The organism is Zoogloea sp. 1C4 (assembly GCF_009469605.1).
In the GTDB taxonomy this organism is placed as follows: domain Bacteria; phylum Pseudomonadota; class Gammaproteobacteria; order Burkholderiales; family Rhodocyclaceae; genus Zoogloea; species Zoogloea oryzae.
In genome coordinates this window covers 1-54,979 of sequence record NZ_SSXU01000010.1, presented here as the reverse complement: position 1 = coordinate 54,979, position 54,979 = coordinate 1, and the positions used below count along the sequence as shown (strand labels likewise).

Here is a 54,979-nt window from a genome sequence, read left to right as displayed (position 1 = left end):
TGCCCCGCTGGCCATGATGGCCTTGCTGGCCGTGGCGGGGGCAAGCAGCCCGCACGCCTTCGCCGGCGACCCGACCCGACCCGACTGTTCCCGCGCCTACACGCTGGCCCTGCACGAGCACGGCCTGCTGTATTCGCGCCAGACCGGCAAGGGCATCGACAAGGACATCGCGGACGAGCTCATCCGCCGCAGCGGCTGCCGGATCAACGTCGTGGTGCTGCCCCGCGCCCGCATCTGGCAGCTCATCGAATCCGGCGGGCTGGATTTCAGCCTGTCGGGCATTTCCAATCCCACCCGCGACAGCTTTGCCGGTTTTGCCTGGTATTTCTCCAACAAGTATTACCTGCTGGTGCGTCGAGATTCCGGCATCCAGCGGGTCACCGACTTTCCCCGCAACCCCCAGCTACGCCTGGGCGCGATCCGCAGTTTCCGCTATAACCCCGGCGCCAACCGGCTGGTGGACGCGCTCGACGCCAGCCTGCGGGTGAGCTACGCCACCGGGCTCGCCCCGCTCTACGAGAACCTGCTGGCCGGCCAGATCCACGGCATGATCATCGAGCCCTTCGACTACCCCGCCGTAGAGAGCGCCAGCCTGCGCGAGCAGACCACCATCCTCGAGTTCGACGACCCGCCGGTGCCCCACGGTCTGATCATGTCGCGCCAGGCCGTGCCGGCCGCCGATCAGGCCCGCTGGCGCGCGCTGATCGACCAGATGCGCGAGGACGGCACCGTCGAGCGGATCTTCGCCCAGTACTTCAAACCCGAGCTCGCCCGGGAGATGACACGATTTTGAAGACCCTCGGCCAACTCCGCGATCTGCTGCTGCCCATCGCCGTCGGGTTGTTCACCCTGACGGTGGTCGGCTGGCTGTGGTGGCACGAGCGGCAGAGCCTCGACGCCAACCTGCGTGCCGACTTCGACTTCAGCGTGCGCCTCGCCAGCACCCGCATCGAACAGCGCGTTGCCAACTACGAGCAGATGCTGCGCGCCGCCCGCGGGCTGTTCGACGCCTCCGACCACGTGAGCCGCGACAACTTCAGCGCCTTCGTGGATGCCCTCACCCAGGGTGCCGAGTTCGCGGGCCTGCAGGCCTTCATGTTCACCCGCTGGCAGGGCGAGGGCAAAGCCGCGCCGATCCTCTACGTGTCCCCGGACAGCGCCGACAACCGCCCGATCCTCGGCTACAACCTCCTCGACAACCCGCCCCGCCGCGCAGCCATGCTGCAGGCCCGGGATTCCGGCGAGATCGCCATCACCCCCCGGGTCAAGCTGCTCACCGACCAGCCCGACGGCCCCGCCGCCGTGGCCATCTATCTGGCCGTGTACGACCGCAACCTACCCGTGGATGGCCCCGCTGCCCGCCAGGCCGCGCTGCGCGGCTGGGTGCACACCGCCTTCCGCATCCGCGACCTGATGGCCAGCCTCTACGGCGAAGGCATCCCTGGCGTGGCGATCCGCATCCACGACGGCGCCGTTGCCACCCCCGACAACCTCCTTTTCGAATCCCACCCGGGTGCCGACCAGCTGCCGCCGCCGCGCTTCAGCACCACCGAATACATCAGCTTCCCCCAGCACAGCTGGACGCTGCAGATCCGCACCACGCCCACCTTCGAGGAGCGCCACAGCCGCCGCTCCGAGCACATCATCGCGGTGGCCGGGGTATGTGGCAGCGTGCTGCTCGGGCTGTTCACCTGGCTGCTGGTCACCGGGCGGGCCCGCGCCCACGCCCGCGCCCAGGCCATGACCCGCGAACTGCGCGAGAGCGAGGATCGCATGCGCCACATGGCCCAGCACGACCCGCTCACCCAGCTGCCCAACCGCGCCCTGTTCTCCGACCGCCTGCGCGCCGCCCTCGCCCGCGCCCGGCGCGACCGCGGCAGCGCCGGCCTGATGTTTGTGGATCTCGACCATTTCAAGGACGTCAATGACGCCTGCGGCCACGCCGTGGGCGACCAGCTGCTGGTGGCCGCCTCGGCCCGGATGCGCGACTGCCTGCGCGAATCCGACACCCTGGCGCGCATCGGCGGCGACGAGTTCGTGGTGCTGCTCCCTCACATCGACGACCGCACCGACGCCGAGCTGGTGGCCGGCCGCATCCGCGCCGCTCTGGCCCAGCCTTTCGCCATCGACGGCCGCGAGCTCTCCATCTCCGCCTCCATCGGCATCGGCATCTTCCCCGAGCACGGTGCCGACGACGTGAGCCTCATGAAGAGCGCCGACGACGCCATGTACCGCGCCAAGGACATCGGCCGCGACCAGCTCGTCTTTGCCGGGTAAGCTTCGCCCCCATGTCCGCCAGCGCCTTCCAGATCCCGGTCTATTTCGACTATCTCGCCACCTTCGCGTGGGCGCTGTCGGGCGCTGTGGTGGCCTTGCGCAAACGCCAGGACATCGTCGGGGTGTTCGTGCTGGCGCTGCTCACCTCCATGGGCGGCAGCATCCTGCGCGACGGCGTCTTCCTGCAGCGCACGCCCCCGGTGCTCACCGATCAGGTCTACCTGCCGCTGATCCTCACCGCCACCCTGCTGGTGGCACTGCTGCGCCGGCGCATCGCCCACCTGCCGGTGGTGAGCCGCCTGGTGGACACCATCGACGCCTTCGGCACGCCGGCCTTCGCGGTGGTCGGCATGCAGCTCGCCCTCGGCGCCGCCATCCCGCTGCCCGGCGTGGTGCTGGTGGGCGCCGTGAGTGGCGTGGGCGGCGGCGTGCTGCGCGACATGATCGTGCGCGAAGTGCCCTTCATCCTGCAGCCGGGGCAGTTCTCGGCGCTGATCGTGCTGCTCGCCTGCGCCGTCTTCCTGGGGCTCACCCTCGCCGCCGGGCTGGCCGCCGAGGTCGCCGCCTGGACGACCATCGGCATCGCCTTCGTCGCCCGCATGCTCACCATCCGCTTCGACTGGCGCACCCGCCCACTGCTGGACGCCGACTGAACCTCGGCCCGGCGGCGCCGGTCGGAGTGGACACGGCCCCCATCCGGCGGGCTGCCAACCTGGGAGCCACCATGTCCGGAACGCCCGCCGTCACCGCCACTCTCCACGACACACCCTACCTCGTCAGCTTCACCGACGACCTCGGCCACACCTGGCAGGCCGACGAGCCACCCGACGTGGGCGGCGGCAACGCGGCCCCGCCCCCCGACCGCCTGATCCTCTCCGGCCTCGGCGCGTGCACCGCGATCACCATCCGCATGGTGGCCAGCCGCAAGCAGATTCCCCTCACCGGCGTGCGCGTCGAACTCGCCCTCAACCCCGACGGCAAGCCCGAAGCCGGCAACGACATCACCCGGCAGATCTTCCTCGAAGGCGAGCTCACCGACGAGCAGCGTGCCCAGCTGCTGAAGATCGCCAACGCCTGCCCGATGCACAAGCTGCTGACCGGCGAAGTGCGCGTGCAGACCACCCTTGCCTGAACCCGGAGCGCCGTCATGAGCCCGATCGAACTGATCCTCCCCCGCGCCGCCGACCTGGGCGAAGGCATGATCGTCCGCCGCGCCCTGCCCACCCGCCAGCGCCGCATGGTGGGCGCCTGGTGCTTTCTGGACCACGCCGGGCCGGTGGACTTTGCCCCCGGCGGCGGCATGCACGTGGGCGCCCATCCCCACACCTGCCTGCAGACCTTCACCTGGCTCATCGACGGGGAAGTGCTGCACCGGGACAGCCTGGGCCACGAGCAGTGGATCCGCCCCGGCCAGGTCAACCTGATGACCGCCGGCCACGGCATCGTGCACACCGAAGACAGCGCCCCCGGCGCCCGTCGGCTCCACGCCGCCCAGCTATGGATCGCCCTGCCGCCCGAGCTGGCCGACTGCCCGCCGGCCTTCGAGCACTACCCGGACCTGCCCCGCTGGCAGGACGCCGGCTGCACCCTCACCCTGCTGGCCGGGCGCTTCGGCGGCCGCGAATCCCCCGCGCGCATCCACACCCCGCTGGTGGGCATGGACCTCCTCGCCAGCCAGGATGCGCAGCTCGCCCTGCCCCTCGACCCGAGCTTCGAATACGGCCTGCTGCCGATGGAAGGTGGCATGGACATCGGCGGCCAGCACTTCGCCACCGACGAATTCGCCTACATCCCGCCGGGGCGGGAGCGGATCACCCTCGATCTCGCCGCCGGCAGCCGCATCCTGCTGGTGGGCGGCGAGCCCTTCGGCGAGCCGGTAACCATGTGGTGGAATTTCGTCGGCCACGACAAGGCCGCCATCGCCCGCGCCCAGCGGGATTGGGAAGGTGGAGCAGACGCGGACAGCGCCCGTTTCGGGCCGGTAAAGGGCGGCGAAGCCCGGCGCCTCGTCGCGCCGCCCCTGCCCTGGACGGTTTAGCGTTCGGGCTGATCCAGCCCGCCGGCGGCGAGCCAGGCTTCATAACCCCCGGCCAGCACCCGTACCGACAGATAACCCTCGCCCAGCAGGCGCCGCGCCGCCTGGATAGCCCCGGCGTCCTCGGGGCAGGCGCACAGGGTGACGATGGGCGCGTCCTTCGGCCAGTCACCGAGGACATCCGCCAGCCTGTCGTGCTCGGCCACCCACGCGCCGGGGACGGGGCCCAGCTCGGCCACCATCGAGGCGCCGCGCAGATCGAGGATCAGCGGACGCACCCCGGCGTCGATCTGGGCCAGCAGGTCCGCCGGCGTCACCATCGGCACCTGCAGGCGGCGGAAGCGGTATTTCTGCCACAGCTTCCAGCCCAGCCAGAGCGCCGCCAGCCCCAGCGCCACCCCCACCGCCCGGCCGGCGTGGGTCTCCAGCCCGTCGATCACGGCCTGCACCGTGTCCTTCATCAACCACCCGGCGCCCAGCGCCAGCCCGGCCCACAAACCCGCGCCCACCGCCGCCGCCACCAGAAAACCCATCCGCGCCATGCGCAGCGCCCCGGCGATCGGCGGCGCCACGGTCGAAAAACCCGGCACGAACTTCGCCACCACCAGCGACGACAGCCCCCAGCGCACGAAGCGCGCCTCCGTCTGGCTCACGCACGAGGCCGGGTTGATCGACAACCGGCACAGCCCGGCCAGCACCCGGTAGCCAAAGCGCCGCCCCGCGGCATACCAGATCGCATCCGCAATCACCGAGGCGAGGATCGCCGCCGCCAGCACCTTGCCCAGCGCCCACGGGCTGGCCGCCAGGCTGCCGGCCACCAGCAGCGTCGGCACCGCCGGCACCGGCAGGCCGATCTGCTGGAGCAGCACGTTCATGAAGACGAGGGCGACCGCATCGTGTTCGAGGGTCTGGCGGAGCTGGGCGATGTCCATGGCCCAAGCATCGCATGCCGCGGCTACCCGCCGCAGCTACGGAAAACCCGCGCCCCGAGGCGGGTTGGGGTGAAAGCGGAGCGAGTTCAGCTTTGAGATGAACGGGTTCACCTCCAACCTGAACTTGTTCGCCTCGGACTTGAACGAGTTCATCCCGGACTTAAACCGGTTCATCTCAAACTTGAACTCGTTCATCCTGGACTTGAACGGGTTCATCCGAAACTTGAACCGCTTCAAGTCAAAGATGAAGAAGTTCAACGCCAACTTGAACTGGTTCAACCCGAAGATGAACAAGTTCATCTCGAACCTGAACCGGTTTCCCTCCGACCTGAACTTGTTCATCTCCGGGCGGAGTACACTCCCCCTGAAGGGAGCCCAGTTCAAGCCCGAGATGAACGCGGCCCCTTGCGACCCACCAGCACCACCCCCGACACCACCAGCGCCCCGCCCAGGATCTGGAACAGCCCGATCGGCTCGGCGAGGATCAGCCAGCCCAGGAAGAGCGTCACCACCGGGCCGAGGGTGCCGATCAGCGACACCGGCCCGGCGCCCAGGCGACGGATCGCCTCCGACACCATCCACACCGGCAGCACCGTGGAGAACAGCGCCATCGCCACCGCCAGCCCCATCACCGGCGCCGGCTGAACCAGCAGCAGGCCCAGGGGCCGGGTGGCGGCAAAGTGGCCGAGGCACAGCACACAGGCGATGGCGCTCGCCCAGGCGGTCACCCGCGCCGCGCCCAGGCGCACCACCGCCTGGCCGTTGCCCATCAGGTACAGCGCATACGACACCGCGCTGCCGAACACCAGCCCGCCGCCGATCCACACGTCCCTGGCGCTGCCGGCGATGTGGAGATCATGGGCCACCGCCAGCGCGATGCCCGCGTAGCACAGCCCGATGCAGGCCAGCGCCCGGCGGGTGATCGGCTTGCCCAGGAACAGCGCCGAGAACACCACCACCAGGGTGGGGTAGGCAAACAGGATCAGCCGCTCCAGCGCCGCCGAGATGTACTGCAGCCCGAGGAAATCCAGATAACTGGCCATGTAGTAGCCGGTAAAGCCCAGCCCGGCCATCAACGCCAGATCCCGCCCCGACAGCTTCGCGTGCTGGCGGCGCCGGCCGTCGGCAAAGCCCAGGGCCAGGAAGAAGGGCAGCGACAGCCCCATGCGCAGGGCAAGCAGGGTCACGGCGTCGACGCCGTAAGGGTAGGCCAGCTTGATGAGGATGGCCTTGAACGAGAAGCCCACCGCGCCGAGCACGGCGAACAGGAGCCCGAGACGATCGCCGGGGTGATTCATGGGGGCGGCGGCAGGAAGAAAACGGCCGCAGAGTGTAGCGCGCCACCCGCCCGGCAGGCGATCAGGGCCCGGCGGCGGCGGGTGTCAGCCCTGGGCCTCGCGCAGCCAGTCGAGCACGCTGCCCGGCGCCGGAATGCGCCCGGACGACACCAGCTTGCCATTGACCACCAGCCCCGGCGTCTTCAGCACATCCCAGGCGAGGATCGCCTCGGTGTCGGTGATCTTCTCGATCTGCGCTTCCGCGCCCAGCTCGGCCACCGCCGCCCGGGCGATCTCCTCCAGCTTGCGGCAGTTGGCACAGCCCGGCCCCAGCACCTTGATATCCAGCACGATCAGGCTCCTTTCAGCACGTTACGGCGGTTCGCCACCGCCAGGAGGATGGCTAGCAGGCCGATGAAGGCCGCCAGCCCCAGCACGATCAGGCCCAGCGGCAGGCCATCCACCCACGCCCCGTAGGTGAAGCCGGCCACCGCGCTGAACAGCGCCACCAGCCCCACATAGGCCGCGGTCTTGGTCCGGCCGATGATCGCCGAGATGATGAGGATGCTCTGCAGCGACAGCTCCGGATCGGACATCAGGTAGGCCAGCAACGGCCCGCGGTGCATCCCCAGGTCGAGGAACATCCGGGCGATGGGCACCTCGACGAGGGTCGGGAAATACATGAACACCCCGAAAGCCACCCCGGCCAGGTTGCCGAGCACCGAGTTGCTGCCCGCCACCGCCTCGATCCACTCGGGCCGCACCACCACCCGCACCATGCCGACGATGAACACGCCCACCACCAGCAGCGGAAAGATCTGCTTCACGAAACGCCAGGACTCCCACAGCCAGTCCTGCAGCGCCTGCCGCTCGAGCCGGCGCCAGGCCAGCACGTGGATCGCCGCGAGGCACGCCGCCACGCCGAAGAACTTGCCGGTGAAGCCGATCTGCAGCACGCCCTCGGCGGGCCGGATCGCCAGCGCCGCCAGCAGCAGCGTGGCCCACACCAGCCCGAGGCTGGCCCGGGTCCAGCCGGTCACGCCATCCTGGATGTTCTCCAGCCCGCGCCAGGCGGTGAAGCCGATGGCGCCGAGCAAGGCGATCAGCATCACGCCCTGCACCGACACGCCCTCCTCGCCGCGGCTGGCGTCGAAAGGCACCAGCCGGTCGAGCCAGGCCTGCCAGCCCGACGCCACCGGCAGCGGCAGATCCAGATGGAACCAGGTGCCGGTGAGAAAGCCGAGCTTGAGGGTGCCCGCCAGCAACAGCGCCACCCACAGCCCGAGGAACCACCCCGCCACGGGCCCGACGCCCTCGCTGCCCGCGGCGAACATCGCGCTGCCGGCCTGCTCGTGGGCGGCATCGTCGGCCCGGAACAGCAGGGCCATGATGAGCCCGATGCCGATCCCGAAGATCAGCGACAACACGAAGCGCGCCCCGGCCAGATCGACCCCGATCACCCCGCCGGTGTACACCAGCGCCAGGATGTTGGCCGCCGGCGCAAAGAACAGGAAGGTGATCGCCGGCCCCAGCCCGGCGCCCTTTTTATAGATGCCGGCAAACAGCGGAACGATGGTGCACGAGCACACCGCCAGCAGCGAGCCGGCGGCCGCGGCTGCGGGATAGGAAACATGACGGGGAGAATTGCGCCCGAGAAATCGGGTGATCGTCTGCTGGGGGATCAGCGCCGACATGGCGCCGGCGATGAAGAAGGCCGGCAGCAGGCACAGCAGCACATGGGCGGCGAGGTAGGCGGCCAGATTGCCGGCACCACCGCGCAACACCGGCAGCAGCCATTCTGAGAGCACATCCATACGGCCTCCGGCCCCATCAGGGCGGAACGTGATGAAACCACTCTAGACCTAATCCGCCGCCGGCGCTTTGATACGCCGCAAGCGCCGCTCAGTGGTGGTGATTGTGGTCCATCGGCATCGGCGCGGCGGCGGTCAGGTCGCGCACCTCGGCCTTCACCTCGACGCGCTCGACCTTCTGGTCCTTGCCCTCGACCTTGAGGGTGATGGGCACCACATCGCCCTTGGCGAGGGGCTTCTTCAGGTCGATCAGCATCACGTGGTAGCTGCCAGGCTTGAGCTCCACCGGCTGGCCGGGCTTGATGTCGAGGCGCGGCAGGGCGCGCATCTTCATCACGTTGTCGGCCATCACCATCTCGTGCAGTTCGACGATGTTGGCGGCCGGGCTCTCGACGCCCACCAGGCTCACGCCGCCCTTGCTGGAGAGCTGCATGAAGGCGCCGGTGGCCTTCTGGGCCGCGACGGTGCCGCGCACCCACGGGTTGGCGACCTCGATATCCGCGGCAAAGGCGGCGGTGGCACACAGGCCGGCCAGGGTGACAGCAACGGAACGGGCGATCAGGGCGGAAAGCTTCACGGGAGACTCCTTGAAATGAACGCCGCGAGCTTAACGCGGGCGGCGGCCGACGGGCCGGGAATGCGACCATTTGCCGCACGGATCTTTCGGGATGTGTCCGCCCGGGGCCGAAATCACATCCGCTTACAACACCACCGGCAACCCGGTGGCAGACCGACGATCATAGAAAGCGCCATCCACCACGAAGGAACCCCCGCCATGTTCAAGAAGCTCACCGCCCTGTATGCCCTCATCCGCAAGGACGCGCGCATCCTGTGGTACGCCCTGCGCCACCCGGCGCGGCCGGCCTGGCTGGTGCCCTCGGTGGCGCTGATCGGGCTGTACCTGCTGTCGCCGATCGACCTGATCCCCGACGTGCTGCCGGTGATCGGGCTGGTGGATGACTTCGTGCTGATCCCGCTGGTGATCGCCTGGCTGGTGAGCCGCCTGCCGGCCGAGCTGAAGCGCGGTTTTGCCGACGACAAGCGCACCATCGACGTAGTGCCCCAGCGGCGCTGAATCCCGGCGCGCACAACGGGCCGGATCTGCCGCGAGGCGATCCGGCCCGTTGTGCGCCTAAGTCCAGGTGACCGTGGCCGCCAGCAGGTAGCCGGCGCCGTACACCGTCTTGATGAGCTTGGCGTGCTGGGGGTTTTCCTCGAAACGCCGACGCAGGCGCGAGATGCGCAGATCGATGCTGCGATCCAGCGCCGACACGTCGCGCCCTTCGAGCAGCTGCTCGCGGGTCAGGATGTGGTTGGGATGGGCCAGCAGCACGCCGAGCAGCTGGGCCTCGGCGGTGCTGAGGGTTTCCTGCTGGCCGCCGGGGCTGACCAGGGTGTTGCTGCCCGGCTCGAAACGCCAGCCGGCAAACTCGGCGATCCGCTGGGCCGGATCGGCCGGCAGGGTGACCTGCCCCGGATAGCGGCGCAGGATCGAGCGCACCCGGGCGATCAGCTCGCGGGGCTCGAAGGGCTTGACCACGTAGTCGTCGGCGCCGAGCTCCAGCCCCATTACCCGGTCATGGGTGTCGGCCCGGCCGGTGACCACCAGCAGGCCACAGGTGTGCTTGCGGCGCAGCTGCTGGAGCACCGCCATGCCGTCCATGTCGGGCAGGCCCAGATCGAGCACCACCAGATCCGGCACCTGATGGCGCAGCCCGTGGAAGAAGGCCTCCGCGGTGCGGAACAGCTCGGTGCGGTAGCTGAACTTCTCGAGGGTGTCGGCGATCAGGCGCGCGATGGCCGCCTCATCCTCGACGACGTAGATCAGCTCGGGTTTGCGGGTCTGGGCCATGGCAGCGAAGCTTGGCTCAAGCCGCGAGCGGACGCAAGGCAGCCAGCAGCTTGTCCCGCGAGAAAGGCTTGGCGAGGAGCGGCAGATCACCGTCCATGCCCAGCTCGTGCTGGGATTCGGCGAAGCCGCTCATCAGCACCACCGGCAGATCGGGCCGGAAACGCCGCACGAAACGCGCCAGCGCCCGGCCATCCATCGCGCCGGGCATCACCACGTCGGAGATCACCAGCGCGATGGCCGGGATGTTCTCGACCATGTCGGCGGCCTCGGCGCCGTTCTCGGCCTCGACCACCGCGCAGCCCAGCTCCGAGAGCTGCATGCGCACCACGGTGCGCACGTCCACGTCGTCCTCGGCGAGCAGCACCAGCTTGCCGGCGAGATCGGTCTCGGCCACCTCATGCCCCACCGGCAGGGCTTCGACCTCCTCGGCCTCGGCCAGCCGCGGCAGCAGAAGCGCCACCGTGGTGCCCCGCGCCTGCCGGCTGCGGATGCGCACCCCGCCGCCCGACTGCTTGACGAAGCCATACACCATCGACATCCCAAGCCCGCTGCCCATGCCGAACTGCTTGGTGGTGAAGAAGGGCTCGAAGACCCGCGCCAGGGTGCTGCCGTCCATGCCCATGCCGTTGTCGGTGACGGCGATCTGCACGTAGTCGCCGGGAGGCACTTCGAGATCCGCCGCGGCGTGCACGTTGAGGTGCTCCAGCGAGGATTCGATGCGCAGCTCGCCACCGTTGGGCATCGCGTCGCGGGCGTTGAGGGCGAGGTTGAGGAGCGCGTTTTCGAGCTGGTGGGCATCGACCATCGCCACCAGGCACGGCTCGCGGCTCGCGGTGCTCACTGCGATGGTGCCCGGCAGAGAGCGGCGGATCAGCTTCGACATGCCCAGGATCAGCTCGTTCACCTCCACCGGGCGCGGCTCCAGCGGCTGGCGGCGGGCAAAACCCAGCAGCCGGCGGATCAGCTCGGCGCCCCGGTTGGCGGCCTGCATCGCGGGCTCGACGAAGTTCTCGGTGAGCGGGTCGTTGGGGTGGTTTTCCTTCAGGGCCACCAGGTTGCCGATCACCACCGTCAGCATGTTGTTGAAGTCGTGGGCGAGGCCGCCAGTGAGCTGGCCGATGGCTTCCATCTTCTGGGCCTGGGCCAGCGCCGCCTGGGTGCGGCGGCTCTCGGTGACATCCACCGAATGCACGTAGCAGCCGATCACCTCGCCGTCGGCGATGTCGGGCACCAGGGTGCTGCGGGCCTGGGCCGGCGTGCCGTCGCGGCCGGTGAGGGTGTATTCGTACGACACCCGCTCGCCCGCCAGCGCCCGGGATACATAGGGCGAGACGATGGCGAAGACCTCCTGCCCGACCACGTCGCGGATCTGCCGACCCTCGACCTCGCTGGCCGACCAGCCGAACCATTCGGCGTAGCCCTTGTTGGCGTAGCGGTAGGTCCAGTCGTGGTCGAAATACGCCACCGCCGCCGGGATCGCGTCGGTGATCTCGCGCAGGCGCTGCTCGCTGCGGCGCAGCGCGCCGGTGATCGCCTTGTTGGATTCGATGGCCGCGGTGAGCTCGGCGTTGGCGCGGGTCAGCGCGTCGGTGCGCAGGCGGATGTGCTCTTCCAGCTCGGCCTGGTGGCGGGCGATCTGCTCCTGGCTGTGGCGCTGGCCGGTGATGTCGGTATAGACGGTGATGAAGCCCTGGTGGGGCAGCGGAAAGCCGCGGATCGACAGGATCTGCCCGTTGGGCCGCACCCGTTCGGTGACGTGGGGCTGGAAGCTGCGGGCGCGGGCCACCCGCTCGGCCACCTGAGCCGCCGGATCGCCCGGGCCGTAGTCGCCGCGCTCGGCGTTGTAGCGGATGAAATCCTCGAAATTGACGCCGGGCTTCGCCAGCGACTCGGGAAAGTCGAGCAGGCGCAGGAAGGTCGTGTTCCACGCGACCATCCGCAACTCCTCGTCGAACACCGTGACGCCCTGGTCGAGGAGATCCAGCCCCGCGCCCAGCATCTCCCGGTAACGCCGGTCGAAGGACGGCGGCGTGTCGGCGCCCCGATCGTTTCCCCCATCCATCTGCTGCCCGCTCATCGCTGCTCCACTTCAATCACTTTCACTGATTCTAGCCAGCGTCCGGCCGCCCCGAAGCACCAGACATGATTGAGTACATTTTCACGAAACTTCCGACAAGTTTGTTTGCGAACCTTCCGTCCGATCCTCGGCAGTCCGGCCAGGAGATTCAGCGCGAGCGCGCAAGCACAAGAACGGAGACAGGTTCCCATGAAGATTCTCGTACCCATCAAGCGGGTCGTCGATTACAACGTCAAGATCCGCGTCAAGGCCGACCAGAGCGGCGTCGAGCTGGCCAACGTCAAGATGGCCATGAATCCCTTCGACGAGATCGCCGTTGAAGAAGCCGTGCGCCTGAAGGAAGCCGGCACTGCCACCGAAGTGGTGGCCGTCTCCGCCGGTGTCACCCAGTGCCAGGAAACCCTGCGCACCGCCATGGCCATCGGCGCCGACCGGGGCATCCTCGTCGAATCCGACGCCGACCTGCAGCCCCTGGCCGTGGCCAAGCTGCTCAAGGCCCTCGTCGACAAGGAACAGCCCACGCTGGTAATCCTTGGCAAGCAGGCCATTGACGACGACTCCAACCAGACCGGCCAGATGCTCGCCGCGCTCCTGGGCTGGCCCCAGGCCACCTTCGCCTCCAAGGTCGAAGTAGCCGGCGACGGCGTGCGCGTCACCCGCGAGATCGACGGCGGGCTTGAAACCCTCTCCCTCCCCCTGCCCGCCGTCGTCACCACCGACCTGCGCCTGAACGAGCCGCGCTACGCCACGCTGCCCAACATCATGAAGGCCAAGAAGAAGCCGCTCGACACCGTCAAGCCGGCCGATCTGGGCGTGGATGTGACCCCGCGCCTCACCACCCTCAAGGTGGTCGAGCCCGCCGCCCGCAGCGCCGGCATCAAGGTGGCCGACGTGGCCCAGCTGGTCGACAAGCTCAAGAACGAAGCCAAGGTGCTGTAAGCGCCTGAAGAACACGGAGACAAAGAACATGCCCATCCTCGTCATCGCCGAACACGACAACGTCGGCCTGAAGGCCGCCACCCTCAACACCGTTTCCGCCGCCGCCAAACTGGGCGCCGACATCGAAGTGCTGGTTGCCGGCAGCAACTGCGGCGCCGCCGCCGAAGCCGCCGCCAAGCTCACCGGTGTCGCCAAGGTCAAGGTGGCCGATGCCGCCGCCTACGCCGAACAAGGCGCCGAGAATCTCGCCGCGCTGCTGGTCGACGTGGTCAAGGCCGGTGGCTACAGCCACGTGCTCGCCCCCGCCACCACCTTCGGCAAAAACGTCCTGCCGCGCGTCGCCGCGCTGCTGGATGTCGCCCAGATTTCCGACATCACCGCCGTCGAATCGGCCGACACTTTCGTGCGTCCGATCTACGCCGGCAACGCGCGGGCCACCGTCAAGTCGGCCGATCCGGTGAAGGTCATCACCGTGCGCACCACCGCCTTCGACGCCGTCGGCACCGGTGGCAGTGCGACGGTCGAAGCCATCGCCGCCGGCCCGGATCTGGCCCAGAGCAAGCTGGTCGGCCGCGAGCTCACCAAGTCGGCCCGCCCCGAGCTGGGCGCCGCCAAGATCATCGTCTCGGGCGGCCGGGGCCTCGGCAGCGGCGACAACTACCGCGCCGTGCTCGAACCTCTCGCCGACAAGCTCGGCGCCGCCATGGGCGCCTCCCGCGCCGCGGTGGATGCGGGCTTCGTGCCCAACGATTACCAGGTCGGCCAGACCGGCAAGATCGTCGCCCCGCAGCTGTACGTGGCGGTCGGCATCTCCGGCGCCATCCAGCACCTGGCGGGCATGAAGGATTCCAAGGTGATCGTGGCGATCAACAAGGACCCCGAAGCACCGATCTTCCAGGTGGCCGACTACGGGCTCGTGGCCGATCTGTTCGAGACCGTGCCGCAGCTGGTTTCCGCCCTCTGATCGTGCGTCGGGCGTTTGCCCGACACCCCGGAATCTGATCGAAGCAACGGCGTCGGGCGAAGGCCCGACCTGCGCCACGCCGACGCCGCACTCAACCGAATTCGCAAGGAACAACCATGAGCACGTACATCGCCCCCGTGAAGGACATGCTGTTCAACATGAACGAGCTGGCCGGTCTTGAAGAGATCACCGGTCTGCCGGGCAACGAAGAAGTCTCCATCGACCTCGTCGAGGCCATCCTCGACGAAGCCGGCAAGTTCGCGACCGAAGTCGTCGACCCGCTCAACGCCGTCGGCGACAAGCAGGGCAACAAGTGGAACAACGGCGTGGTGACCACCGCCGACGGCTTCAAGGAAGCCTATGCCACCTTCTGCGAGACCGGCTGGAACGGCATGCCCGCCTCCACCGAGTTCGGCGGCCAGGGCCTGCCGGTGACCGTGTCCACCGCGGTGCTCGAAATGTGGAAGTCGGCCAGCATCTCGTTCTCCCTGTGCCAGATGCTCACGCTGGGCGCGGTCGAGGCCATCGCCCACCACGGCTCCGACGAGCTCAAGGCCACCTTCCTGCCCAACATGGTTTCCGGCAAGTGGACCGGCACCATGAACCTCACCGAGCCCCAGGCCGGCTCCGACCTCGCCGCCATCCGCAGCAAGGCCGAACCCCGCGGCGACGGCACCTACGCCATCACCGGCACCAAGATCTTCATCACCTGGGGTGAGCACGACATGGCCGAGAACATCGTCCACCTCGTGCTGGCCCGCCTGCCGGACGCGCCCCCGGGCGTGAAGGGCATCTCCCTGTTCATCGCGCCGAAGTTCCTCGTCAATGCCGATGGCAGCCTGGGCGAGCGCAACGACCTGATCTGCGCCTCCATCGAACACAAGATGGGCATCCACGGCAGCGCCACCGCCGTCATGTCCTTCGGCGACAAGGGCGGTGCCATCGGCTACCTGGTCGGCGAGCCGAACCGCGGCCTCGAGTACATGTTCACGATGATGAACCACGCCCGCCTCAACGTGGGCCTGGAAGGCGTCGGCGTCTCCGAGCGCAGCTACCAGCACGCCCTGGCCTACGCCCGTGACCGCATCCAGGGCCGCATCGTCGGCGACAAGTCCGGCGAGAAGAAGCCCATCCTGCACCACCCGGATGTGCGCCGCATGCTGATGGACATGAAGTCCCGCACCGAAGCCGGCCGCGCCCTGGCCTACTACGTGGCCGGCTGCATGGACCGCGCCCACAGCCACCCGGACGCCGACGTGCGCGCTGCCAACCAGCGCCGCCTCGAGCTGCTGACCCCGGTGGTCAAGGGCTGGTGCACCGAGAACGCCCAGGGCATCACCTGGAACGGCGTGCAGGTGCACGGCGGCATGGGCTTCATCGAAGAGACCGGCGCCGCCCAGTACATGCGTGACGCCCGCATCATCACCATCTACGAAGGCACCACCGCGATCCAGGCCAATGACCTCATCGGCCGCAAGACCGCCAAGGAAGGCGGCAAGAGCATGCAGCAGCTCCTCGCCGACATCGCCGAAACCGGCAGCGCCCTGCGCAACTCCGGCAACGCGCAGCTGAAGGCCATCGCCGACGCCCTGGGCAACGGCATCGCCGCGCTGGACGAGGCCACCAACTGGCTGCTCGCCAACTACGAAGCCACCCCGCAGGCCGCCCACGCCGGCTCGGTGCCCTTCCTCAAGCTCACCGGCATCGTGGTCGGCGGCTGGCTGATGGCCCGCTCCGCCGCCATCGCCGCCACGCGCCTGGATGCCACCGATGGTGACTTCTACAAGGCCAAGCTGGCCACCGCCGCCTACTTCGCCCAGCACGTGATCCCGGAAGCCAACAGCTACCGCGACGCCATCGTGAATGGCGCCGAGTCGGTGCTGGCCCTGGAAGAAGCACTGTTTTAAGCCCCAACCGGTACCGGGCCGCGGCGCACGTCGCGGCCCGGCACCCCAGACATCCTTTTGTCGGGCTGACGCCCGACCAGCAAGCGAACCCTCCGGAGAGCTGTAATGACGCGTGAAGCGATGGAATACGACGTGGTGATCGTCGGCGCCGGCCCCTCTGGCCTGGCCGCCGCGATCCGCCTGAAGCAGCAGGCCGAGAAGGCCGGCAAGGAGCTTTCGGTGTGCGTCGTCGAAAAGGGCTCCGAAGTGGGCGCGCACATCCTCTCCGGTGCCGTCATCGAGCCTCGCGCGCTGGCCGAGCTGTTCCCCGACTGGAAGGAGCGCGGCGCGCCCCTCAACACCCCGGTCACCGAAGATCACTTCTACTTCCTGTCCACCGAGAAGGCCTACAAGCTGCCCACGCCGCCCCAGATGCACAACGAGGGCAACTACATCGTCAGCCTGGGCAACGTGGTGCGCTGGCTGGGCCAGCAGGCCGAAGAACTCGGCGTCGAGATCTACCCGGGCTTTGCCGCCGCCGAGGTGCTGTACCACGACGACGGCTCGGTGAAGGGTATCGCCACCGGCGACATGGGCGTCGAGCGCAACGGCGAACCCGGCCCCAACTACCAGCAGGGCATCGAGCTCCACGCCCGCCAGACCGTCTTCTCCGAAGGCTGCCGTGGCTCCCTCACCAAGGGCCTGTTCGAGCGCTTCCGCCTGCGCGACGGCGCCGATCCGCAGACCTACGGCATCGGCATCAAGGAACTGTGGGAAGTGCGCCCCGAGGTGCACAAGCCCGGCCTCACCATGCACACCGTGGGCTGGCCGGTGTCCACCGACGTTTACGGCGGCTCCTTCCTGTATCACCTGGAGAACAATCAGGTAGCCGTCGGCTTCGTGGTCGGCCTGGATTACAGCAATCCCTACCTGTCGCCCTACGAGGAGTTCCAGCGCTTCAAGACCCACCCGGAGGTCCGCAAGGTCTTCGAAGGCGGGCGGCGCATCGCCTACGGCGCGCGGGCGCTCAACGAAGGCGGCTTCCAGTCGCTGCCCAAGCTGTCCTTCCCGGGTGGCGTGCTGATCGGTGACACCGCCGGCTTCCTCAACGTGCCCAAGGTCAAGGGCACCCACATGGCGATGAAGTCCGGCATCGTGGCCGCCGACGCCCTGTTCGCCCACCTCACCTTCGAGGGCCAGACCGGCACCGAGTGCATCGCCTACCCCGAACAGCTCAAGCAGAGCTGGCTGTGGGACGAGCTGTACACCGTGCGCAACATCCGCCCGAGCTTCCGCTGGGGCCTGTGGGGCGGCATCGCCTACAGCGCCATCGACACCTTCCTGCTCAAGGGCCGCGCCCCGTGGACGCTGCGTCACCACGACGACCACACCCAGCTCAAGAAGGCCGCCGACTGCCAGCCGATCGTCTATCCCAAGCCTGACGGCAAGATCAGCTTCGACCGCCTCTCGTCGGTGTTCATCTCGGCCACCAACCACGTGGAAGAGCAGCCCTGCCACCTGCGCCTGAAGGACGCCTCGGTGCCGGTGAGCGTGAACCTCGCCCTCTACGCCGCACCCGAGACCCGCTACTGCCCGGCCGGTGTGTACGAAATCGTCGAAGACCCGAGCGGCCCGCGCATGCAGATCAACGCCCAGAACTGCCTGCACTGCAAGACCTGCGACATCAAGGACCCGACCCAGAACATCAACTGGGCCGTGCCTGAAGGTGGCGGCGGGCCCAACTACCCGAACATGTAAGCAATAACCACGGCAAGACCGGGGGAGAACAGCACTCACCCCGTAACAACAACCACAACCTGAAAAACCCGCCGAATTCAAGGAGGAATCATGTCGGCAGACATCTACAAGAAGGTCCGTGCGAACCCCAAGTTCGCCGAACTCGAAGGAAAGCGCAGTCGTTTTGCGCTGCTCCTCACCGCCATCGTGATGGCCAGCTACTACGGGATGATGATGATCGTCGCCTTCGCGCCCGAGGTCATGCGCACCCCCATCTCGACCGGCTCGACCCTGACCATCGGCGTGCCCATCGGCGCCGCCATCATCATCGGCTCCTGGCTGCTGACCGGCTGGTTCGTCAACCGCTCCAACGGCGAGTTCGACACCATCAACAACGAGATCGTCCGGGAGGCCACCAAGTGATCCAGCGCAAACACCTCCTCGCCGCCCTCGCGGCCACCCTCGTCGGTGGCGCAGCGCTGGCCGCCGACGCCATGGGCGCAGCCCAGAAGCAGCCCCTCAACCTGACCGCCATCGGGATGTTCTTCATCTTCGTGGTGGCCACCATGGGCATCACCTACTGGGCCGCCAGCCGGACCAAATCCACCGCCGACTTCTACACCGCCGGCGGCGGCATCACCGGCTTCCAGAACGGCCTCGCGATTGCCGGCGACTACATGTCCGCCGCCACCCTGCTGGGCCTCTCGGCGATGACCTTCGCCAAGGGCCTCGACGGCTTCATCTACGCCATCGGCTTCTTCGTCGGCTGGCCGGTGATCCTGTTCCTGATGGCCGAGCGCCTGCGCAACCTGGGCAAGTTCACCTTCGCCGACATCGCCTCCTACCGCCTCGAGCAGGGCACCATCCGCACTTTCGCGGCCTTCGGTTCGCTCACCGTGGTGTGCTTCTACCTGATCGTGCAGATGGTCGGCGCCGGCCAGCTCATCAAGCTGCTGTTCGGCCTCGACTACGCCACCGCGGTGGTCGTGGTGGGCGTGCTGATGGTGATCTACGTCACCTTCGGCGGCATGATCGCCACCACCTGGGTGCAGATCATCAAGGCCTGCCTGATGCTCTTCGGCGGCACCGTGCTGCTCTTCCTGTCCCTCAGCCAGTTCGGCTTCAGCCTCGAAACTGCGGCCCAGAAGGCGGTTGAAGTACACAAGGACGGCATCAAGATCATGGGCACCGGCTCGCTGATGGCCGACCCGATCACCGCCGTGTCCCTGTCGCTGGGTCTCGTGTTCGGCACCGCCGGCCTGCCCCACATCATGATGCGCTTCTTCACCGTGCCGAACGCCAAGGAAGCCCGCAAGAGCGTGTTCGTGGCCAGCGGCTGCATCGGCTACTTCTTCATGGTGGTGTGCGCCCTGGGCCTGATGGCCATCGTGATCGTCGGCCAGAACCCCGACTTCTACGAAGGCGGCAACATCGGCGGCAAGCTGATCGGCGGCGGCAACATGCCGGTGATGCACCTGTCCAAGGCCGTTGGCGGCAACCTGTTCCTGGGCTTCATGTCGGCGGTCGCGTTCGCCACCATCCTGGCCGTGGTTTCCGGTCTGGCTCTGGCCGGCGCCTCCTCCATCGCCCACGACATCTACGCTCGTGTGATCCGCAAGGGCACCGCCAGCGAAGCCGAAGAGATGCGTGTCTCCAAGCTGTCCACCATCGCCCTGGGCGTGGTTGCCGTGCTGCTGGGCATCATGTTCGAGAAGCAGAACATCGCCTTCCTCGTCGGCCTGACCTTCGGCATTGCCGCCTCGACCAACTTCCCGATCCTGATCCTGTCGATGTACTGGCGGGGCCTGACCACCCGCGGCGCACTCCTTGGCGGCCTCATCGGCCTGATCTCGGCGGTGAGCTTCGTGGTGCTGTCCAAGGCCGTGTGGGTGGTGGTGCTGGGCAATGCCACGCCGATCTTCCCGTACGAACAACCGGCCCTGTTCTCGATGCCGCTGGCTTTCTTCTTCACCTGGCTGTTCTCGGTGACCGACACCAGCGCCCGCTCCAAGATCGACAAGGCGGGTTACGACGACCAGTACGTCCGTTCCCAGACCGGTATCGGTGCCGCTTCGGCGAGCTCCCACTGAACACGGTCGGGCGCTCCGGCGCCCGACTACACAGCGTGTCTTCTCTTCTCCCTCCCAGGAGATTTTCACGGCGCCCCGCAAGGGCGCCGTTTTTTTGTCCACCGCCGCCAGCCTGAGCTGGCCAGACGGCGCAGCAAGGTTTGCGCAGCGGCCAACCCTGCGCTCCAAGGCCGGCCCTCGATCCTGCCGCTGGTGCAGTCGCCACGTCGGCGCCGACTTTCACTGCGCCGGACGCTCGCCTCAGTCTGCCGCCGCGCAATCATTGCGCAGGCTAAAAAATCACCTTGCTCACACGGGAGAACATGGCGTCGGCGCCCGCGTGGTCAATACACCGGCATCGACATTGAATACGCGGGTGACAGATATCAACGCCACCTGCAGCGTGGTCTTCGCACCGGCACCGGATATCAATATCACCGCGCGACATTTCATCACGCCGGCACCAGACATCGATGTCGACGTCCGCGCGATCAATACACCGACGTCGATATTGAATACGCAGGGGCGAGTGATCACTACGCCCAGACCGATATGAGCCGCATCGCGACCGAGATCGTCGGCAAACACGGTCGAAGTGCAGGCGCGCACACGTCGCCGCCTGTCCAGCGAGGCCGATTGGCGCAGCCCGCGGAGCAGCAGGACGCCATCGGCCCCCGGCCACCACGCGGAGGGGCGGTTGAAGTGACATGCAGCCGCGCCCACGCAACCCGGACAGGCACGCAAAACCACGCCCGGTAGACGCAACAAACCCCGGTCGCCTTGCGGCGAACCGGGGTTTGTCATTTCCGGGCCGACCGGATCAGCGATCCGGCCGGTGGATTCAGGGCTTAGTGACCAGAGGCACCAGCAGCACCGATACCGGTTTCGGAACGGATCAGCTGGGCAGCAAAGTCAGCACGTTCCTGCTGGGCGTTCGGGCTGCGGTCGAGCAGCGAGAAGATCCAGATACCCACGAAGCCGATGGTCATGGAGAACAGGGCCGGCGAGGTGTAGGGGAACGGAGCGGAACCCTTCGGGTTACCCAGGGTGGCAACCCACACCGAGTCGGACAGGACGGTCATCACCACGGCGCTGAGCAGGCCGAGGAAACCACCGATCACCGCACCCTTGGTGGTGCAGTCCTTCCACAGCACGCTCATGAAGAGCACCGGGAAGTTGGCCGAAGCGGCGATGGCGAAGGCCAGGGACACCATGAAGGCGATGTTCTGCTTTTCGAAGGCGATACCCAGGACAACCGCGATCACACCCAGGACGATGGTGGTGATACGGGAGACACGCAGTTCGGCGGCGGAGTCGGCATTGCCCTTCTTGAACACGGTGGCGTACAAGTCGTGCGACACGGCGGAAGCACCGGACAGGGTCAGACCGGCAACCACGGCCAGGATGGTGGCGAACGCAACCGCGGAGATGAAGCCGAGGAAGATGTTGCCGCCAACGGCGTTGGCCAGGTGGATGGCCGCCATGTTGCCGCCGCCCTTCAAGACACCCTTGGCATCCAGGAAGGTCGGGTCGGTCAGCACGAAGCAGATGGCGCCAAAGCCGATCACGAAGGTCAGGATGTAGAAGTAGCCGATCCAGACAGTCGCCCAGCCCACGGACTTACGGGCTTCCTTGGCATCCGGCACGGTGAAGAAACGCATCAGGATGTGCGGGAGACCAGCGGTACCGAACATCAGCGCCATACCGAAGGAGATGGCGGAGATCGGATCCTTCACGAAGGAGCCCGGGCCCATGATGGAGTCGCCCTTCTTGGCGGCCATCGCGGCGGTCACTTCGGCCACATCCTTGCCGGAGGCGGCAGCAGCGGTCGCGGCATCGGCGATCAGCTTGGCGTCCTTGGCGGCGAGGGCGGTCTTGATCTCGACAGCCTTGGCGAACATCGCTTCCGGGCTGAAGCCGAACTTGACGAGCACCATGAACGCCATGAACGACGCACCGGCCAGCAGCAGCACGGCCTTGATGATCTGCACCCAGGTGGTGGCGGTCATGCCACCGAAGAGCACATAAACCATCATCAGCGCGCCAACGATCACCACAGCCATCCAGTACTCGAGGCCGAAGAGCAGCTTGATCAGCTGACCGGCACCGACCATCTGGGCGATGAGGTAGAAGGCCACCACGACCAGCGTGCCGGAAGCAGCAAAGGCACGGATCGGGGTCTGCTGGAAGCGGTAACCGGCCACGTCGGCGAAGGTGAATTTGCCGAGGTTGCGCAGACGCTCTGCCATCAGGAAGGTGATGACCGGCCAGCCCACGAGGAAGCCGATCGCAAAGATCAGGCCGTCGTAGCCGTTGGCCATCACCGCGGCGGAAATACCCAGGAAGGACGCGGCGGACATGTAGTCACCGGCGATCGCCAGGCCGTTCTGGAAGCCGGTGATGCCACCGCCGGCAGTGTAGAAGTCGGCAGCCGACTTGGTCTTGGAAGCGGCCCACTTGGTGATGAACATCGTGCCGGCAACGAAGATGCCGAACATGATGATCGCGGTCCAGTTGGTGGCCTGCTTTTCGGCCTGACCGAGGTCGGCACCGGCAGCCAGGGCGGCACCGGAAGCCAGCACCGCCAGGAGGCCAAGGATAAGTTTGGAAGTACGCATCACTTGGTTGCCTCCTTGATGACCTGAGCCTTCAGATCGTCGAATTCGGTATTGGCACGACGGATGTAAATGCCGGTAATGATGATGGTGAACAGGATCACGCCAACGCCGATGGGAATACCAATCGACATCACGCCCGCGCCGGTCTTCTGGGCGAGGAACTCCTTGTTGAAGGCCACCAGCAGGATGTAGCCGTAGTAAACAATCATCATCAACGCAGTCATGATCCAGCCGTATGAATTGCGTTTCGAGACCAGCTCCTGGTACTTCGGATTTGCCCGGATGCGGTCGCCGAGGTCGTCTCTCATGTCTTTCTCCTCCTCTTCGAATTAACCTTGCTGGGCACCGTGGGGCGCCCTAAGGGTGATCGCAAGTTACCGGCGCAGACTTACGGTGAACTTACGTTCGCTTACAGCTGAGAAATCGCCTTAACAAGGAGCAAGAAGCACGCACAGAAAAAGAAAATCCCCGCCGGGCGGATTTCGCGGGGCGGGGATCTGGCGCGTGGACAGCAAAAAGCCCGGCATGGGCCGGGCTTCTGGGATGCGTCCGGAACAGCGTTGCCGCGTTCCGCAGCCCGGCTCCCGCCGGGCTGGTATCGACCGGAACTTAGGCCACCGGAACGATGTTGGCGGCCTGCTGGCCCTTCGGGCCGGTGACCACGTCGAAGGTCACGCGCTGGCCTTCAGTCAGGGTCTTGAAACCCTTGGACTGGATGGCGGAGAAGTGAGCGAACAGATCGTCACCGCCGTTTTCCGGGGTGATGAAACCGAAGCCCTTGGAATCGTTGAACCACTTCACGGTACCTGCTGCCATGATGAATATCCTTGAAAAAACGTTAAAACAGGGTTTTCCCCCTGGGAAGGGCGAAACTCAAGACGGCGGGGTGATGAAGGAAAGACTGCCGCAGGGCTGCGGGTACTGAACCAGACAACAACAACACTACTTGAAGATCGCGAGGTCGGACTGTGCACTGTATCGGCCACTAATGCAAACACTATTTTCGAAAACATGCCCGAAAGCCCGAAAAAATGTCAAAAAGGCGGGCTGCGACAATCCACCGCAGCCTCTCCGATGCCTTCAGCGCGAGGCCTGGCGCCCGCTTCGGCGATAATCCGCCGACCCGTTTTCCTCCTCCCAGGCACACCGCAATGCCCTCACCCGCCAGCCCCACCGATGCCCTGCGCCGCCTGATCGGTCTGCGCTGGCTGTCCATCGGGACGATGCTGGGCGTGCTGCTCTTCGTGCCCTGGCTCCTCGACATTCCCCTCCCCGGCGCCGCCCTGCTCCCGGTGGCGGTCACGCTGATCGTCATCAACGGGCTGTCGATGCTGCGCGCCGCCCGCATCAGCGCCATCCGCCCGGCCGAGCTGTTCGCCCAGCTGTGCATCGAGCTGGGCGCCTGGAGCGTGTTCCTGTACTTCACCGGCGGCGCCACCAACCCGTTGATTTCGCTGCTGTTGCCGCTGGTCGCGATCGGCGCGGCGATCCTCCCCGGACGGTGGGCCTGGCCGCTGGCGGTGCTGGCCGTGGTGGCCTATTCGGTGCTGTGGGATTTCAACGAGCAGCTCGACATCTACGACTCGGGCCTCGCCGTGCATTGGCACCTGGCCGGCATGTGGCTCACCTTCGCCCTCTCGGCGGGGGTGATCGTGTGGTACGTGGTGCGCATGACCGCCGCCATCCGTCGCCGCGACCAGGCGCTGGCCGAAGCCCGCGAGTCCAGCCTGCGCAGCGAGCGCATCGTCGCCCTGGGCAACCTCGCCGCCGGCGCCGCTCACGAGCTCGGCACGCCGCTGGGCACGATGGCCATCGTCGCCGGCGAACTCGCCCGCAACCCGGGCCTCGACGACGACACCCGGGCCGACGCCGAGATCCTCCTCACCCAGATCGCCCACTGCAAGACGATCCTCGGCGGGCTCACCCTGCGCGCCGGCAGCCTGCGCGCCGAAGGCGGCTCCACGATGGCCGCCGATGCCTGGCTCGCCGGCATCATCGAGCGCTGGCGCAGCCAGCGGCCCCACGTACCGCTGGCCACCCGCATCGACTGCGGCAATCCCGCCCCCACGCTGGTGGCCGACACAACCCTCGAACAGGCCATCCACAACCTCATCAACAACGCCGCCGACGCCGATCCGGCGGGCATCGAATGCGAAGCCGGCATCGACGGCGCCGAGCTCGTCATCCGGGTGCTCGACCGCGGCCCCGGCATGCCCGTCGACGAAGCCGCGCCGCGCAGCCCTGGCCAGGGCCTGGGCATCGGCCTGCTGCTGGCCGGCAGCGCCGCCGAGCGCTGCGGCGGCGGCATCCGCTTCGCGCCCCGCCCCGGCGGCGGCACCATCGCCACCCTCAGCCTTCCTCTTGCCTCGATTCAGCCATGAGCTCCCAGGACGCCCCCCACATCCTCGTCATCGACGACGACCCCGTCTTCAACCGCGTGCTCACCCGCGCCCTCGGCCAGCGCGGCTTCACGGTGTTCGGCGCCGCCGATCCCGAGAGCGCCCTCGGCCTCGCCCGCGAGCACGAGCCCGAATACGTAGTCCTCGACCTCAACATCGCCGGCAGCTCCGGCCTGCGCCTCATCGAGCCGCTGCTGGCGGTCAATCCCGACTGCCGCATCCTGGTGCTGACCGGCTACGCCAGCATCGCCACCACCGTCGACGCGATCAAGCTGGGCGCCACCCAGTACCTCGCCAAGCCAGCCGACGTGGATGCGATCCTGAAGGCGCTCTCGGCCACCGAGGTGGTCATCGACGACACGCCGTCGGCGGCGCCGATGTCGGTGGACCGGCTGGAGTGGGAGCACATCCAGCGGGTGCTCAGCGAAAACGACGGAAACATCTCCGCCACGGCGCGTGCGCTTAAAATGCACCGACGCACCCTGCAACGGAAACTGGCCAAACGGCCGGTCAAGGAATGAAAGACAGCCACGACTCCACCGACCGCACCCGCCTCGACAAATGGCTGTGGGCGGCCCGCTTCTTCAAGCATCGCACCCTCGCCACCGACGCCGTCGAAGGCGGCAAGGTGCAGCTCAACGGCATCCGCGTCAAACCCGCAAAAGACGTCAAGATCGGCGATCGGGTAGAGATCCAGCTAGCCGAAGCCCGATTTACGCTGATCGTCACAGGCATCGCCGAGAAGCGCGGCAGCGCCACTGTGGCCCAGACGCTCTACGCCGAAACGCCTGAAAGCATCGCCGCCCGCGAAACGGCGCGGGAAGAACGCAAGTTCGCCGCCACGCCCGGCGCCGACCTTCACGGCCGCCCCACCAAGCGCGACCGCCGGCTGATCGGGCGCTTCAACAGCGGCGGCTGAGCCCCGTCACAAGGCCATCGCCAGCGCCAGCGGCAGGAAGGCCACCGCCAGCACGTTGCCGATCAGCACCATCGACGCCACCTTCTCCGGCTCCTGGTGGTAGCGCTCGGCAAACATGTAGTTGAGCACCGCCGGCGGCAGCGCGCCGAACACCAGCAGCAGCGCCCGCTCGCGCTCGGGCAGCGGCACCAGCCAGATCAGCACCACCGACAGCGCCATGCCGATCGCCGGCCGCGCCACCGCGCCGGTCATCCCGAGCCGGATCGCCGAGATGCGCGACTCGCTGATCCGCACCCCCAGTGCAAACAGCATCAGCGGAATCGAGATGTCGCCGAGCATCTTGATCGCCAGCATCGCCGGCTGCCACACCTCGATGCCGGCGATGCCCACCGCCAGCCCCGCCAGCGTGGCCAGCACCGAGGGCACGCGCCACACGCTCGCCAGGCGCGCGTGGTGATCGAGATACCAGGCGCCAAAGGTGAAGTGGATGAGGTTCGACACCATGAACATCACCACCGCCGGCGCCAGCGCCTCCTCGCCGAAGGCCAGCACCGCCAGGGGCAGGCCCAGGTTGCCGCAGTTGTTGAACATCATCGGCGGCACGAAAGTGCGCGGCGCCACGCCGATCATCCGCGCCACGCCCCAGCCGACCAGCCCCGAGCCCACCACCGCCACCGTGGTCGCCCCCAGCAGCGGCAGGAACTGCATGATGTGGAAGGACTTGTTGGCCAGCGCGCCGAACACCAGCGCCGGCACGAACACATCCATGTTGAGCTTGTTGGCCTGGGACAGATCCGGCTTCGCCCGCCGGCCAACCAGAAAGCCCACCGCGGTGATGGCAAAGAGCGGAAAGAGGATGGAGACGATGCGCAGGAGCATGGCGTGCAGGTGACGAGTTCTGGGGAGGAATCGGCGCCACTCTCCGGCGACGCTCGCCCGACGGTATACGCCATCCGACCCATGAAATAAATGAGGGGCTACCCCGGTAGCCCCTCATTCGACAGCATCCGGATGAGCCCGGCGCAGCCTTACAGCACGTAGCGCGCCAGGTCTTCCCGCTGGGCCAGCACCTCGAGGCGCCCGTCCACATAGGCGGCATCGATGGTGACGGTCTGCTCGCCTGCCTTGCCGGCCTCGAAGGCCAGCTCTTCCAGCAGCTTTTCCATCACGGTGTACAGCCGGCGGGCGCCGATGTTCTCGGTCTTCTCATTGACCTGGAAGGCGATCTCGGCGAGCCGGCGGATGCCGTCCGGCGCAAACTGCAGCGTCACGCCATCGGTGGCAAGCAGCGCTTCGTACTGACGCGTCAGGCAGGCGTCGGTCTGGGTCAGGATGCGCTCGAAATCCTCGACGGAGAGGGATTCCAGCTCCACGCGGATCGGGAACCGGCCCTGCAGCTCGGGAATCAGGTCGCTCGGGCGCGACAGATGGAAGGCGCCGCTGGCGATGAACAGAATGTGGTCGGTCTTCACCATCCCATACTTGGTGCTGATCGTCGTGCCTTCGACGAGCGGCAGCAGGTCGCGCTGCACGCCCTGACGGGACACATCAGCACCGTGGCTGTCGGAGCGGGTGGCGATCTTGTCGATCTCGTCGAGGAACACGATGCCGTTCTGCTCGACCATACGCAGCGCTTCGAGCTTGAGCTCCTCGTCGTTCACCAGCTTGGCGGCTTCCTCGTCGGCGAGCAGCTTCATGGCCTCGCTGATCTTCAGCTTGCGGGATTTCTTCTTCCCGCCGCCGATGTTCTGGAACATGCTCTGGAGCTGGCCGGTGAGCTCTTCCATGCCCGGAGGCGCGAGGATCTCGGCGCTCATGCCGGGCACCGCCACCTCGATCTCGACTTCCTTGTCGTCGAGCTCGCCCTCGCGCAGTTTCTTGCGGAATTTCTGGCGGGTGGCGTTATCTTCCGGCGTGGCCGGCTCGGCGCCGAAGCCCACCGTCGGCCGAGCCGGCGGCAAGAGGATGTCGAGCACGCGGTCTTCGGCGGCGTCCATCGCGCGATCGCGGCATTTCTTCATGGCCTGCTCGCGGTGGCTCTTGATGGCGATTTCCACCAGATCGCGGATGATCGTGTCCACATCGCGGCCCACATAGCCCACCTCGGTGAACTTGGTCGCCTCGATCTTGATGAAGGGCGCGTTGGCGAGCCGCGCCAGACGGCGGGCGATCTCGGTCTTGCCGACGCCGGTCGGGCCGATCATCAGGATGTTCTTGGGGGTGATCTCGCTCTTCAGCGGCTCGGCCACCTGGGCGCGCCGCCAGCGGTTGCGCAGCGCCACGGCCACGGCCTTCTTGGCCTTGCCCTGGCCGACGATGTGCTTGTCGAGTTCGGAGACGATCTCCGGGGGAGTCATCTGGGTCATGGCTTGAGGATTTCGATGGTGTGGCACTGGTTGGTGTAGATGCACAGGTCGCCGGCGATGGTGAGGGACTTCTTGATCACCTCTTCGGGGGCGAGCTCGGTGTTCTCGATGAGCGCACGGGCCGCCGACTGGGCGTAGGCGCCGCCAGAGCCGATCGCCACGATGCCCTGCTCGGGCTCCAGCACATCGCCGTTGCCGGTGATGATCAGCGAGTTGTCGAGATCGGCCACCGCCAGCATGGCTTCGAGCCGGCGCAGGGCGCGGTCGGTGCGCCAGTCCTTGGCGAGCTCGACGGCACTGCGCACGAGGTTGCCCTGGTGCTTTTCGAGTTTGGCCTCGAAGCGTTCGAAAAGGGTAAAGGCGTCGGCCGTGCCGCCGGCAAAACCGGCCAGGATGCGATCCTGATAGAGCTTGCGCACCTTGCGGGCGCTGGCCTTGATGACGATGTTGCCGAGCGTGACCTGGCCGTCGCCGCCGAGGGCTACGTGCCGGCCGCGCCGGACCGAGAGGATGGTGGTGCCGTGATATTGTTCCATCGCACGGATGTGGGGACGAAAAAACGGATTACAAGCCCACTCCGCCCGCGGCGGAAACAGCGTGATCTGGCGGCGTCACGACGCCTGGGAGTGGAACGGAATCAGCCGAAAAAACGCTGCGGACGAGGCCGGAAGGCTCAGCTGTGAAGCTCGATCCGGGCCACCTGATGAAGGCCCATCACCTGCATCAGCGCCGCGACCATCGAATTGACGCCGGTCAGCACGATCAGCCGCCCCTGGTTGTGGAGCTGGGAGATGATATTGAACAGCATGCCGGCAGAGACGAAATCCATCCGCCGCAGCCGGCTGCAATCCACCTCGACCATGGTCTTGTCGGCGGCGAAACCGGTGATCTTGCGCAGCGTGTCGGTGTTGGGGCCGATGATCTCGCCTTCGAGCACATAGGTGCGGGCAGCGGTGGCGAGGGGCTCGGCGCCGGTCTGGCTGGCGGTGACCGTCAGGGGCGGCTCCCAGGACGGCGGCGACTCTTCGAAGGTCATCGCGTAATCCACGGCGAGCTCCTCGAAGCGATCCTGCTGATCGGTGTATTGCAGCACTTCGAGCAGGAGCAGCCACAGGGACTGGTTGGCGCGCTTGCCGGAAGTCACCAAACCGCTCAGCAGATTGACGAGATGGATCGCGCCACCCAGCGACAGCCGGACCTTGGCCCGGCGCAGGCCGCGCACCGCGCGCAGCAACAGCTCGGCACCGGCGTCATCGACACCGCTGAGGCGGGCAAGATCGATGCGCAGGGCACCGGCGCGCATCGCGATCTGGATCAACTGGGCAAACTGGGCGGCAGCCTGACCGCCGAGATGGCCGGACAGGTTGATCGTTTGTACCTTTGGCTCGTTACTGACCCGGGCCGACGGGGAAGACAGATCGCGCCAGGCCGGGGGCGAGCGCTCGAATTCGGTGGCAAACCCGAGGCTGAGGGCCTCGAAACGCTCCCGCTGGCCGGTAAGGCGCATCAGGTCAAGGAGCATCTGCCAGAGGTTGAAGCGGGCATCGGCGTTGATGGTGCCCTCTAGCGCGTGCTCGAGCACGCTGCGGGCTTCGTCATCGCCGCCGTGGGCAAACAGGATGGCGGCTTCTTCGGCCGGCGGAGCCATCTCGTCGACGCCCTCTTCCACGTGCACCTTGTCGGCACACTGGGCGAGGATGCGCTTGAGATCACCGCCGGCGATGGTGAAATCGAGGGTCGTGCTCTCGCTGCGGACGTTGCCGCCACGCGGCAGACCGTTCAATGACAACTGGGCGCTGCCGGAGCTGGAAGCGCTCCGGGAACGGGGTGCAGTAGTTCCGGCAGGTGCAGGCTTCTTGCCGAAAAAAGGTAGCACCACTCCCATACCCTCCAAGTTACTTTTTTACGATTGACTAGGATATCACTCTACAAAGCACGGGCTCCGTGATTTACATCCTGTCGGATTTCACGCCCATCACCAAAACGAGCACCACGAAAAGCACCGCACAAACCGGCCCGAAAGGCTGGTCGAAACCCAGCGACACCGCAAACGCAACGCAGTACCCCGCCATTCCGATGACAGCCGAGAGCACCAGGCCCGATCGCCAGCCGCGGCCAAAACGGCAGGCCAGGAGCGGCGGCACGAAGACCAGCGCGAAGGCCGCCATCACCCCCAGGCTGACCGTCGCCAGCGCCACCGCAAGGCTGGCCAGCAGATCGAAGAGCATCAGCCGCGGCCGCTCGTTGCGCCCCCGGGCCCGGTAGAACTCCGGAAAGAAGCGCGCCAGCAGCAAGGGCCGGGACAGCCAGGCCAGCAGCGGCACGATTACCGCCACGGCCAGCGCAGCGGCCACCAGGTGGCCTTCACCAGTGAAATATAGCTGACCGTCGAAGAGTGCGTGGCCGGCCTGTTCGGCCAGCGGATGATTGGCCACCAGCAGCACCCCGGCGCCCCAGGCGAGGAGCATCATCAGCACGTAGGCGCCGGCCCCCGCTCGCGCGGCGACGCCTTTCACCAGCGCCGCCACCACGGCCGCCAGCAGGCCGCCGGCGATCATCGGCCAGTCGGCCACCATCGCCAGCAGCGCCCCGGCCGACGCCATCTGGGCAAAGGCCAGCGCCGCCAGCCATTCGTCCCGCAGGCGCAGGTACATGCCCACCAGCGGCAGCAGGCCAGCCAGCAGCAGGCCGGTGAAGAACGGCACCCGGAACAGCGGATCGAAGAGCAGATCGAAGCTCATGCGGGCGACTCCTCGCCCACGTTCACCACCCGGGTGCACACCTGGTCGATGAAACTGTGGTCATGGGAGACGATCACGATGCCCTGCGCCGCGTGGGCGTGGCCGAGCCAGTCCGACAGGAAAGCCACGCCGGCCTTGTCGAGGTTGTTGGTGGGCTCGTCGAGCAGGATCAGGTCGGCCGGCGCGGCGAGGCAGGCCCACAGACGCAGGAACTGCAGCTGCCCGCCGGAGAGCCGGTCGAGGCGCTCGTCGAGCCGGCCCGACAGCCACGCCGGCAGGCCGTCGGTCGTGGCGCCGGTGAGGCGCAGCAACTCGCGTCCGGTGAGCGGAATGCCACGCAGGTCGTCAAAGCCCTGGGCCTGATGGGAGATCGCCAGCCCCGGCGCCTTCTCCACCGTGCCGCCAAACACCCGCACGCCACCCCACAGGGCCTTGAGCAGCGTTGACTTGCCGGCGCCGTTGGGCCCCGCGAGGCCGAGGATCTCGCCCCGGCGCAGCTCGAAATCCAGCGGGCCGGCCACCGGCGCGGCATAGCCGGCCACCAGACCGCGGGCGCGGATCAGGAATCCGTCCATGCCGCGCCCCTCCCTACTTCGCGCCGACGAGCAGGCGCCGGAGGGTGTCGTCGAACAGCCCGAACAGGTCGGACGCCTCACTTGAGCCGCCCACGGTGTAGGGCAGCACGACCACCGGGATCTTCGCCCGCTCGGCCATCCAGTCCGACGACGTGGGCCGGGCGTAGGCCGGGCGCAGGATCATCCTGGCCGGCGTGGCCTTCTGGCGCTCCAGCAGGCCAGCGAGCTGGGCGCTGCCCGCCTCGACGCCCGGCTTGGGCTCCAGCGCGCCCAGCTCCTTCAGGCCCAGCCAGGCCGACAGATACGGAAAGCCCTTGTGCTGCACCCACACCGGCACGCCCCGAAGCGGCGCGGCGGCCTGCTCCCAGCGCCCCATCGCCGCCTTCCAGCGCTCGGCGAAGCGCGCGAGGCCCGCCTTGTAGGCGGCGGCGTTGGCCGGGTCCACCTGGGCCAGCCGGGCCGTCAGCGCCTCGCCCACCGCCAGGATGTTGCGCGGATCGAGCTGGATGTGGGGGTTGCCACCGGGATGCACGTCGCCGTCCGCCCGGTCGAGGCGGGCTGGCACTTCCAGCAGGCGCACCGCCGAGGTCGCCTCGAAGTAGCCCGGCTGCCCCGGCTGGATCGCCGGATTGCCGGACTCCCGCAGCACCAGCGGCAACCAGCCGATCTCCAGGTCGGCGCCGGTGGCCACCACCAGCTGGCTGCTCCGCGCCCGGGCGATCAGCGACGGACGCGCCTCGATGCGGTGCGGGTCCTGAAGGGCGGTGGTGGCGGCCAGCACATTGACCTTGTCGCCCCCGATCTCCTTCGCCAGCGCCGCCCACTCTGGCACCGTGGCAAACACATTGACAGACGCCGTGGCCGGCAGGGCCGGCAGCAGCACGCTCAGCAGCGCGACGACGCGCAGGATCAACTTGTCGATCATCTTCCGGCTCCTCAGAACTTGTGAGCACCGTGGGCGCCAAGGCTCATCACGTACTGCAGCCACACCTGGTTGTCGGACTCGCCGCTGCGCGACTTGTCCCGCGCCACCTGCAGACGCAGGCGCGAGAACTCCGACGGCGACCAATCCACCATCGCCGACTGACGGGTCGGGTCGTAGCCGGCCAGGATCGGCAGCTCGGCGCTGGTCAGACCGCCCAGATCGACGTTGCCCGAGCGCAGCCAGTCACCGCGCACGCCCACCCGCCAGCGCGGCATGAACTGATACACCGCCTGCAGGTAGGCGCCCGACTGGCGCAGCCGCGCCGCGTAGTCGTTGCCGTCGCCGCCGTAGTTGATCGAACCCGATTCGGTGCGGCGCAGGTATTCGCCCTGAAGCTTGAAATAGGTGTCGCGGCTGTTGCCACCCGGCGCCCACTTGTAGATGAAATCGGCGATCCACGTCTGGCTGCGCCCCGAGAAGGCGTTGGTGAAGCCGCCATCCTCGAAGGCCCGCTCCTGGGGATGGGTGCGCACGTGGGACAGGCCCGCCTGCCACGCCGACGACTCGCCGATGTCGCCGCCCACGTGGGCGAAGGCCGTCCACAGCCCGGCGCCGTTGGTGTGGCGCTCGGCCCCGGGGAACTTGCCGCCATTGGCCGCTTCGGCGCCAAACTCCATGAACAACGCGGTCGGCGCCACCCAGCGCAACTGCACGCCGTCGTTCTGCAGGCGATAGCCGAAGAAGGCCTTGTAGGCCAGCGGCGCGTCGGTGAAATCCCACTCGTGGGGATGCTGCTGGTTGATGTAGCCGACGCCGGACAGGAAGCGCCCGGCCTTCATCTTGAGGCCGGCCGGCAGGGCCAGACTTTCCACGTTCACCTCTTCCACCTCGACGACGCCGGCGCCGTCGTCCTCGGCCAGCGAGAAACGCGCGTTGCCGCGGAACAGGTGGTCGATATTGGCGGAGAAGGCCAGCTCGGATTCGCCCAGGGAGAAGCCCTTCTTCGGTGGCCCGACCTCGCCGCCAGACGGGATGAAGCCGTCGATGCGGTAGGTGGACGGGTCGCGCTGCAGGCGGGTGAACTTGCTGTCGATGATCAGCGACACCGCCGGGTTGAAGGCGGACTCGCCCGCCGGGCGCTGGGGCGCGGGCTCGGCACTGGCCTTGGCCACGCTCTCGGCGCGAGCGGCCGTGCGGTCGGCCTCGGCCGCCACGGCCACCGCGGAGGCGCTACGGGCCTCTGCGTCGGCAAGCCGGCGCTCGAGGGCGTCGATGCGCTGCTGGTAGGTTTCGCGGAGTTCGCGCAGCTGGTTGCGGAGCTGTTTCAGGTCGGCTTCGGAAGCCGCGTCGGGGGCCGCCAGGGCGGCATGCGGCAACGCCGCGAGCGCCGCGCAGAGGGCGGCGGGTCGTACGAATTTCATGGAGAGTGCTCCGTCGGATCAGTTCGGATAAAGCAGCCGGCCGGCGCGCGTCTTGCCCTCGGGCAGCGACGGACGCCGGTCAGCGGTTCGGGAACGGGATCAGACGGAAGCGGGCGGCCCGCGACAGGGTGGGCAGGGCGCGCGCCGGGCCACCAGCACCACGGCGGGTTCGGCAAGCTGCGCGGGCGGGAGCGTCTCGACGACCAGCACGGCCGGCGAGGGCGGGAGGACAAAAGCCAGATCGGCCGCGGCCAGGCACAGCAGGCAGCGCTCGTGACGCTCCGCCGCGGGCAGGCCGCCGGGGCCAGTCTCGCCGGTGGTCGCCGGCGTCGCGGCAAGCATGCCCGCACCGCGGCGCTCCGCCAGCCCGTCGCCCACGTGGCTGAGGGCGTGGGCGGCAGCGAACAGCTGGGCGCACACCAGCACCAGCGCCAGCACGCTGCGAAACAGCGGCGAGGCCCGGCGCGGCAGGCGGAAAGGCAGCGCGATGTGCCTCACGCCGCTGCCTCCGACGCGCAGAAGCAGGCAAACGCGTGGTCGACAATGGCGCGGTCGAGATCGCGGACGATGAACACCAGCCGGGTGGACCGGTCGTCATCCGGCCAGGCCGGCAGCGCGGCATCCGGGTAGCGCAGGTGATGGACGCACTGGATGACCCGCGGCGCGGCCTCGCCCCGCACGTTCACGATGCCTTTCACCCGCAGCAGGTGATCGCCCTTGAGGCCCTGGAGCATGTCGAGGGCCGTGGAGAAATCGCCCCAGCCCACGGGCTGGTCGATGCGCACCACGAAGGCATGGGTGCTGGCGTCGTGCCGGTTCGGGTCGGCGGCGCGGGCACTGCGGCCGGCGGGCGCGTAAGGATTGCGGGCAGCCCGGGCGGCGACGGCTTCGTCGGCGAGCCAGCGCGCCACGTCGGCGGATTTGGTGGCCGGGTTCCACAGGCCGCAATCGAGCACCGCAGAGGGCTCGACCACGCCGCCTTCAACGCGAAACTGGGCCGCACCCGGATTGAGCCCGGCGAGCGCCTCCGCCAGCGCATCCACGGCGTCGGGTGGCGCCTGGTCGCACTTGGTGATGATGAGCCGGTCGGCCATCGCGGCCTGCTTGACGGCCTCGGGTTGGCGGGCGAGCTGCCCGGCGCCGAACACCGCATCCACCGCCGTCACCACGCCGTCGAGGCGGTAGCGTTCGGCGATGAAGAAATCCTGCATCAGGGTGAAGATCACCGGCGCCGGATCGGCGAGGCCGGTGGTCTCGATGACCACCCGGGTCAGCGCGGGAAGCTCCCGACGCAGGCGGCGCATGAAGACATCCTTAAGCGCCCGCGACAGATCACCCCGCACCGAGCAGCAGATGCAGCCGGATTCGAGCAGCACCACGTCCTCGTCGATCTTCTCGACAAGCAGGTGATCCAGCGGCACGGCGCCAAATTCGTTGACGAGCACCACCGTCCCGGCCAGCTCGGGCTGGCGCAGCAGGTGATTGAGCAGGGTGGTCTTGCCCGAACCGAGGAACCCGGTGAGCAGGGTGACAGGAATGCGGTTCGCCGGAGCGGTCATGGTGGGCCTGGCCGATCCGGCGAAACAGGGTGAAGCAGGAAGCGGGAACGGGGGGATTATTCCCCGTAGAGCTTCTGGGTGCGCTCGCGACGCTCCTGGGCGTCGATCGACAGGGTGGCGGTCGGGCGGGCGAGCAGGCGGCCGATCCCGATCGGGTCGCCGGTTTCCTCGCACCAGCCGTATTCACCTTCGGCGATGCGCTCGAGGGCTTCCTCGATCTTCTTGATCAGCTTGCGTTCGCGATCGCGCACGCGCAGCTCGAGGGCGTGCTCTTCCTCGACCGTGGCCCGGTCGGCCGGATCGGCGACGATCTCGTTCTCGCGCAGGTTCGCGCCGGTGCTGGCGGCATTCTCGAGCAGCTCTTCACGCATCTTCGACAAGCGCAAGCGGAAGAACTCGAGCTGCGCCGGATTCATGTAGTCATCTTCCGGCATGGCCAGAATCTCGGCCTCGGTCAGCGTCTTGTCTTTGCTGGTAGTTGCAACCATCTCTTATTCCTCCCATGAATCGACTGTCGGGCCGGGATCCCGCGACATCCGCGCCGCGACATCGCCCATCTGCGACTCGCTGGCCAATGCACGAATCGCACCAGCCTGTCTCCAAGAGCGCGATTCTAGGCACAGGATTGCTGCAATTACAATGCGGCCAGCGCAATCGGCCCGCGCTCACCTACATTCTGAAACACTGAATCTACCGCGTTGCTTCGGATCAGGGCGAGTCGTGCGGTAAAATGTTGCGATGCATTTCACGAACGATCCCGCTCCTGCCGCGGAGAAGGCGTCCTTCACGCTGCCGGTGCGGGTTTACTACGAAGACACCGACGCCGGTGGTGTGGTTTACTACGCCAACTACCTGAAGTTCTGCGAAAGAGCCCGCACCGACTGGTTGCGGGCTATTGGTTTTGAGCAGGGCCGGCTCGCCGCCGAGCAAGGCGTCGTCTTCGTGGTGCGCTCCGTGAAGGCCGACTACCGCCAGCCCGCCGTCCTCGACGACATGCTGGACGTCGTCAGCCGGGTCTCCCGGCTCGGCCGCGCCAGTCTGATCTTCGACCAGCAGATCCAGCGCGAAGGCCAGCCCATTTTCGACGCCCAGATCACCATCGCCTGCATCGACAGCACCGCCAAGCGCGCCATTCCGATCCCTCCTGCCGTACGCGACCAGTTCGCCACCCTGGTTTAAACCGATGAACGTCACCGAAGACCTCTCAATCCTGTCCCTGATCGCCAACGCGAGCGTCCTCGTCAAGCTCGTGATGGCGCTGCTCGGCACCGTCTCCTTCATGTCCTGGTACTGGATCTTCCGCAAGTGGTTCCAGATCCGCGACGCCAAGCGCAAGACCGATCTCTTCGAACGCGACTTCTGGAGCGGCGGCGACCTCAACGCCCTGTACCAGAGCGCCGCCACCGGCCGCCACGAGGCCGCCGGCATGGAGCGCATCTTCGAAGCCGGCTACCGCGAATTCGCCAAGCTGCGCGGCAAGAACCTCGATCACGGTGCCATCATGGACGGCGCCCGCCGGGCCATGCGTGCCACCTACCAGCGCGAGGTCGATGATCTCGAAGCCCACCTGGCCTTCCTCGCCTCGGTGGGTTCGGTGTCGCCTTACGTCGGCCTGTTCGGTACCGTGTGGGGGATCATGAACGCCTTCCGCGGCCTGTCCAACGTCGGCTCGGCCACCCTCGCCCACGTGGCGCCGGGCATCGCCGAAGCGCTGGTCGCCACCGCCATCGGCCTGTTCGCGGCGATTCCGGCGGTCGTCGCCTACAACCGCTTCGCCCACGACATCGACCGCATCGCGATCCGCTTCGAGAGCTTCACCGAAGAATTCCTGAACATCCTCCAGCGCCAGCTGCGTTGACCGGAGCCTAGCTGCAATGCGTCAACGTCGCCTGATGAACCAGATCAACGTCGTGCCTTACATCGACGTGATGCTGGTGCTCCTCGTCATCTTCATGGTCACCGCGCCGATGATCCAGTCCGGCTCGGTGAATCTGCCCAGCGTCGACAAGGTCCCCGCGCCGCCCACCGACGCCATGATCGTCACCGTCAAGCCCCAGGGCGAGCTCACCCTCAGCCAGACCAGCCAGGCCCAGCCCAAGTCCTACAACCGCCGCGACCTGATCGGCGCGGTGCAGGACGCCGTGTCGGCCAACCCCGGCCAGCCGGTGGTGATCGCCGCCGACAAGGAAGTGAAGTACGAGCTGGTCATGGATGTCCTCAACGACCTGCGTAACGCAGGCGTCAACAAGGTCGGCCTGCAGACGCAGATCGGCAAAGCCAGCCGATGAGACCTTTGCTGTCCGGTAATGACCGGGGCAAGTGGTCGTCGGCAGCGCTGGCTGCGCTTGTCCACGTCCTGCTCGGTCTGTTCCTGTTCTATGGCGTGCGCTGGCAGAACCGCCTGCCCGACGCCGTCGAGGTCGAACTGGTGAGCGCGCCGCCGCCGGCCGCCCGCGTCGCCCCGCCTCCGCCCCCCGCCCCGCCGGCCGAATCCCGCCCGGCGCCGCCGCCTCCGCCCGAGCCCGAAGACGAACCCGCGCCCACCCCGCCGCCGCGCAAGCAGCCGGATATCGCCATCAAGGCGCCCGAGCCCAAGAAGCCGCCACCGCCCAAGCCGGTGAAGGAAATCGTCAAGCCCGAGCCGAAGAAGCCCGAACCCAAGCCTGAGCCCAAGAAGCCCGAGCCGAAACCGGAACCCAAAAAGCCGGAACCCAAGCCCGAGCCGAAGAAACCCGAGCCCAAGCCTGAGCCCAAACCCGATCCGAAGGCCGAAGCCAAAGCCCGCGCCGAGCAGGCCCGCATCGACCAGGCCAAGGCCGACAAGGAAGCCAAGGCCTCCGCCGCCCGCGCCCGCGAACTCGAAGACCGCCGGATGCGTGAGCTGATGGCCCATGACAGCGAGAACGCCAGCCAGTCCCGCCAGATCCAGGAAGAACTCGCCCGGGTCGCCGGCGCCAAAGCCAGCGCCGCCCGCAACAAGGCCATCGAGGCCTACATCGAGAAGATCCGCGCCAAGGTGAAGGGCAACATCGTGCTGCCGCCGGGCGTCAGCGGCGACCCCTTCGCGCTGTTCTACGTGGATCAGCTCCCCGACGGCTCGGTGATCGAGGTGCGCCTCAAGCGCTCCACCGGCAACGCCCAGCTCGACGGCGCCATCGAACGCGCCATCCAGAAGTCGAGCCCGCTGCCGCGCCCCGACAAGCCGGAACTGTTCAACCGCACGCTGGAGCTGAAGTTCTACCCGCTCCGCGACTAAACCGAGAGTCCTCCGCCCATGACCTCACGCCTCCTGTCCCTCCTGCGCAGCGCCATTCCGGCCTGCGCGCTGGTGCTTGCGTCCTCCCTGGCCCAGGCCCAGCTCGCCATCGAGATCACCGGCGCCGGTGCCAACCGCATGCCGGTGGCCGTCGCCAGCTTCGAGGGTGAGAACGCCCTGCCTCGCGCCGTCACCGATGTCGTCCGAGCCGACCTCGAACGCAGCGGCCTGTTCAAGATGATCGAACTCGGCCCGAGCCCGATGGGCGCCAGCGGCCCGGTGGATTACGCCCGCGTCCGCTCCCGCGGTGCCGACGCCGTCGCCGTGGGCACCGTCAGCCCCAACGGGGCCGGCCGCTTCCAGATCGAAGTGCGCCTCCACGACGCCGCCAAGCAGCTCGGCCTGGGCAGCCAGGCGATGGTGATGTCGCCCAACCAGTACCGCGCCACCGGCCACCGCATCGCCGACTTCATCTACGAGAAGCTCACTGGTGAGCCCGGCGTGTTCTCGACCCGCATCGCCTACGTGCTCAAGTCCGGCCCCCGCTACGAGCTGCAGATCGCCGACGCCGACGGCAGCAACGCCCAGACCGCGCTGGCTTCGAAAGAGCCGATCATCTCCCCGGCCTGGTCGCCGGACGGCTCGCGCCTCGCCTACGTGTCGTTCGAGGCCAAGAAGCCAGTGGTTTACGTGCACAACCTCGCCACCGGCCAGCGCAACGTAGCCGCCAACTTCAAGGGTTCCAACTCCGCCCCCGCCTGGTCGCCGGACGGCCGCCGGCTGGCGGTGGTGCTCACCAAGGACGGCCAGTCCCAGCTCTACTCGGTCAATGCCGACGGCTCCGGCGTGCAGCGCCTGGCGTCATCTTCCGGCATCGACACCGAGCCGGCCTGGTCGCCCGACGGCATGATCTACTTCACCTCCGACCGCGGCGGCAGCCCGCAGATCTACCGCGTGCCGGCCGGCGGCGGCGACGCCCAGCGGGTCACCTTCGAGGGCGGCTACAACGTCAGCCCGCGCCCCTCGCCCGACGGCAAGAGCCTCGTCTACGTATCCCGCAACGGCGGCCGTTTCCAGGTCACGATGCTGGATCTCGCATCCCGCCAGACGCAAATCCTCACCGACTCCTCCAAGGACGAATCCCCGAGCTTCGCCCCCAACGGCCGCATGGTGCTCTACGCCACCGAGATCGGCGGCCGTGGCGTGCTCGCCGCCGTGTCCGCCGACGGTCGTGTGAAACAACGTCTATCGGTACAATCAGGCGACGTGCGCGAACCCGCCTGGGGGCCCCAGCCCCGAAACTGACCCGCTCGCGCGAAACCCGACGCATCACCACGCATTCATCCAGCCCTTGCACGGATGCCCCACGGAGTCCACACCATGAAGTTCCAGCACCTCACCCTGTCCCTGATCGCTGCCGGCCTGCTGGCCGCTTGTAGCTCGGCCCCCAACCAGAACCAGGGTGCAGCCGTCGAAGACCGCAGCAGCGGCGCCGCCAGCAGCGGTGTCGACGGCAACCGCGTCACCACCGTCAACGCCAACGACGGCGCCAACGGCTCCGCCTACCCCGAGCTGCGCGATCCGAAGAACATCCTGTCCAAGCGCAGCGTGCTGTTCGACTACGACAGCTACGTCGTCAAGGATCAGTACCGTCCGCTCGTCGAAGCCCACGCCAAGTTCCTGGTCGCCCACCCCAAGGTCAAGATGATGATCCAGGGCAACACCGACGAACGTGGCAGCCGCGAATACAACCTGGCCCTCGGCCAGAAGCGTGCCGACGCCGTCAAGAAGGCCCTGGGCCTGCTGGGCGTGGCCGAAAGCCAGCTCGAATCCGTCAGCCTCGGCGAAGAAAAGCCCAGCTGCACCGACGCCTCCGAGTCCTGCTGGTCCGCCAACCGTCGTGGCGACATGCTCTATTCGGGTGAATTCTGATGTTCCCGCGCCTTCTGCCCCGCCTGTTGGCCGGGCTGCTGGCTGGCCTGCTGGCCAGCCAGGCCCAGGCCGGCCTGTTTGACGACGAGGAAGCCCGGATGCGCATCAATCAGATGCGCACCGAGTTCTCCGCCCGTCTGGACAAGCTCGAAGCCAGTTCCCGCGCCCAGCTCGAACTGGCCGACCAGATCGAGAACCTGAAGGCCGAGATCGCCCGCCTGCGCGGCGAGAACGAAGTCCTCAGCAACGATCTGGCCAACGCAAACAAGCGGCAGAAGGACTTTTACGTCGACCTCGACAACCGCCTGCGCAAGGTCGAGCCCCAGACGGCTGCCGAGGCCCCTGCAGCGCCGGCAGCCCCTGTGGTAGCCGATCCAGCCAGCGAAAGCCGCGACTACGAAGCCGCCCTCACCCAGCTGCGGGCCGGCAAGTTCCGCGAAGCCGCCACCGGCTTCGTCGCCTTCACCAAGGCCTACCCGAACAGCAGCTTCCAGCCCAACGCCCACTTCTGGGCCGCCAGCGCGCTCTATCAGCTGAAGGACAACGTCGGCGCCGCCGAGCACTACGCCAAGGTCGCCAGCCAGTGGCCGGACGACACCCGCGCGCCGGACGCCCTGCTCGGCTTGTCCAGCACCCAGGCCGCCCGCAACGACACCGCGGGGGCCACCAAGACCCTCGAACGGCTGGTCGCCAAGTACCCAAGCAGTTCGGCGGCAACCATCGCCCGCCAGCGCCTCAAGAAGTAAGCCCGCCGCGCCCGACACCAGGCGCGCTTTTTTTCCCATGCCCACAACCGCCAGCCCCGCCCCCCGCGCCGCCACCCTGCGCATCACCGAGATCTTCCACTCGCTCCAGGGTGAAACCTCGCGCGCCGGCCTGCCGACGGTGTTCATCCGCCTCACCGGCTGTCCGCTGCGCTGCAGCTGGTGCGACACCGAATACTCCTTCACCGGCGGCACCACCCGCACCCTCGACGACATCCTCGCCGAAGTGGCCGGCTACCACTGCCCGACCATCTGCGTCACCGGCGGCGAACCGCTGTCCCAGAAGAACTGCCTGCCCCTGCTCACCGCCCTGTGCGACGCCGGCTACTCGGTGTCCCTCGAGACCAGCGGCGCCCTCGACATCGCCGGCGTCGACCCGCGCGTCTCGCGCATCGTCGACCTCAAGGCGCCGGGCTCCGGCGAAGTCGCGCGCAACCTGCTCACCAACATCCCGCTGCTCAACCTGCGCGACGAGGTGAAACTGGTGCTCGCCAGCGAGGCCGACTACGAGTGGGCCAAGGCGCAGATCGCCGAATACCATCTCACCGAACGCTGCCCAGTGCTCCTCGCCCCGGTCCAGGGCCAGCTCAAGCCGGCCGACCTCGCCGCGTGGATCCTCCGCGACCGGCTGCCGGTGCGGATGCAGGTTCAGCTGCACAAGGTCATCTGGGGCAACGAACCCGGTCGGTAAGCGGTCAAACCACGCCGGGCCAGGCCCCGGCACCGGATCACCCCTTGCCTGGATCCATTTTTTTGTATTGGATGTAAGCATGAGCACGCCCCGCGCCCTCGTCCTGCTGTCCGGCGGCCTCGATTCCGCCACCTGCCTCGCCATCGCCCGCGCCGAAGGCTTCGAGACCTACGCCCTGTCCGTCGAATACGGCCAGCGCCATGCGGCCGAGCTCGCCGCCGCCCGCCGCGTGGCCGCCGCCCTCGGCGCCGTCACCCACCGGGTTGCCCACGTGGATCTCGGCCAGTTTGGCGGCTCGGCCCTCACCGACCCGGCCCTCGCCGTGCCCACCGACGGCGTCGGCGCCGGCATCCCGATCACCTACGTGCCGGCCCGCAACACCATCATGTTGTCCATCGCCATGGCCTGGGCCGAGGTGCTGGGCGCCGACCACATCTACGTGGGCGTCAATGCGGTGGATTATTCCGGCTACCCCGACTGCCGCCCGGCCTTCATCGAAGCCTTCGAGAAGATGGCCAACCTCGCCACCAAGGCCGGCGTCGAAGGCCACCACCTGGCCATCCACGCGCCGTTGATCGACCTCTCCAAGGCCGACATCATCCGCCGCGGCACCGAGCTTGGCGTCGATTACAGCCTCACCGTGTCGTGCTACCAGGCCGACGACGACGGCCGCGCCTGCGGCCTGTGCGACGCCTGCCGGCTGCGCAAGGCCGGCTTCGAAGCCGCCGGCCTGCCCGACCCCACCCCCTACGCCTGACCGCGCCATGGACGCCGCCAGCCAGCCCCTCTCCCTGTCGGCCATCGCCTGGGCCGCCTTCGCAATCGGCACAGTGTTCGGGCTGGCGGCCCAGCGCAGCAACTTCTGCACCATGGGCGCCATCGCCGACATCCTGCTGATGGGCGACTGGACGCGCCTGCGCATGTGGGCGCTGGCCGCAGCAGTGGCCATCGCCGGCACCACCGGCCTGCAGGTGGCCGGGCTGGTGGACGTGCACAACTCGATCTACACCGGCAGCCGCCTGCCGTGGCTGTCCCATCTCGTTGGCGGCGCGCTGTTCGGCGTCGGCATGACCCTCGCGTCCGGCTGCGGCGCTAAAACACTTGTGCGGCTCGGCGGCGGCAACCTCAAGTCGCTGGTGGTGTTCGTCTTCCTCGGCCTCTCGGCCGCGATGACCCTGCGCGGGCTCTTCGGCGGCTGGCGCGTCGAATGGCTCGACCCCGTCGCCCTGCAGCTCGCCACACCGCAGGATCTGCCGACACTGCTCGCCGCCCGCTTCCAGCTCGACGCCCGCAGCGCGTGGCTGGCCTGCGCCACTGTCGGCGCCGGCAGCCTGGCCCTGTTCGCGCTCTCGAGCCGCGACAACTGGCGGCCCGGCCCACTGCTCGGCAGCATCGCCATCGGCGCGTGCATCGTCGCCGGCTGGTATCTCAGCGGCCACCTGGCGTGGCTTGCCGAAGATCCCGAAACCCTCGCCCCGGCCTTTCTCGCCACCAACAGCGGGAAGATGGAATCCCTCAGCTTCGTCGCACCCTACGCCTACAGCCTCGACCTGCTGATGCTGTGGACCGACAAGAGCCGCATCGTCACCATCGGCATCGCCACCACCCTCGGCGTCGTCGCCGGCGCGCTGCTGGGCGCGATCACAAGCCGCAGCTTCCGCATCGAAGGCTTCCGCGACACGCCGGACCTCGTTCGCCACATCGCCGGCGCCATCCTGATGGGCTTCGGCGGCGTCACTGCGCTGGGCTGCACCATCGGTCAGGGCCTCTCCGGGCTCTCCACCCTTTCGGTCGGCGCCATCCTCACCGTTGGGGCCATCATCGCCGGGGCAACGGTGTCGATAAAAATTCAGCTACGAAACAGTTGACGTATTCTGTGGAGGGGCTATAATGCGCGTCTCTTCCGGGGGGTCGGTAGCTCAGTCGGTAGAGCAGCGGACTTTTAATCCGTTGGTCGCGAGTTCGAATCTCGCCCGACCCACCATTAAAAAAGGTGGGCTATAATACAGGCTCCCGCAAGAATGGGTTGTTAGCTCAGTTGGTAGAGCAGCGGACTCTTAATCCGTAGGTCGAGTGTTCGAGCCACTCACAACCCACCAGATTCAGAAAAGGCCAGTCCTCCGGGACTGGCCTTTTTGTTTTTGAGCTCGCGTCACGCCCGAAGGCATCCTGCCGCCAATCCGGGCGCGATCACTTCACCAGCGGGCGAATCCGCGTGAAGCCGGCGTCCATCGCCCACACCTGCCCCGTCACCCGCGCTGCGTGCTCCGACAGCAGCCAGACCATCAGCTGCGCCAACTCATCCGCCGATCCGATGCCCGGCAGCGGATATTGCCGCGCGGCCGCATCCCGCCCGGCGGCGCTGCCGAGGATGGCCGAGGTGGCTGGCGTATCCATGATGCCCGGCGCCACGCCATTCACCCGGATGCCCGCTGCCGCGTGGCTCGCCGCAGCACCGCGGACGAGCCCTTCCACCCCCGCCTTGGCCGCCGCCACCGCTTCGTGGTTGGGCGTGCCGATCTGCGCCGCGGCTGACGACACCAGCACCGCCGCGCCCGGGCTGCGCGCTTCGCGCAGGGCGCCGATGAAACCACCCAGGGTGTGAAAGGCGCTCACCAGATTGGCGCGCAGGCAGTCGTCGAAATCCGCCTCGGACATGCGATGCACCGAACCCAGCCGGATGTTGCCGACGCAGTGGGCCAGCGCCGTGGGCAGCAAGCCCACCGCGGCAGCCTGCTCGAAGACCAGCCGCACCCCGGCCACCGTGCTGCAGTCGGCCTCGATCTGCAGATGCTGGTCGCCAAAGGCTGCGGCCAGCCGTGCGGCGTCGCGGCTCACGACGATCAGCCGCCAGCCATCGGTAGCCAACCCGGCGGCCACTGCCCGCCCCAACCCACCGGCGGCACCGGTGACAAGTGCAATTCTGTCCATGACAACTCCCTCGGCACGTGGCCGCTCTTAATCGGCTTTGAACGGCTCCTGATGCGCTGTATTATGGGGCACCCTCCTTTTTTGTCTAGGACAAAAATTGAAATCAAACCCAAAAATCGCCGTCATCGGTGCAGGCATCGCCGGTTTGTCCTGCGCAACATCCCTCAAGGCAGCGGGTATCGACCTCACCCTCCTCGACAAGAGCCGCGGCCCCGCGGGGCGGATGAGCACCCGCCGCGGCGACGACTGGCAGTGCGACCACGGCGCCCAGTACTTCACCGCCCGCGATCCAGCCTTCCGTGCCGAAGTCGCCCGCTGGCAGCACGCCGGTGTCGCCGATCTGTGGCGCGCCCGCATTGCCGTACCGGGCGAAGCGGGCGAGCACGGCGCCGACTTCGCCCTCGAACGCTTCGTCGGCGTGCCGCGCATGACCGCTCCCGCCCGCTTTCTGGCCGACGCGCTGCCCCTCACGGTACAGACCACCGTCACCGAGATCCGCCCCAGCCCCGACGGCTGGTGGCTCGTTTCGGCGGAGCACGGCCTGCACCCCACGCGCTTCGACGCGGTCCTGCTGGCGGTGCCCGCGCCCCAGGCCGTGCCCTTGCTGCGCACGACCGCGCCGGGGCTGGCGAACCTCTCCTCCCGCGCCAACATGCGCGGCAGCTGGGCGCTGATGCTGCGCTACGACGCCCCCGTCGCGCTTCCCTTCGACGCCGCCTTCGTGAACAGCGGCCCACTGCGCTGGATTGCCCGCGACAGCAGCAAGCCCGGCCGCCCCCGCGGCGAGACCTGGCTGCTCCACGCCACCGCCGAATGGAGCGAGGCCCACATCGAGGCCACGCCCGAAGCCGTCGCCGACGACCTGCTCCGCGCCTTCGCCGAACTGGGCGCCCCGCCGCCCGAGGCCTGGACCGCCCACCGCTGGCGCTACGCCGACACCGAGCCGCCCCTCGATGCCTGCCATGTGTGGGACGTGGACCGGCGCATCGGCCTGTGCGGCGACTGGCTGAACGGCGGCAAGGTGGAAGGCGCGTGGCTCAGCGGCCGCAGCCTCGCCCAAGACGTCCTGCAGCACTTCGGCAGGCCCTGACCGGCCGCGGCCATGGACTACAGCGTCGTCTGGTTCAAGCGCGATCTGCGGCTCCACGATCACGCAGCGCTGCACGCCGCCGCGCTGCGGGGCCCGGTGCTGTGCCTGTACGTGGTCGAGCCCTCCCTGTGGGCCGAGCCCGACGCCGCCCGCCAGCACTACGCCTTCATCCTCGAAAGCCTGCGCGACCTGTACCGCGCGCTGCGGAAGCTGGGCGGCTGCATCCACCTCGTCACCGGCGAAGTGGCCGAGGTGCTGGGCCGCCTCCACGCCGCGGCGCCCTTCGGCGCGTTGTATTCCCACGAGGAGACCGGCAACGGCCTCACCTACCAGCGCGACATCGCGGTGGCCCGCTGGTGCCGCGAACACGGCGTGCGCTGGCAGGAGTTTCCCCAGTTCGGCGTGGTGCGCCGCCTCGCCGACCGGGACACCTGGCAGGCCCGCTGGGAAGCCTTCGTCAGCCAGCCCTGCCTGCCCGTACCGCCGACGCTACGCTTCGCCCCACTGCCCTGGCCCGACGTCCCGCCGCCCGACGCCACCGCGCTGGGCCTCGGTGACGACGATCCGCCGGGACGCCAGCGAGGTGGTCGTACGGCCGGCCTCGCGGTGCTGGACGACTTCCTCACCGAGCGCAGCCGGCAGTACCGGGGCGGCATCTCGTCGCCGCTCTCCGCCCCCACCGCCTGCTCGCGCCTGTCGCCCTACCTCGCCTTCGGTTGCCTCAGCCTGCGTGAGATCGTCCATGCCACCCGGCACGCCGTCGCCAACCTGCCCGCCGGCGCCCAGCGCAACGGCCTTACCGCGTTCATCAGCCGGCTCTACTGGCACTGCCACTTCATCCAGAAGCTCGAGAGTGAGCCCGCGCTGGAGTTTCGCAATCTCCACCGGGGCTACGACGGCCTGCGCGAGGCCGACTGGAACCCGGACCACTTTGCCGCCCTCGCCGCCGGGCGCACCGGCTGGCCGCTGGTGGACGCCTGCGTGGCCATGCTGCGCGAGACCGGCTGGATCAACTTCCGGATGCGCGCGATGCTCGTCTCGGTGGCGGCCTACCCGCTGTGGCTGCACTGGCGGCCGGTCGGGCAGTGGCTGGCGCGGCAGTTCCTCGACTACGAGCCGGGCATCCACTGGAGTCAGATGCAGATGCAGTCCGGCACCACCGGCATCAACCTGCCGCGCGTCTACAACCCCATCAAGCAGGCCCGCGACCACGACCCGAAGGGCCACTTCGTGCGGCGCTGGCTGCCCGCCCTGCGCAAGGTGCCCGACAGCTGGCTGTTCGAGCCCTGGCGAATGCCCGCCGCACTGCAGGCCGCCCACGGGCTGGGCCCTGGCGACATTCCCGAACCCTGCGTGGATCTGGACGCCGCCACCCGCAGCGCCAAGGCCCGCCTGTTTGCCCTGCGCGCCCAGCCCGAGGTCCGCGCCGCCAAGGCCGCCATCGTGGCCCGCCACGGCTCGCGCAAGCGCAGCCCCAGCGCCAGCCCGCGTGCCCGGCAAGCCGCCGACAAGGCTCAACTGAAACTGGACCTGTGATGGCCCACGCCAAGCCCCACCTCCCCACCAAGACCTGCCCCTGCTGCGGCCGCCCCTTCGCGTGGCGCAAGAAGTGGGCGCGGGTGTGGGACGAAGTGAAGTACTGCTCCGAGCGCTGCCGCCGCACGCGGCCGACCAAAGCCACGCCATGAACACTGTCATCCACTGGTTCCGCGCCGACCTGCGGCTCACCGACAACGCGGCCCTCACCCGCGCCGCCCACGCCGCCGACCGGCTCATCCCCGTCTTCATCCACCCGCCAGCCCAGCGCACCGCGTGGGGTTTCGAGCGCGTCGGACCCCATCGCCGGCATTTCCTCGCCACCGCCCTCGCCGATCTGGATGCGCAGTTGCGGGCCGCCGGTAGCGGTCTCGTCGAGCTGCATGGAGACCCGGTCGAGCGCCTCGCCGATCTCGTCCGCCACACCGGCGCCACGGGCATCGTCTGCGAGGCGATCCCGGCGCCCGAGGAGGAAACCCAGCTCGCCCAGCTTCGCGCCGCCGGCATCAGCGTCGAGACGCACTGGCAATCCACGCTGCTCGATCCTTCCACGCTACCGTTCTCCGACGCAAACCTGCCGGATGTCTTCACCGCCTTCCGCCAGAAGGTCGAAGGCGCCGGCATCCAGCCACCGGCGCCGATCCCCGCGCCGACACGCCTGCCGCCACTGCCCGACGGCCTTTCCCCGGGCGACACCCGGACGCCCGCTCCGCCCCCGCCCGCCAACCCGCGCTCGGCCTTCCCCTACGCCCTGCCCGCCTTCCACGGCGGCGCCAGCGCCGGGCGCGCCCACCTCGCCCAGTATCTGGCGCGCGGCCTGCCCCATAGCTACAAAGCCACCCGCAACCGCCTCGCCGGCGTCGACGACTCCAGCAAGTTCTCGCCGTGGCTCGCCATCGGCGCCCTGTCGGCCCGGCAGATCCACGCCGGCCTCAAGGATTTCGAGGTCCGCCGCGGCGCCAGCGACGGCACGTACTGGCTGTGGTTCGAGCTGCTGTGGCGCGATCACTTCCGTCTGCTCCACCGCAAGCACGGCCGGCGCCTGTATCGGGCGGGCGGCCTGTCGGACAGCACCCCGCCGCCGCCCCACGACGACGATGCCTTCGCCCGCTGGCAGGCCGGCCGCACCGGCCACAGCCTGATCGACGCCGGCATGCGCGAGCTCGCCGCTACCGGCTATCTCTCCAACCGCATGCGCCAGATCGTCGCCAGCTACCTCATCCATGACCTCGCCTGCGACTGGCGTGCCGGCGCGGCGTGGTTCGAGGCCCAGCTGGTGGATTTCGACGTGTGCAGCAACCAGGGCAACTGGCTCTACATTTCCGGCCGGGGCACCGACCCGCGCGGCGGGCGCCGCTTCAACCCCGACAAACAGGCCGCCGAGCACGACCCGGACGACGCCTACCAGACCCGCTGGAGTGCCCCATGACCACCCTGCGCCTGATCCTCGGCGACCAGCTCAACCCGCTGCACAGCTGGTTTGCCGAACCCCGCCCGGACGTGATCCACGTGCTGATGGAGATCCGCCAGGAGACCGACTACGTCCTCCACCACGCCCAGAAGATCCTCGCCATCTTCGCGGCGATGCGCGACTTCGCCCGGCAGCTGGGCGAGGCCGGCCACCGGATCGAATACCTCGCCATCGACGACCCGGCCAACCACCAATCCCTCACCGCCAATCTGGACGCCCTGATCGCCCGCCACGGCGCCGCCCGCGTCGAATACCAGGCGCCGGACGAATGGCGGCTCGACCGGCAGCTCGCCGCCTGGGCGCGGCAGCTTTCCATCCCCGCCACCATGGTGGGCAGCGAGCATTTCTACACCGCCAGGCTCGACGCCGCGCGCCTCTTCGAGGGCCGCAAGCAGTGGCTGATGGAGCACTTCTACCGCCACATGCGCACCCGCCACGACGTGCTGATGGCCGGCGGCAAGCCGATCGGCGGGCGCTGGAACTTCGACCACGACAACCGCAAGCCCTGGCCCGGCCTGCCCCGCGAGCCCGCCGACCCGCGCATCCGCCACGACCACTCGGCCCTGTGGCAGCGCATCGAGGCGGCGGGGGTGAAGCACTTCGGCAACCCGGCGGCGGATCGCCTCGCCTGGCCGCTCAACCGCGACGAGGCGCTGGCCCAGCTGGAGGATTTCGTCGCCGAGGCGCTGCCCCACTTCGGCGACTTCCAGGACGCCATGAGCACGCGGGCGTGGCGGCTGTTCCACTCGCTGCTGTCCTTCGCGCTCAACACCAAGATGCTCAGCCCGCGGGAGGTCGTCCGGCGGGTCGAGGCGGCCCACGCCGACGGCCAGGTGCCGCTGGCGGCGGCCGAGGGTTTCATCCGCCAGGTCATCGGCTGGCGCGAATACGTGCGCGGCGTGTATTGGGCGCACATGCCGGGCTACGTGGAGCACAACGTGTTCGGCCACCACGTGCCTTTGCCCACGTGGTTCTGGACGGGCAAGACGAAGATGCGCTGCCTCGCCCACAGCATCGGCCAGTCGCTGGAGCACGCCTACGCCCACCACATCCAGCGCCTGATGGTGATCGGCAACTTCGCCCTCCTCGCCGGACTCGCCCCGGCCGAGGTGCATCGCTGGTACCTGGGCATCTACATCGACGCCTTCGAGTGGGTCGAGCTGCCCAACACCCTGGGCATGAGCCAGTTTGCCGACGGCGGCCTGCTGGCCACCAAGCCCTACGTGTCGAGCGCCGCCTACATCGACCGCATGTGCGACTACTGCAAGGGCTGCGCTTACAAGGCCAAGGCCCGCACGGGCGACGACGCCTGCCCGTTCAACGCGCTGTACTGGGATTTCTTCGACCGCAACCGCGAGCGGCTGGGCACCAACCACCGGCTGGGCATGGTGTACCGCCAGCTGGAACGCTTCGACGAGCCCGCCCGCACGGCGATCCGCCAGCGGGCGGAGGCCTTGCGCGCCGACCTGGACGCCCTGTAACGGGTCAGGCTGGCGCGGCAGCGCAGCGGCGGCGGTAGTCGCTCGGCGATTCGCCGTGCCAGCGGCGGAAGGCGCGGGTGAAGGCGCTCTGCTCTGAAAAGCCGAGCAGGAAGGTGATCTCGGTGAGGCTGCGCTGGGGGTTCTCCAGGTAGCGCCGGGCCAGCGCCTCGCGGGTCTCGTCCACCAGCCGCTTGTAGGTGATGCCGTGCTCCGCCAGCCGGCGCTGCAGGGTGCGGCGGCTGAGGCCCACGGCTTCGGCGAGGCCCCGCTCGGTGGGCTCGCCGGAGGTGAGATGTTCAAGCAGATGGGCCTTGCAACGGGTGACGAGATCGTCCCGGGTGAGCTCGGCCAGCTGCCCGGTGAGGATCTGGTCGAAGGTGGCCGCCATGTCCCGGTAGGCGGTGGGCAGGCGCCGGTCGGCATCGGCGGGGGCGAGGAGGAAGCTGTCTTCCGGAGCGCCGAAATCGACGCGGCAGCCGAAGAACGCGTCCCAGGCCTCGCGCCGCGCGGGGAGCGCCCGACGCAGACGCACCTGCAGCGGGGTGAAGGTGTCGCCGAAGTTGGTGCGGCACATGTCGATGATGATCGACAGCGAGAAGTCGGTCATGAACGGCCCGATCGCCTTGTCGCCACGCCCGTGGTCGTACACAAAACGCAGGCCGTCAGCCGATTCCTGCACCGTGTAGCGGAAGCGCTCGCCGAGGATGCGGGCGTAGCGCTCCAGGCGCTTGAGCCCGGTGCGCAGGGTGCTGCTGGAGAGCCAAGCGTAGCCCATCGTGCCCAGGTTGGACGGATGCCAGCAGCGCGCCGCGTGCAGGGCGAAGGCCGGGTCGGACAGCCGCGGGCAGGCGCGCTCGAAGACGATGTCGGCGATGCGGCTCGGAAAGCGTTTGCCGGGCTCCGCCAGCTGCTCGGCCGAAATGCCCAGCCCGGCCAGCAGCTCGGCCGGATCGAGCCCTTCCCGCTCGAACATCCGGATCATCATCAGCCACACCGTGGCCGGCGAACTGGTCGTTGCCATGCGTCCTCGCCCCAATTTTCTTGTGGCGCAGATCGTCAATCGAAAGGCGCGGATCGTCAAGCCCATAACGGGCTGTTTTCATACGCTTGTGGGTAAGGCGTCACGCTTTCCGCACACGCCGGACCCCGCGAGCAATCGCGCCTGCAATCCTGACGATGGAGCCAGCATGTCGAACCACAAGTTCGCCGTCGATCCCATCACCGGTTTCCTCAACCGGGGTGGGAGCCTGTCCCTAGCCCGTCGGGTCATTGGCGCAGTCAACGCAAAGGACCAGCCGCTGGCCTTGCTGTGGCTGGATCTCGACCGTTTTCACAAAGTCAATGCCTCGTTCGGGCATCGCGGTGGAGACCGCATCATTGCCCATGTCGCCACCCTCATCCGGGGGCTCGTGCCGGTGACGGCCCACTGCATGCGGATGGGGAGCGACGAGTTCGTGATCCTCCTGCCGGGCACCAGCCTGGGCGAGGCCCGCGCTCTCGGGCAGCAGCTCGCCCAGGCCCTCGAACAGCCGCTCGAACTGGACGGGATGATGATCCACCCCACCGCCAGCATCGGGCTCGCCCAGCATGCTGCCGGAGAGAGCCTGCACGCCTTCTTCGAGCGCGCCGACCGGGCGATGCTCGACGCCAAGCGTCAGGGCGGCAACCGGCTGGTGGTGTCGGGCAGCGAGACCTTCCGCGGCCGCCACGGCGTGCAGCTCGCCCGCGAGGAGCTGGCGGTGGAATCCGACCTGCATCTGGCGCTGGAGACCGGCGGGCTGTCCCTCGACTTCCAGCCGGTGCTCACCTTCGACGGCCGCATCGAAGCCGTCGAGGGGCTGATGCGCTGCCGGGTGCACGACCGCCTGCTGGCGCCGGGGCGCTTCATCCCGGTGGCCGAGAAGACCGGCCTGATCGTGCGCCTGGGCGAATGGAGCCTGCTTCAGGGCACCCGCTTCGCCGCCCGCCTGTGCCACGCCGGGCGGCCCACCAAGGTGGCGATCAACGTGTCCCGGGCCCAGCTCACCTCGCCGACCTTCCTGCCGGCGCTGCACGGGGCACTGATCTGCGCCAACGTCGATCCGGCGCTGATCGAGCTGGAGCTGACCGAATCGCTGGTGATGGACGAGTCCGAGATCGTCCAGCAGAACCTCCGCCGCGCCCGGGAGACCGGGGTCGGCCTGGCCATTGACGACTTCGGGACGGGCTACTCGAGCCTGTCGTGCCTGAAGGACCTGCCGGCCACCAAGCTCAAGCTCGACCGCTCCTTCGTGCAGGTGCTGCCCGACGACCGGCGCGCCTACGCGGTGGTGCGCGCCATGTCGCGGCTGGCCCGGGAGCTGGGCATGGTGATGGTGGCCGAAGGCGTCGAGACGCCGGAGCAGCTCGCCGCGCTCCACGACGCGGAGGTCGAGGCCATCCAGGGCTTCATCTGGGCCCGGCCGATGAACGAAGAAGCCTTGCTGGGCTGGCTTGAGCAAAGGAACACACCATGACGAACCAACAGAAACCTGCCCATCCGGTGGTCGATGAACTGCTGGAGCGCTCGATCCGCGACATCGACATCCCGCCGCGGCCGCAGATCATCGACCGGATCCGCCACGAGATGCACCGGGACGAGCCCAACATGTTCGTGGTCGGCCGGCTGATCAGCCGCGACGTGAGCCTCGCCGCCGGCCTCATCAAGACCGCCAACTCGCCCTACTTCGGCTTCTCGCTGCGGGTGCGCTCGGTGAACGAAGCGTTGATGATGCTCGGCCTCGACGCCGCCAGCCGGGCCATCGCGGCGATCAGCCTGCACAAGGCCTTTCCGAACAGCGCCCACTACGAACGCTTCTGGCACACCTCGGCCGAGATCGCCGCGCTGTCGGGCTGGCTCGCCCAGCACCTGGCGGTGCCCTGCGTGCGCGCCGACGACGCCTACACCTTCGGGCTGTTCCGGGATTGCGGGATCGTGATCCTGCTGCGCCGCTTCGGCACCTATCGGGACATCCTGATGCGGGCCAACCGCGACGGCGAGCGGCTGTTCACCGCCCACGAACTCGACGCCCTGCCCACCCACCACGCGGTGGTCGGCAGCCTGCTGGCCCAGAACTGGTGGCTGCCCGAGATCATCTCCCAAGCGATCCGCAGCCACCACGACCCGGAGATGCTCGACCGCTTCGATTCTGGCCTGCCGCTGGCCTCGCGGCGCCTGATCGCCATCGCCCAGACCGCCGAACGGCTCGTGCAGCAGGCCACCGGCGGCAGCCAGACCCGCGAATGGGACAAGCTCGGCCCGTCGTGCCTGCGCCTGCTCGACTTGGACGACGAAACCCTGGCCGGGCTGGTCGAGCCGGCCGCGGAGCTCATCAAGCGCATCGACTGACGGCCGGCCCGGCCGACGCGGATCAGGCCTTGCTGCGCAGGGTCTGGTCGGCCAGGGCCTTCATCTGATCTGCGACCAGCTTCTGCAGCCGCTCGTCGGTCAGGTTTCCGTCCCCGTCGAAGGCGCCCGCAAAGGCGTTGGCGAAGACTTCCGGCTTGTTGAGGGGATGCAGGTCGAGGAACACGCAAACCTGGCGCAGGTGATACTGGGCGCGCGAAGTGCCCATCCCGCCGCCGGCGCCCATGATCGCCGCCGGCTTGCCAGCCAGGAGCGCGTTGTCCGGCTCGCGGGAAGCCCAGTCGAGGATGTTCTTGAGGGCCGGAGCCATCGAGTAGTTGTACTCGGTGGCGGCCAGCACCAGCGCGTCGGCCTGGGCCAGCTGCGCCAGCACGCGCTCGACGGCCGCCGGCTTGGCGGTGAGGTCGGCGTTGTAGAAGGGCACATCCGACAGATCGGCAAACTCCATGCTCACCCCGGACGGCAGGCTGGCCTGGGCCGCGCGCAGCAGTCCCTTGTTGGTGGACTTCTGGCGAAGACTGCCGGCAATACCCAGAAACTTGAGCGACATGATCGATTACCCCTCGATGTGCGTTGAACGGGCGGCATCTGCCGCGGTCCAGAGTCGGACATAGTCGGCCCTGAAATATTCAATTCGCCGCTTGCAGCCGCCAGCCTGACGGCCAGGCTGCGTTGCCACTGAGCACCCGCCCAAGCATCCCGACCAGCACGCCGAGCGCAAAAAGGGCCGTCAGCCCCAAACGAGCCACCGCCCGCAGTAGCCAGCGCAAGTTGTAGCCCGCGGCACAGAGCACCGGGTGCAGCACATCTCCTTCAGATCCTTTCAGCCAGTTCCGCCGTAGCCCGCAGTCGTCCTTCAGGTGTCCGATTACGGGTTCGACTGCTTGACGCCGTTTAAGCAGACGACGCGCCTTGGCACTCAGGTTCTTGATTCGACCCCGGTGGATGATCTCGACCCCGGGCACCTCCACACCCCGATAGCCCAGATCGACGATGGCGGTGTGGGGCTTCGGGGCGCCTTTGACGTCCTGCATCAGGATCGTCGCCTGCTCGATCTGCTCGG

Annotated in this window: 59 protein-coding genes and 2 tRNA genes (1 of these 61 cut by a window edge); 34 read left to right on the top strand and 27 right to left on the bottom strand. The window is 68.0% G+C overall.

The features are described from left to right. The 5 genes from GH681_RS13400 to GH681_RS13380 all read left to right on the top strand — a co-directional run. Positions 1-793: the 3' portion of an ABC transporter substrate-binding protein gene (locus tag GH681_RS13400; RefSeq protein ID WP_228111904.1), read on the top strand. It extends 29 nt beyond the left edge of the window; only the last 793 of its 822 coding nucleotides appear in the window; its start codon lies beyond the left edge, outside the window; it ends in the stop codon at positions 791-793. Next, on the top strand, positions 790-2,277 hold the full coding sequence (locus GH681_RS23705) for a diguanylate cyclase (protein ID WP_228111903.1): 1,488 nt from the start codon (positions 790-792) through the stop codon (positions 2,275-2,277). Before GH681_RS13400 ends, GH681_RS23705 begins: the two co-directional genes overlap by 4 nt. Before the next feature lie 11 nt (positions 2,278-2,288). After that, positions 2,289-2,930 (top strand): trimeric intracellular cation channel family protein, encoded by a 642-nt coding sequence (locus GH681_RS13390; RefSeq protein WP_153161953.1) that lies wholly within the window; start codon positions 2,289-2,291, stop codon positions 2,928-2,930. A gap of 71 nt (positions 2,931-3,001) precedes the next feature. Next, positions 3,002-3,409 (top strand): OsmC family protein, encoded by a 408-nt coding sequence (locus GH681_RS13385; RefSeq protein WP_153161952.1) that lies wholly within the window; start codon positions 3,002-3,004, stop codon positions 3,407-3,409. 15 nt (positions 3,410-3,424) lie between these two features. Beyond that, the gene (locus tag GH681_RS13380; RefSeq protein WP_153161951.1) at positions 3,425-4,315 is read left to right on the top strand and encodes a pirin family protein; all 891 of its coding nucleotides are present in this window, start codon (positions 3,425-3,427) and stop codon (positions 4,313-4,315) included. On the opposite strand, the gene GH681_RS13375 is transcribed toward GH681_RS13380, so the two are convergent. From GH681_RS13375 to GH681_RS13350, 6 genes are all read right to left on the bottom strand, one after another. Beyond that, positions 4,312-5,244, bottom strand: coding sequence for a VTT domain-containing protein (locus GH681_RS13375; RefSeq protein WP_153161950.1), 933 nt, complete (start codon positions 5,242-5,244; stop codon positions 4,312-4,314). The genes GH681_RS13380 and GH681_RS13375 overlap by 4 nt on opposite strands. Positions 5,245-5,280: 36 nt before the next feature. Further along, positions 5,281-5,628, bottom strand: a complete 348-nt coding sequence (locus tag GH681_RS13370) for a hypothetical protein (RefSeq protein ID WP_153161949.1) — start codon at positions 5,626-5,628, stop codon at positions 5,281-5,283. Next, entirely contained in the window at positions 5,625-6,542 is a 918-nt protein-coding gene (locus tag GH681_RS13365; protein WP_153161948.1) for a DMT family transporter, read from the bottom strand. Before GH681_RS13365 ends, GH681_RS13370 begins: the two co-directional genes overlap by 4 nt. A gap of 84 nt (positions 6,543-6,626) precedes the next feature. Next, positions 6,627-6,872: a thioredoxin family protein gene (locus GH681_RS13360; RefSeq protein ID WP_153161947.1), complete on the bottom strand. Its 246-nt coding sequence runs from the start codon at positions 6,870-6,872 to the stop codon at positions 6,627-6,629. Positions 6,873-6,874: 2 nt separating this feature from the next. Next, a complete protein-coding gene (locus GH681_RS13355) occupies positions 6,875-8,335 on the bottom strand; it encodes a permease (protein ID WP_153161946.1) in 1,461 nt (486 codons plus the stop codon). An 88-nt stretch (positions 8,336-8,423) separates the two neighbouring features. Beyond that, on the bottom strand, positions 8,424-8,909 hold the full coding sequence (locus GH681_RS13350; RefSeq protein WP_228111902.1) for a copper chaperone PCu(A)C: 486 nt from the start codon (positions 8,907-8,909) through the stop codon (positions 8,424-8,426). Positions 8,910-9,107: 198 nt separating this feature from the next. Between GH681_RS13350 and GH681_RS13345 the strand changes: the two genes are divergently transcribed. Then, on the top strand, positions 9,108-9,407 hold the full coding sequence (locus tag GH681_RS13345; RefSeq protein ID WP_153161945.1) for a YkvA family protein: 300 nt from the start codon (positions 9,108-9,110) through the stop codon (positions 9,405-9,407). Between the two features lie 57 nt (positions 9,408-9,464). Here GH681_RS13345 and GH681_RS13340 read toward each other — a convergent pair whose 3' ends face one another. Both GH681_RS13340 and GH681_RS13335 read right to left on the bottom strand, forming a co-directional pair. Continuing rightward, positions 9,465-10,184 carry a response regulator transcription factor gene (locus GH681_RS13340; protein WP_194271235.1) on the bottom strand — a complete coding sequence of 240 codons (720 nt, stop codon included), beginning with the start codon at positions 10,182-10,184 and terminating at the stop codon, positions 9,465-9,467. A 16-nt stretch (positions 10,185-10,200) separates the two neighbouring features. Beyond that, entirely contained in the window at positions 10,201-12,261 is a 2,061-nt protein-coding gene (locus GH681_RS13335; RefSeq protein ID WP_228111901.1) for a PAS-domain containing protein, read from the bottom strand. A 189-nt stretch (positions 12,262-12,450) separates the two neighbouring features. Between GH681_RS13335 and GH681_RS13330 the strand changes: the two genes are divergently transcribed. The 6 genes from GH681_RS13330 (at position 12,451) to GH681_RS13305 (ending at position 19,877) form a co-directional block, all read left to right on the top strand. After that, entirely contained in the window at positions 12,451-13,200 is a 750-nt protein-coding gene (locus GH681_RS13330; RefSeq protein ID WP_153161944.1) for an electron transfer flavoprotein subunit beta/FixA family protein, read from the top strand. 28 nt (positions 13,201-13,228) lie between these two features. Continuing rightward, the gene (locus GH681_RS13325) at positions 13,229-14,164 is read left to right on the top strand and encodes an electron transfer flavoprotein subunit alpha/FixB family protein (protein WP_153161943.1); all 936 of its coding nucleotides are present in this window, start codon (positions 13,229-13,231) and stop codon (positions 14,162-14,164) included. Between the two features lie 116 nt (positions 14,165-14,280). After that, positions 14,281-16,071 carry an acyl-CoA dehydrogenase C-terminal domain-containing protein gene (locus GH681_RS13320; RefSeq protein ID WP_153161942.1) on the top strand — a complete coding sequence of 597 codons (1,791 nt, stop codon included), beginning with the start codon at positions 14,281-14,283 and terminating at the stop codon, positions 16,069-16,071. Between the two features lie 105 nt (positions 16,072-16,176). After that, a complete protein-coding gene (locus GH681_RS13315) occupies positions 16,177-17,808 on the top strand; it encodes an electron transfer flavoprotein-ubiquinone oxidoreductase (RefSeq protein ID WP_153161941.1) in 1,632 nt (543 codons plus the stop codon). Positions 17,809-17,898: 90 nt separating this feature from the next. Continuing rightward, positions 17,899-18,210 (top strand): DUF485 domain-containing protein, encoded by a 312-nt coding sequence (locus GH681_RS13310; protein WP_194271234.1) that lies wholly within the window; start codon positions 17,899-17,901, stop codon positions 18,208-18,210. Beyond that, positions 18,207-19,877, top strand: a complete 1,671-nt coding sequence (locus GH681_RS13305) for a cation acetate symporter (protein WP_153161939.1) — start codon at positions 18,207-18,209, stop codon at positions 19,875-19,877. Before GH681_RS13310 ends, GH681_RS13305 begins: the two co-directional genes overlap by 4 nt. A 288-nt stretch (positions 19,878-20,165) precedes the next feature. On the opposite strand, the gene GH681_RS13300 is transcribed toward GH681_RS13305, so the two are convergent. The 4 genes from GH681_RS13300 to GH681_RS13285 form a co-directional block, all read right to left on the bottom strand. Next, positions 20,166-20,444, bottom strand: a complete 279-nt coding sequence (locus GH681_RS13300) for a hypothetical protein (protein WP_153161938.1) — start codon at positions 20,442-20,444, stop codon at positions 20,166-20,168. A gap of 260 nt (positions 20,445-20,704) precedes the next feature. After that, positions 20,705-22,474 (bottom strand): cation acetate symporter, encoded by a 1,770-nt coding sequence (locus GH681_RS13295; protein WP_153161937.1) that lies wholly within the window; start codon positions 22,472-22,474, stop codon positions 20,705-20,707. Next, positions 22,474-22,782, bottom strand: coding sequence for a DUF485 domain-containing protein (locus GH681_RS13290; RefSeq protein WP_153161936.1), 309 nt, complete (start codon positions 22,780-22,782; stop codon positions 22,474-22,476). The genes GH681_RS13295 and GH681_RS13290 overlap by 1 nt, the downstream gene beginning before the upstream one ends. 301 nt (positions 22,783-23,083) lie before the next feature. Then, positions 23,084-23,290 (bottom strand): cold-shock protein, encoded by a 207-nt coding sequence (locus GH681_RS13285; RefSeq protein ID WP_153161935.1) that lies wholly within the window; start codon positions 23,288-23,290, stop codon positions 23,084-23,086. Positions 23,291-23,625: 335 nt separating this feature from the next. On the opposite strand from GH681_RS13285, the gene GH681_RS13280 reads away from it, so the two are divergent. The 3 genes from GH681_RS13280 to GH681_RS13270 are packed head-to-tail and all read left to right on the top strand — an operon-like array spanning position 23,626 to position 25,792. Continuing rightward, complete coding sequence (locus GH681_RS13280; RefSeq protein ID WP_194271233.1) at positions 23,626-24,855, top strand: ATP-binding protein; 1,230 nt, start codon at positions 23,626-23,628, stop codon at positions 24,853-24,855. After that, on the top strand, positions 24,852-25,394 hold the full coding sequence (locus GH681_RS13275; protein ID WP_153161933.1) for a response regulator transcription factor: 543 nt from the start codon (positions 24,852-24,854) through the stop codon (positions 25,392-25,394). The genes GH681_RS13280 and GH681_RS13275 overlap by 4 nt, the downstream gene beginning before the upstream one ends. Continuing rightward, positions 25,391-25,792, top strand: coding sequence for an RNA-binding S4 domain-containing protein (locus tag GH681_RS13270; RefSeq protein ID WP_153161932.1), 402 nt, complete (start codon positions 25,391-25,393; stop codon positions 25,790-25,792). The genes GH681_RS13275 and GH681_RS13270 overlap by 4 nt, the downstream gene beginning before the upstream one ends. Before the next feature lie 6 nt (positions 25,793-25,798). Here the strand turns inward: GH681_RS13270 and GH681_RS13265 are convergent, their stop codons facing one another. From GH681_RS13265 to dksA, 11 genes are all read right to left on the bottom strand, one after another. Beyond that, positions 25,799-26,671 (bottom strand): AEC family transporter, encoded by an 873-nt coding sequence (locus tag GH681_RS13265; RefSeq protein WP_153161931.1) that lies wholly within the window; start codon positions 26,669-26,671, stop codon positions 25,799-25,801. 149 nt (positions 26,672-26,820) lie between these two features. Beyond that, the gene (gene hslU, locus GH681_RS13260; protein WP_153161930.1) at positions 26,821-28,158 is read right to left on the bottom strand and encodes an ATP-dependent protease ATPase subunit HslU; all 1,338 of its coding nucleotides are present in this window, start codon (positions 28,156-28,158) and stop codon (positions 26,821-26,823) included. Continuing rightward, positions 28,155-28,694: an ATP-dependent protease subunit HslV gene (gene hslV / locus GH681_RS13255; protein ID WP_153161929.1), complete on the bottom strand. Its 540-nt coding sequence runs from the start codon at positions 28,692-28,694 to the stop codon at positions 28,155-28,157. Before hslV ends, hslU begins: the two co-directional genes overlap by 4 nt. Positions 28,695-28,831: 137 nt before the next feature. Beyond that, positions 28,832-29,941 (bottom strand): STAS domain-containing protein, encoded by a 1,110-nt coding sequence (locus tag GH681_RS13250; RefSeq protein ID WP_194271232.1) that lies wholly within the window; start codon positions 29,939-29,941, stop codon positions 28,832-28,834. 166 nt (positions 29,942-30,107) lie between these two features. Beyond that, the gene (locus GH681_RS13245; protein WP_153161927.1) at positions 30,108-30,899 is read right to left on the bottom strand and encodes a metal ABC transporter permease; all 792 of its coding nucleotides are present in this window, start codon (positions 30,897-30,899) and stop codon (positions 30,108-30,110) included. Then, positions 30,896-31,474 carry an ATP-binding cassette domain-containing protein gene (locus tag GH681_RS13240; protein WP_153161926.1) on the bottom strand — a complete coding sequence of 193 codons (579 nt, stop codon included), beginning with the start codon at positions 31,472-31,474 and terminating at the stop codon, positions 30,896-30,898. The genes GH681_RS13245 and GH681_RS13240 overlap by 4 nt, the downstream gene beginning before the upstream one ends. Positions 31,475-31,487: 13 nt before the next feature. Further along, on the bottom strand, positions 31,488-32,399 hold the full coding sequence (locus GH681_RS13235; protein ID WP_228111900.1) for a metal ABC transporter solute-binding protein, Zn/Mn family: 912 nt from the start codon (positions 32,397-32,399) through the stop codon (positions 31,488-31,490). A gap of 11 nt (positions 32,400-32,410) precedes the next feature. Beyond that, complete coding sequence (locus GH681_RS13230; protein WP_153161925.1) at positions 32,411-33,820, bottom strand: TonB-dependent receptor; 1,410 nt, start codon at positions 33,818-33,820, stop codon at positions 32,411-32,413. Between the two features lie 99 nt (positions 33,821-33,919). Beyond that, positions 33,920-34,318: a hypothetical protein gene (locus GH681_RS13225; RefSeq protein WP_153161924.1), complete on the bottom strand. Its 399-nt coding sequence runs from the start codon at positions 34,316-34,318 to the stop codon at positions 33,920-33,922. Continuing rightward, positions 34,315-35,379 carry a GTP-binding protein gene (locus GH681_RS13220; RefSeq protein ID WP_153161923.1) on the bottom strand — a complete coding sequence of 355 codons (1,065 nt, stop codon included), beginning with the start codon at positions 35,377-35,379 and terminating at the stop codon, positions 34,315-34,317. Before GH681_RS13220 ends, GH681_RS13225 begins: the two co-directional genes overlap by 4 nt. Positions 35,380-35,435: 56 nt before the next feature. Beyond that, positions 35,436-35,867 carry an RNA polymerase-binding protein DksA gene (gene dksA / locus GH681_RS13215; RefSeq protein WP_153161922.1) on the bottom strand — a complete coding sequence of 144 codons (432 nt, stop codon included), beginning with the start codon at positions 35,865-35,867 and terminating at the stop codon, positions 35,436-35,438. A 250-nt stretch (positions 35,868-36,117) separates the two neighbouring features. On the opposite strand from dksA, the gene ybgC reads away from it, so the two are divergent. The 12 genes from ybgC to GH681_RS13155 all read left to right on the top strand — a co-directional run bounded on the left by ybgC (position 36,118) and on the right by GH681_RS13155 (position 44,121). After that, complete coding sequence (gene ybgC / locus GH681_RS13210) at positions 36,118-36,558, top strand: tol-pal system-associated acyl-CoA thioesterase (RefSeq protein ID WP_153161921.1); 441 nt, start codon at positions 36,118-36,120, stop codon at positions 36,556-36,558. A gap of 4 nt (positions 36,559-36,562) precedes the next feature. Further along, complete coding sequence (tolQ, locus tag GH681_RS13205) at positions 36,563-37,237, top strand: protein TolQ (RefSeq protein WP_153161920.1); 675 nt, start codon at positions 36,563-36,565, stop codon at positions 37,235-37,237. Positions 37,238-37,253: 16 nt separating this feature from the next. Next, on the top strand, positions 37,254-37,667 hold the full coding sequence (gene tolR, locus GH681_RS13200) for a protein TolR (protein ID WP_153161919.1): 414 nt from the start codon (positions 37,254-37,256) through the stop codon (positions 37,665-37,667). Beyond that, positions 37,664-38,635, top strand: coding sequence for a cell envelope integrity protein TolA (gene tolA / locus GH681_RS13195; protein WP_153161918.1), 972 nt, complete (start codon positions 37,664-37,666; stop codon positions 38,633-38,635). Before tolR ends, tolA begins: the two co-directional genes overlap by 4 nt. Positions 38,636-38,653: 18 nt before the next feature. Next, entirely contained in the window at positions 38,654-39,940 is a 1,287-nt protein-coding gene (tolB, locus tag GH681_RS13190) for a Tol-Pal system beta propeller repeat protein TolB (RefSeq protein ID WP_153161917.1), read from the top strand. Between the two features lie 75 nt (positions 39,941-40,015). Next, the gene (pal, locus tag GH681_RS13185) at positions 40,016-40,567 is read left to right on the top strand and encodes a peptidoglycan-associated lipoprotein Pal (RefSeq protein ID WP_153161916.1); all 552 of its coding nucleotides are present in this window, start codon (positions 40,016-40,018) and stop codon (positions 40,565-40,567) included. Next, on the top strand, positions 40,567-41,313 hold the full coding sequence (gene ybgF / locus GH681_RS13180) for a tol-pal system protein YbgF (RefSeq protein ID WP_153161915.1): 747 nt from the start codon (positions 40,567-40,569) through the stop codon (positions 41,311-41,313). The genes pal and ybgF overlap by 1 nt, the downstream gene beginning before the upstream one ends. A 37-nt stretch (positions 41,314-41,350) precedes the next feature. Continuing rightward, positions 41,351-42,022 (top strand): 7-carboxy-7-deazaguanine synthase QueE, encoded by a 672-nt coding sequence (gene queE / locus GH681_RS13175; protein ID WP_153161914.1) that lies wholly within the window; start codon positions 41,351-41,353, stop codon positions 42,020-42,022. A gap of 79 nt (positions 42,023-42,101) precedes the next feature. Further along, positions 42,102-42,779 (top strand): 7-cyano-7-deazaguanine synthase QueC, encoded by a 678-nt coding sequence (queC, locus tag GH681_RS13170; protein ID WP_153161913.1) that lies wholly within the window; start codon positions 42,102-42,104, stop codon positions 42,777-42,779. 7 nt (positions 42,780-42,786) lie between these two features. Then, the gene (locus GH681_RS13165; RefSeq protein ID WP_153161912.1) at positions 42,787-43,890 is read left to right on the top strand and encodes a YeeE/YedE family protein; all 1,104 of its coding nucleotides are present in this window, start codon (positions 42,787-42,789) and stop codon (positions 43,888-43,890) included. A gap of 40 nt (positions 43,891-43,930) precedes the next feature. Continuing rightward, positions 43,931-44,006, top strand: a tRNA-Lys gene (locus tag GH681_RS13160). Positions 44,007-44,045: 39 nt separating this feature from the next. Beyond that, positions 44,046-44,121 (top strand) — tRNA-Lys (locus GH681_RS13155). 91 nt (positions 44,122-44,212) lie between these two features. Here GH681_RS13155 and GH681_RS13150 read toward each other — a convergent pair. Beyond that, entirely contained in the window at positions 44,213-44,953 is a 741-nt protein-coding gene (locus tag GH681_RS13150) for an SDR family NAD(P)-dependent oxidoreductase (RefSeq protein WP_153161911.1), read from the bottom strand. Positions 44,954-45,050: 97 nt separating this feature from the next. On the opposite strand from GH681_RS13150, the gene GH681_RS13145 reads away from it, so the two are divergent. From GH681_RS13145 to GH681_RS13125, 5 genes are read left to right on the top strand one after another with little or no spacing between them, the layout of a single operon-like run. Further along, positions 45,051-46,043, top strand: coding sequence for an NAD(P)/FAD-dependent oxidoreductase (locus GH681_RS13145; protein ID WP_153161910.1), 993 nt, complete (start codon positions 45,051-45,053; stop codon positions 46,041-46,043). 12 nt (positions 46,044-46,055) lie between these two features. Beyond that, entirely contained in the window at positions 46,056-47,579 is a 1,524-nt protein-coding gene (locus GH681_RS13140) for a cryptochrome/deoxyribodipyrimidine photo-lyase family protein (protein WP_153161909.1), read from the top strand. Next, positions 47,579-47,731 carry a DUF2256 domain-containing protein gene (locus GH681_RS13135; RefSeq protein ID WP_153161908.1) on the top strand — a complete coding sequence of 51 codons (153 nt, stop codon included), beginning with the start codon at positions 47,579-47,581 and terminating at the stop codon, positions 47,729-47,731. The genes GH681_RS13140 and GH681_RS13135 overlap by 1 nt, the downstream gene beginning before the upstream one ends. Then, positions 47,728-49,008, top strand: coding sequence for a DASH family cryptochrome (locus GH681_RS13130; RefSeq protein WP_153161907.1), 1,281 nt, complete (start codon positions 47,728-47,730; stop codon positions 49,006-49,008). The genes GH681_RS13135 and GH681_RS13130 overlap by 4 nt, the downstream gene beginning before the upstream one ends. After that, positions 49,005-50,531: a cryptochrome/photolyase family protein gene (locus tag GH681_RS13125; RefSeq protein WP_153161906.1), complete on the top strand. Its 1,527-nt coding sequence runs from the start codon at positions 49,005-49,007 to the stop codon at positions 50,529-50,531. The genes GH681_RS13130 and GH681_RS13125 overlap by 4 nt, the downstream gene beginning before the upstream one ends. A gap of 4 nt (positions 50,532-50,535) precedes the next feature. Here GH681_RS13125 and GH681_RS13120 read toward each other — a convergent pair whose 3' ends face one another. Further along, on the bottom strand, positions 50,536-51,552 hold the full coding sequence (locus GH681_RS13120) for an AraC family transcriptional regulator (RefSeq protein ID WP_194271231.1): 1,017 nt from the start codon (positions 51,550-51,552) through the stop codon (positions 50,536-50,538). A gap of 166 nt (positions 51,553-51,718) precedes the next feature. Between GH681_RS13120 and GH681_RS13115 the strand changes: the two genes are divergently transcribed. Beyond that, positions 51,719-53,026: a bifunctional diguanylate cyclase/phosphodiesterase gene (locus GH681_RS13115; protein ID WP_153161904.1), complete on the top strand. Its 1,308-nt coding sequence runs from the start codon at positions 51,719-51,721 to the stop codon at positions 53,024-53,026. Beyond that, entirely contained in the window at positions 53,023-53,898 is an 876-nt protein-coding gene (locus tag GH681_RS13110; protein ID WP_153161903.1) for an HDOD domain-containing protein, read from the top strand. Before GH681_RS13115 ends, GH681_RS13110 begins: the two co-directional genes overlap by 4 nt. Positions 53,899-53,920: 22 nt before the next feature. On the opposite strand, the gene GH681_RS13105 is transcribed toward GH681_RS13110, so the two are convergent. Together GH681_RS13105 and GH681_RS23360 are read right to left on the bottom strand one after the other, a co-directional pair. Continuing rightward, a complete protein-coding gene (locus tag GH681_RS13105; RefSeq protein ID WP_153161902.1) occupies positions 53,921-54,466 on the bottom strand; it encodes an NADPH-dependent FMN reductase in 546 nt (181 codons plus the stop codon). A 79-nt stretch (positions 54,467-54,545) separates the two neighbouring features. After that, a partial coding sequence (locus GH681_RS23360) for a transposase (RefSeq protein ID WP_368666706.1) occupies positions 54,546-54,979 on the bottom strand: 434 nt, incomplete at its 5' end.

Coding starts and splice junctions, on each gene's coding strand:
- GH681_RS13390 (WP_153161953.1), top strand. CDS start 2,289: ATGTCCGCCAGCGCCTTCCAGATCCCGGTCTATTTCGACTATCTCGCC.
- ybgC (WP_153161921.1), top strand. CDS start 36,118: ATGCATTTCACGAACGATCCCGCTCCTGCCGCGGAGAAGGCGTCCTTC.
- GH681_RS13375 (WP_153161950.1), bottom strand. CDS start 5,244: ATGGACATCGCCCAGCTCCGCCAGACCCTCGAACACGATGCGGTCGCC.
- GH681_RS13345 (WP_153161945.1), top strand. CDS start 9,108: ATGTTCAAGAAGCTCACCGCCCTGTATGCCCTCATCCGCAAGGACGCG.
- GH681_RS13270 (WP_153161932.1), top strand. CDS start 25,391: ATGAAAGACAGCCACGACTCCACCGACCGCACCCGCCTCGACAAATGG.
- GH681_RS13340 (WP_194271235.1), bottom strand. CDS start 10,184: ATGGCCCAGACCCGCAAACCCGAGCTGATCTACGTCGTCGAGGATGAG.
- GH681_RS13140 (WP_153161909.1), top strand. CDS start 46,056: ATGGACTACAGCGTCGTCTGGTTCAAGCGCGATCTGCGGCTCCACGAT.
- GH681_RS13135 (WP_153161908.1), top strand. CDS start 47,579: ATGGCCCACGCCAAGCCCCACCTCCCCACCAAGACCTGCCCCTGCTGC.
- GH681_RS13380 (WP_153161951.1), top strand. CDS start 3,425: ATGAGCCCGATCGAACTGATCCTCCCCCGCGCCGCCGACCTGGGCGAA.
- GH681_RS13295 (WP_153161937.1), bottom strand. CDS start 22,474: ATGCGTACTTCCAAACTTATCCTTGGCCTCCTGGCGGTGCTGGCTTCC.
- tolB (WP_153161917.1), top strand. CDS start 38,654: ATGACCTCACGCCTCCTGTCCCTCCTGCGCAGCGCCATTCCGGCCTGC.
- GH681_RS13165 (WP_153161912.1), top strand. CDS start 42,787: ATGGACGCCGCCAGCCAGCCCCTCTCCCTGTCGGCCATCGCCTGGGCC.
- GH681_RS13150 (WP_153161911.1), bottom strand. CDS start 44,953: ATGGACAGAATTGCACTTGTCACCGGTGCCGCCGGTGGGTTGGGGCGG.
- GH681_RS13385 (WP_153161952.1), top strand. CDS start 3,002: ATGTCCGGAACGCCCGCCGTCACCGCCACTCTCCACGACACACCCTAC.
- GH681_RS13330 (WP_153161944.1), top strand. CDS start 12,451: ATGAAGATTCTCGTACCCATCAAGCGGGTCGTCGATTACAACGTCAAG.
- pal (WP_153161916.1), top strand. CDS start 40,016: ATGAAGTTCCAGCACCTCACCCTGTCCCTGATCGCTGCCGGCCTGCTG.
- GH681_RS13130 (WP_153161907.1), top strand. CDS start 47,728: ATGAACACTGTCATCCACTGGTTCCGCGCCGACCTGCGGCTCACCGAC.
- GH681_RS13335 (WP_228111901.1), bottom strand. CDS start 12,261: ATGAGCGGGCAGCAGATGGATGGGGGAAACGATCGGGGCGCCGACACG.
- ybgF (WP_153161915.1), top strand. CDS start 40,567: ATGTTCCCGCGCCTTCTGCCCCGCCTGTTGGCCGGGCTGCTGGCTGGC.
- GH681_RS13110 (WP_153161903.1), top strand. CDS start 53,023: ATGACGAACCAACAGAAACCTGCCCATCCGGTGGTCGATGAACTGCTG.
- dksA (WP_153161922.1), bottom strand. CDS start 35,867: ATGGTTGCAACTACCAGCAAAGACAAGACGCTGACCGAGGCCGAGATT.
- GH681_RS13275 (WP_153161933.1), top strand. CDS start 24,852: ATGAGCTCCCAGGACGCCCCCCACATCCTCGTCATCGACGACGACCCC.
- GH681_RS13280 (WP_194271233.1), top strand. CDS start 23,626: ATGCCCTCACCCGCCAGCCCCACCGATGCCCTGCGCCGCCTGATCGGT.
- GH681_RS13235 (WP_228111900.1), bottom strand. CDS start 32,399: ATGATCGACAAGTTGATCCTGCGCGTCGTCGCGCTGCTGAGCGTGCTG.
- hslV (WP_153161929.1), bottom strand. CDS start 28,694: ATGGAACAATATCACGGCACCACCATCCTCTCGGTCCGGCGCGGCCGG.
- queE (WP_153161914.1), top strand. CDS start 41,351: ATGCCCACAACCGCCAGCCCCGCCCCCCGCGCCGCCACCCTGCGCATC.
- GH681_RS13355 (WP_153161946.1), bottom strand. CDS start 8,335: ATGGATGTGCTCTCAGAATGGCTGCTGCCGGTGTTGCGCGGTGGTGCC.
- GH681_RS13315 (WP_153161941.1), top strand. CDS start 16,177: ATGACGCGTGAAGCGATGGAATACGACGTGGTGATCGTCGGCGCCGGC.
- tolA (WP_153161918.1), top strand. CDS start 37,664: ATGAGACCTTTGCTGTCCGGTAATGACCGGGGCAAGTGGTCGTCGGCA.
- GH681_RS13325 (WP_153161943.1), top strand. CDS start 13,229: ATGCCCATCCTCGTCATCGCCGAACACGACAACGTCGGCCTGAAGGCC.
- queC (WP_153161913.1), top strand. CDS start 42,102: ATGAGCACGCCCCGCGCCCTCGTCCTGCTGTCCGGCGGCCTCGATTCC.
- tolQ (WP_153161920.1), top strand. CDS start 36,563: ATGAACGTCACCGAAGACCTCTCAATCCTGTCCCTGATCGCCAACGCG.
- GH681_RS13320 (WP_153161942.1), top strand. CDS start 14,281: ATGAGCACGTACATCGCCCCCGTGAAGGACATGCTGTTCAACATGAAC.
- hslU (WP_153161930.1), bottom strand. CDS start 28,158: ATGACCCAGATGACTCCCCCGGAGATCGTCTCCGAACTCGACAAGCAC.
- GH681_RS13115 (WP_153161904.1), top strand. CDS start 51,719: ATGTCGAACCACAAGTTCGCCGTCGATCCCATCACCGGTTTCCTCAAC.
- GH681_RS13120 (WP_194271231.1), bottom strand. CDS start 51,552: ATGGCAACGACCAGTTCGCCGGCCACGGTGTGGCTGATGATGATCCGG.
- GH681_RS13220 (WP_153161923.1), bottom strand. CDS start 35,379: ATGACCGCTCCGGCGAACCGCATTCCTGTCACCCTGCTCACCGGGTTC.
- GH681_RS13125 (WP_153161906.1), top strand. CDS start 49,005: ATGACCACCCTGCGCCTGATCCTCGGCGACCAGCTCAACCCGCTGCAC.
- GH681_RS13230 (WP_153161925.1), bottom strand. CDS start 33,820: ATGAAATTCGTACGACCCGCCGCCCTCTGCGCGGCGCTCGCGGCGTTG.
- GH681_RS13240 (WP_153161926.1), bottom strand. CDS start 31,474: ATGGACGGATTCCTGATCCGCGCCCGCGGTCTGGTGGCCGGCTATGCC.
- GH681_RS13365 (WP_153161948.1), bottom strand. CDS start 6,542: ATGAATCACCCCGGCGATCGTCTCGGGCTCCTGTTCGCCGTGCTCGGC.
- GH681_RS13290 (WP_153161936.1), bottom strand. CDS start 22,782: ATGAGAGACGACCTCGGCGACCGCATCCGGGCAAATCCGAAGTACCAG.
- GH681_RS13245 (WP_153161927.1), bottom strand. CDS start 30,899: ATGAGCTTCGATCTGCTCTTCGATCCGCTGTTCCGGGTGCCGTTCTTC.
- tolR (WP_153161919.1), top strand. CDS start 37,254: ATGCGTCAACGTCGCCTGATGAACCAGATCAACGTCGTGCCTTACATC.
- GH681_RS13310 (WP_194271234.1), top strand. CDS start 17,899: ATGTCGGCAGACATCTACAAGAAGGTCCGTGCGAACCCCAAGTTCGCC.
- GH681_RS13105 (WP_153161902.1), bottom strand. CDS start 54,466: ATGTCGCTCAAGTTTCTGGGTATTGCCGGCAGTCTTCGCCAGAAGTCC.
- GH681_RS13285 (WP_153161935.1), bottom strand. CDS start 23,290: ATGGCAGCAGGTACCGTGAAGTGGTTCAACGATTCCAAGGGCTTCGGT.
- GH681_RS13265 (WP_153161931.1), bottom strand. CDS start 26,671: ATGCTCCTGCGCATCGTCTCCATCCTCTTTCCGCTCTTTGCCATCACC.